Origin of the sequence: Streptomyces sp. NBC_00122 (assembly GCF_045160845.1) — a bacterium.
Classification (GTDB): domain Bacteria; phylum Actinomycetota; class Actinomycetes; order Streptomycetales; family Streptomycetaceae; genus Streptomyces.
Map to the genome: position 1 here is coordinate 3,376,752 of NZ_CP108191.1, position 56,133 is coordinate 3,432,884.

General features: G+C 70.9%; 52 protein-coding genes and 1 tRNA gene (1 of these 53 cut by a window edge). 30 read left to right on the forward strand and 23 right to left on the reverse strand.

All coding sequences use genetic code 11. From position 1 onward, the window contains the following. The first annotated feature begins 29 nt into the window (after positions 1–29). Entirely contained in the window at positions 30–533 is a 504-nt protein-coding gene (locus OG737_RS16040; RefSeq protein ID WP_405921669.1) for a hypothetical protein, read from the forward strand. A gap of 222 nt (positions 534–755) precedes the next feature. Here the strand turns inward: OG737_RS16040 and OG737_RS16045 are convergent, their stop codons facing one another. The 6 genes from OG737_RS16045 to OG737_RS16070 all read right to left on the reverse strand — a co-directional run bounded on the left by OG737_RS16045 (position 756) and on the right by OG737_RS16070 (position 6,575). Next, positions 756–1,151, reverse strand: a complete 396-nt coding sequence (locus tag OG737_RS16045) for a hypothetical protein (protein WP_405921670.1) — start codon at positions 1,149–1,151, stop codon at positions 756–758. Positions 1,152–1,381: 230 nt separating this feature from the next. Continuing rightward, complete coding sequence (locus tag OG737_RS16050; RefSeq protein WP_405921671.1) at positions 1,382–3,115, reverse strand: relaxase/mobilization nuclease domain-containing protein; 1,734 nt, start codon at positions 3,113–3,115, stop codon at positions 1,382–1,384. Continuing rightward, on the reverse strand, positions 3,112–3,507 hold the full coding sequence (locus OG737_RS16055) for a plasmid mobilization protein (RefSeq protein ID WP_405921672.1): 396 nt from the start codon (positions 3,505–3,507) through the stop codon (positions 3,112–3,114). Before OG737_RS16055 ends, OG737_RS16050 begins: the two co-directional genes overlap by 4 nt. A gap of 557 nt (positions 3,508–4,064) precedes the next feature. Continuing rightward, entirely contained in the window at positions 4,065–4,880 is an 816-nt protein-coding gene (locus tag OG737_RS16060; RefSeq protein WP_405921673.1) for a DUF2637 domain-containing protein, read from the reverse strand. Positions 4,881–4,968: 88 nt separating this feature from the next. Then, a complete protein-coding gene (locus OG737_RS16065; protein ID WP_405921674.1) occupies positions 4,969–5,661 on the reverse strand; it encodes an ATP-binding protein in 693 nt (230 codons plus the stop codon). Continuing rightward, positions 5,658–6,575 (reverse strand): hypothetical protein, encoded by a 918-nt coding sequence (locus tag OG737_RS16070; RefSeq protein ID WP_405921675.1) that lies wholly within the window; start codon positions 6,573–6,575, stop codon positions 5,658–5,660. Before OG737_RS16070 ends, OG737_RS16065 begins: the two co-directional genes overlap by 4 nt. Positions 6,576–7,441: 866 nt before the next feature. On the opposite strand from OG737_RS16070, the gene OG737_RS16075 reads away from it, so the two are divergent. After that, a complete protein-coding gene (locus OG737_RS16075) occupies positions 7,442–7,774 on the forward strand; it encodes a DNA-binding protein (RefSeq protein WP_405921676.1) in 333 nt (110 codons plus the stop codon). Positions 7,775–7,801: 27 nt separating this feature from the next. Next, entirely contained in the window at positions 7,802–9,316 is a 1,515-nt protein-coding gene (locus OG737_RS16080) for a LacI family DNA-binding transcriptional regulator (protein WP_405921677.1), read from the forward strand. 73 nt (positions 9,317–9,389) lie between these two features. Here OG737_RS16080 and OG737_RS16085 read toward each other — a convergent pair whose 3' ends face one another. Next, positions 9,390–10,034 (reverse strand): hypothetical protein, encoded by a 645-nt coding sequence (locus OG737_RS16085; protein WP_405921678.1) that lies wholly within the window; start codon positions 10,032–10,034, stop codon positions 9,390–9,392. A gap of 439 nt (positions 10,035–10,473) precedes the next feature. Between OG737_RS16085 and OG737_RS16090 the strand changes: the two genes are divergently transcribed. Next, positions 10,474–11,313 (forward strand): PE-PGRS family protein, encoded by an 840-nt coding sequence (locus OG737_RS16090; RefSeq protein WP_405921679.1) that lies wholly within the window; start codon positions 10,474–10,476, stop codon positions 11,311–11,313. A 5-nt stretch (positions 11,314–11,318) separates the two neighbouring features. Here the strand turns inward: OG737_RS16090 and OG737_RS16095 are convergent, their stop codons facing one another. From OG737_RS16095 to OG737_RS16105, 3 genes are all read right to left on the reverse strand, one after another. Then, on the reverse strand, positions 11,319–12,875 hold the full coding sequence (locus tag OG737_RS16095) for a PE-PGRS family protein (protein ID WP_405921680.1): 1,557 nt from the start codon (positions 12,873–12,875) through the stop codon (positions 11,319–11,321). Positions 12,876–13,070: 195 nt separating this feature from the next. Continuing rightward, positions 13,071–13,144, reverse strand: a tRNA-Pro gene (locus tag OG737_RS16100). 134 nt (positions 13,145–13,278) lie between these two features. Next, complete coding sequence (locus OG737_RS16105; protein ID WP_328926844.1) at positions 13,279–14,223, reverse strand: metallophosphoesterase; 945 nt, start codon at positions 14,221–14,223, stop codon at positions 13,279–13,281. Positions 14,224–14,290: 67 nt separating this feature from the next. Between OG737_RS16105 and OG737_RS16110 the strand changes: the two genes are divergently transcribed. After that, the gene (locus tag OG737_RS16110; protein WP_328926845.1) at positions 14,291–14,752 is read left to right on the forward strand and encodes a GatB/YqeY domain-containing protein; all 462 of its coding nucleotides are present in this window, start codon (positions 14,291–14,293) and stop codon (positions 14,750–14,752) included. Between the two features lie 66 nt (positions 14,753–14,818). Here the strand turns inward: OG737_RS16110 and OG737_RS16115 are convergent, their stop codons facing one another. Beyond that, positions 14,819–17,101, reverse strand: a complete 2,283-nt coding sequence (locus OG737_RS16115) for a transglycosylase domain-containing protein (protein ID WP_328926846.1) — start codon at positions 17,099–17,101, stop codon at positions 14,819–14,821. 396 nt (positions 17,102–17,497) lie between these two features. Here OG737_RS16115 and OG737_RS16120 point away from each other — a divergent pair, with 396 nt between their 5' ends. After that, positions 17,498–17,848: a WhiB family transcriptional regulator gene (locus OG737_RS16120; RefSeq protein ID WP_405922424.1), complete on the forward strand. Its 351-nt coding sequence runs from the start codon at positions 17,498–17,500 to the stop codon at positions 17,846–17,848. A 36-nt stretch (positions 17,849–17,884) separates the two neighbouring features. On the opposite strand, the gene OG737_RS16125 is transcribed toward OG737_RS16120, so the two are convergent. Both OG737_RS16125 and OG737_RS16130 read right to left on the reverse strand, forming a co-directional pair. Further along, complete coding sequence (locus tag OG737_RS16125; RefSeq protein WP_328926847.1) at positions 17,885–19,120, reverse strand: ArsA family ATPase; 1,236 nt, start codon at positions 19,118–19,120, stop codon at positions 17,885–17,887. Beyond that, positions 19,117–20,112 carry an ArsA family ATPase gene (locus OG737_RS16130; RefSeq protein ID WP_405679223.1) on the reverse strand — a complete coding sequence of 332 codons (996 nt, stop codon included), beginning with the start codon at positions 20,110–20,112 and terminating at the stop codon, positions 19,117–19,119. Before OG737_RS16130 ends, OG737_RS16125 begins: the two co-directional genes overlap by 4 nt. A 72-nt stretch (positions 20,113–20,184) precedes the next feature. Between OG737_RS16130 and OG737_RS16135 the strand changes: the two genes are divergently transcribed. From OG737_RS16135 to OG737_RS16155, 5 genes are all read left to right on the forward strand, one after another. Further along, positions 20,185–20,346, forward strand: a complete 162-nt coding sequence (locus OG737_RS16135) for a DUF4177 domain-containing protein (protein ID WP_007264966.1) — start codon at positions 20,185–20,187, stop codon at positions 20,344–20,346. Beyond that, a complete protein-coding gene (locus OG737_RS16140; RefSeq protein WP_328926849.1) occupies positions 20,343–20,816 on the forward strand; it encodes a RidA family protein in 474 nt (157 codons plus the stop codon). The genes OG737_RS16135 and OG737_RS16140 overlap by 4 nt, the downstream gene beginning before the upstream one ends. Positions 20,817–20,935: 119 nt before the next feature. Continuing rightward, complete coding sequence (locus OG737_RS16145; RefSeq protein WP_328926850.1) at positions 20,936–21,838, forward strand: NUDIX hydrolase; 903 nt, start codon at positions 20,936–20,938, stop codon at positions 21,836–21,838. After that, positions 21,835–22,680: an MBL fold metallo-hydrolase gene (locus tag OG737_RS16150; RefSeq protein WP_328926851.1), complete on the forward strand. Its 846-nt coding sequence runs from the start codon at positions 21,835–21,837 to the stop codon at positions 22,678–22,680. The genes OG737_RS16145 and OG737_RS16150 overlap by 4 nt, the downstream gene beginning before the upstream one ends. After that, complete coding sequence (locus OG737_RS16155; protein ID WP_328926852.1) at positions 22,677–22,976, forward strand: ribosomal protein L7/L12; 300 nt, start codon at positions 22,677–22,679, stop codon at positions 22,974–22,976. The genes OG737_RS16150 and OG737_RS16155 overlap by 4 nt, the downstream gene beginning before the upstream one ends. Positions 22,977–22,996: 20 nt before the next feature. On the opposite strand, the gene OG737_RS16160 is transcribed toward OG737_RS16155, so the two are convergent. Then, complete coding sequence (locus tag OG737_RS16160) at positions 22,997–23,806, reverse strand: nucleotidyltransferase domain-containing protein (RefSeq protein ID WP_405679220.1); 810 nt, start codon at positions 23,804–23,806, stop codon at positions 22,997–22,999. Positions 23,807–23,924: 118 nt separating this feature from the next. After that, positions 23,925–24,599, reverse strand: coding sequence for a Crp/Fnr family transcriptional regulator (locus OG737_RS16165; RefSeq protein ID WP_003981529.1), 675 nt, complete (start codon positions 24,597–24,599; stop codon positions 23,925–23,927). A gap of 254 nt (positions 24,600–24,853) precedes the next feature. On the opposite strand from OG737_RS16165, the gene nth reads away from it, so the two are divergent. The 3 genes from nth to OG737_RS16180 all read left to right on the forward strand — a co-directional run bounded on the left by nth (position 24,854) and on the right by OG737_RS16180 (position 27,775). Further along, the gene (gene nth / locus OG737_RS16170) at positions 24,854–25,714 is read left to right on the forward strand and encodes an endonuclease III (protein WP_328926854.1); all 861 of its coding nucleotides are present in this window, start codon (positions 24,854–24,856) and stop codon (positions 25,712–25,714) included. Between the two features lie 89 nt (positions 25,715–25,803). Then, the gene (locus tag OG737_RS16175) at positions 25,804–26,559 is read left to right on the forward strand and encodes an NUDIX hydrolase (RefSeq protein WP_405679216.1); all 756 of its coding nucleotides are present in this window, start codon (positions 25,804–25,806) and stop codon (positions 26,557–26,559) included. 13 nt (positions 26,560–26,572) lie between these two features. Continuing rightward, positions 26,573–27,775 carry a MarP family serine protease gene (locus OG737_RS16180; RefSeq protein ID WP_328926856.1) on the forward strand — a complete coding sequence of 401 codons (1,203 nt, stop codon included), beginning with the start codon at positions 26,573–26,575 and terminating at the stop codon, positions 27,773–27,775. Between the two features lie 324 nt (positions 27,776–28,099). Here OG737_RS16180 and OG737_RS16185 read toward each other — a convergent pair whose 3' ends face one another. From OG737_RS16185 to OG737_RS16205, 5 genes are all read right to left on the reverse strand, one after another. Continuing rightward, on the reverse strand, positions 28,100–29,068 hold the full coding sequence (locus OG737_RS16185; RefSeq protein WP_405921681.1) for an alpha/beta fold hydrolase: 969 nt from the start codon (positions 29,066–29,068) through the stop codon (positions 28,100–28,102). Continuing rightward, entirely contained in the window at positions 29,065–29,523 is a 459-nt protein-coding gene (locus OG737_RS16190) for a phage holin family protein (protein WP_328926858.1), read from the reverse strand. Before OG737_RS16190 ends, OG737_RS16185 begins: the two co-directional genes overlap by 4 nt. A gap of 60 nt (positions 29,524–29,583) precedes the next feature. Then, positions 29,584–30,993 (reverse strand): Na+/H+ antiporter NhaA, encoded by a 1,410-nt coding sequence (gene nhaA, locus OG737_RS16195; protein WP_328926859.1) that lies wholly within the window; start codon positions 30,991–30,993, stop codon positions 29,584–29,586. A gap of 210 nt (positions 30,994–31,203) precedes the next feature. Continuing rightward, a complete protein-coding gene (gene acs / locus OG737_RS16200; protein ID WP_405679211.1) occupies positions 31,204–33,201 on the reverse strand; it encodes an acetate--CoA ligase in 1,998 nt (665 codons plus the stop codon). Positions 33,202–33,363: 162 nt separating this feature from the next. Beyond that, entirely contained in the window at positions 33,364–35,754 is a 2,391-nt protein-coding gene (locus OG737_RS16205; RefSeq protein ID WP_405679208.1) for a SulP family inorganic anion transporter, read from the reverse strand. Between the two features lie 234 nt (positions 35,755–35,988). On the opposite strand from OG737_RS16205, the gene OG737_RS16210 reads away from it, so the two are divergent. Continuing rightward, positions 35,989–37,299 carry a hypothetical protein gene (locus tag OG737_RS16210; RefSeq protein ID WP_405921682.1) on the forward strand — a complete coding sequence of 437 codons (1,311 nt, stop codon included), beginning with the start codon at positions 35,989–35,991 and terminating at the stop codon, positions 37,297–37,299. Here the strand turns inward: OG737_RS16210 and OG737_RS16215 are convergent. Next, positions 37,253–38,311 (reverse strand): ATP-binding protein, encoded by a 1,059-nt coding sequence (locus tag OG737_RS16215; RefSeq protein WP_405921683.1) that lies wholly within the window; start codon positions 38,309–38,311, stop codon positions 37,253–37,255. The genes OG737_RS16210 and OG737_RS16215 overlap by 47 nt on opposite strands. Positions 38,312–38,420: 109 nt before the next feature. Here OG737_RS16215 and OG737_RS16220 point away from each other — a divergent pair, with 109 nt between their 5' ends. Continuing rightward, a complete protein-coding gene (locus OG737_RS16220; protein ID WP_405921684.1) occupies positions 38,421–39,242 on the forward strand; it encodes an oxidoreductase in 822 nt (273 codons plus the stop codon). Between the two features lie 442 nt (positions 39,243–39,684). On the opposite strand, the gene OG737_RS16225 is transcribed toward OG737_RS16220, so the two are convergent. Further along, positions 39,685–40,560: an HAD family hydrolase gene (locus OG737_RS16225; protein WP_405921685.1), complete on the reverse strand. Its 876-nt coding sequence runs from the start codon at positions 40,558–40,560 to the stop codon at positions 39,685–39,687. A gap of 488 nt (positions 40,561–41,048) precedes the next feature. Here OG737_RS16225 and ssd point away from each other — a divergent pair, with 488 nt between their 5' ends. Genes ssd through OG737_RS16260 form a run of 7 tightly spaced genes read left to right on the forward strand, consistent with a single transcriptional unit; the run spans position 41,049 to position 46,089 of the window. Then, positions 41,049–42,176, forward strand: coding sequence for a septum site-determining protein Ssd (ssd, locus tag OG737_RS16230; RefSeq protein ID WP_328930362.1), 1,128 nt, complete (start codon positions 41,049–41,051; stop codon positions 42,174–42,176). Further along, a complete protein-coding gene (locus tag OG737_RS16235; protein ID WP_405921686.1) occupies positions 42,173–43,321 on the forward strand; it encodes a TadA family conjugal transfer-associated ATPase in 1,149 nt (382 codons plus the stop codon). Before ssd ends, OG737_RS16235 begins: the two co-directional genes overlap by 4 nt. A gap of 26 nt (positions 43,322–43,347) precedes the next feature. Beyond that, positions 43,348–44,205, forward strand: coding sequence for a type II secretion system F family protein (locus tag OG737_RS16240; protein ID WP_405922425.1), 858 nt, complete (start codon positions 43,348–43,350; stop codon positions 44,203–44,205). Beyond that, a complete protein-coding gene (locus OG737_RS16245; protein ID WP_405921687.1) occupies positions 44,205–44,972 on the forward strand; it encodes a type II secretion system F family protein in 768 nt (255 codons plus the stop codon). Before OG737_RS16240 ends, OG737_RS16245 begins: the two co-directional genes overlap by 1 nt. Before the next feature lie 49 nt (positions 44,973–45,021). After that, complete coding sequence (locus tag OG737_RS16250) at positions 45,022–45,219, forward strand: DUF4244 domain-containing protein (RefSeq protein ID WP_319729372.1); 198 nt, start codon at positions 45,022–45,024, stop codon at positions 45,217–45,219. A gap of 25 nt (positions 45,220–45,244) precedes the next feature. Then, positions 45,245–45,592, forward strand: a complete 348-nt coding sequence (locus OG737_RS16255; protein WP_405921688.1) for a TadE family type IV pilus minor pilin — start codon at positions 45,245–45,247, stop codon at positions 45,590–45,592. A 59-nt stretch (positions 45,593–45,651) separates the two neighbouring features. Further along, a complete protein-coding gene (locus OG737_RS16260) occupies positions 45,652–46,089 on the forward strand; it encodes an Rv3654c family TadE-like protein (protein WP_405922426.1) in 438 nt (145 codons plus the stop codon). Here OG737_RS16260 and OG737_RS16265 read toward each other — a convergent pair. Beyond that, positions 46,037–48,511 (reverse strand): DEAD/DEAH box helicase, encoded by a 2,475-nt coding sequence (locus OG737_RS16265; protein WP_405679196.1) that lies wholly within the window; start codon positions 48,509–48,511, stop codon positions 46,037–46,039. The two genes, OG737_RS16260 and OG737_RS16265, sit on opposite strands and share 53 nt — an antisense overlap. Before the next feature lie 81 nt (positions 48,512–48,592). On the opposite strand from OG737_RS16265, the gene bldG reads away from it, so the two are divergent. From bldG to topA, 7 genes are all read left to right on the forward strand, one after another. Beyond that, the gene (gene bldG, locus OG737_RS16270; protein ID WP_030152678.1) at positions 48,593–48,934 is read left to right on the forward strand and encodes an anti-sigma factor antagonist BldG; all 342 of its coding nucleotides are present in this window, start codon (positions 48,593–48,595) and stop codon (positions 48,932–48,934) included. 101 nt (positions 48,935–49,035) lie between these two features. Further along, positions 49,036–49,476 (forward strand): ATP-binding protein, encoded by a 441-nt coding sequence (locus tag OG737_RS16275; protein ID WP_328926872.1) that lies wholly within the window; start codon positions 49,036–49,038, stop codon positions 49,474–49,476. A gap of 257 nt (positions 49,477–49,733) precedes the next feature. Then, complete coding sequence (locus OG737_RS16280) at positions 49,734–52,136, forward strand: sodium-translocating pyrophosphatase (RefSeq protein ID WP_328926873.1); 2,403 nt, start codon at positions 49,734–49,736, stop codon at positions 52,134–52,136. 160 nt (positions 52,137–52,296) lie between these two features. Further along, complete coding sequence (locus OG737_RS16285) at positions 52,297–52,863, forward strand: small secreted protein (protein ID WP_328926874.1); 567 nt, start codon at positions 52,297–52,299, stop codon at positions 52,861–52,863. 166 nt (positions 52,864–53,029) lie between these two features. Next, on the forward strand, positions 53,030–54,571 hold the full coding sequence (locus OG737_RS16290; RefSeq protein WP_328926875.1) for a methyltransferase: 1,542 nt from the start codon (positions 53,030–53,032) through the stop codon (positions 54,569–54,571). A 112-nt stretch (positions 54,572–54,683) separates the two neighbouring features. Continuing rightward, positions 54,684–54,881: a hypothetical protein gene (locus tag OG737_RS16295; RefSeq protein WP_328926876.1), complete on the forward strand. Its 198-nt coding sequence runs from the start codon at positions 54,684–54,686 to the stop codon at positions 54,879–54,881. 265 nt (positions 54,882–55,146) lie between these two features. Continuing rightward, a protein-coding gene (gene topA / locus OG737_RS16300; RefSeq protein ID WP_405679192.1) for a type I DNA topoisomerase crosses the window boundary here: on the forward strand, positions 55,147–56,133 show its 5' portion. Its footprint extends 1,854 nt past the window's final position; only the first 987 of its 2,841 coding nucleotides appear in the window; its start codon is at positions 55,147–55,149; the stop codon falls past the right edge of the window.

The window sequence follows — 56,133 nt, forward strand, 5'->3', positions numbered from 1 at the left end:
AGAGCCGCAAGCGCGCCGTGGGTTGGACATTGTTCGCAGCCTTCGTCGTGTTGGGTCTTGTACTGAACCAGCGCGACATGGCAGCGGACGACGACGCCCCTACCGCAGCATGCTCGAACATGCTGTCCACGGGCTGCCTCTCCGTCGAGGACGGGGAGGGCTCGGTCTCCGCCGACTCCGACGTCTACGCAGACGATGTCTCCCCGACCGCCTCTCCGCAGGCCACCCCGGTTTCGACGCCGCCTTCCCCCAGCATTCCGCCAGAACTTGAGGCGGCCTTTGACGTCTTCGTGGAGAAAGGGCTTGTCCCGGCTGGCACCCCACACGGCGTGTGCCCTTCCTCGGCGCCGCAGAAGTGGTGGATCGGAGCCGCAGCCAACTGCTGGCAGATGTCCGCGATCCCGACGCCGTCGACCCTTACCAAGCCGTCGACCGCGCCAACGTTCGGCTCCGGCGTCACCATCTGCAGCGACGGCTGGGTCTCTGGCTCCAAGGGGCGCGGTACCTGCTCGCACCACGGAGGAGTCCGCTGAGTACAGCCGGGCATGTACCGGGCAAGAGCGCAGATGGAGTGATCGACGGGTATGCCGCAGGCCCGGCCGTAGTTTCCGGTCGGGCCTGCGGCATGGGCGGGGACCCAGGGGCAACGCTGATGGTGCGGGGTGCTGAGGTCGCTGGCCGGTGGGTGGCGTTCTGATGTCCCCGTGTGCGCTTGGGGTTTGTGTCTGGTGGGTCCGTCGTTGCCGTTTGGCCGGTTAGTCCTCTGCGTGTTCGGCGAGGTATTCGAGGGTGTCTTCCGCGGTGACGATGGGGAGCAGGCGCTCGTACTCGGCGTAGTCCTCGTCGGTCATGATGTCGATGGCGTCGTCGACCACGGAGCCCTCGGGGAGCTTGGCGAGGTACTTCAGAACCAGGTCGACGAAGACCTGGCGCTTCGCATCGAGGTCGCGCAGCCAGTCGGCCTCACGCCGCAACTGCGCCAGCCCGGCGGCCTGCTCTTCCGGGGTGATGGTGTTGAGCAGGAGGTGCTCGGCGTGGGTGAACGGACGCCCGTCGCGATGGTAGGGGCGCTGGGGGTCGTCGAGGTGGCCGTCCCAGTCGACGTCGGTGAAGAGAACGACGACGTCGGGGCGGATGGAAGGCTGGGGCATGGGTGGGTTCCTTCTGTGGTGTCGTGTGATCGGGTTCGGGGCGGTGTCTGTGGGTGGTGCTCGGGGCGTAGGGGCGCGCCTTGGTTTAGGGGGCATGGGTTTCGGGGGGCGAAGGGCTTTCACACCGGGGGTATGGGGCGGCTGCTGAGCGGCTGACGCCTGCTGACGGCCCTGGCCAATGGGTGGTCGAGCCCATCAGCCAGGTGGCGTCCCCTGCCGGATCGCCGTGATCAGCGCCGACGAGTGGCTTCGTTCGCTGCCCTGTTCGCGGGTTGTGCCAGCGCCGAGGACGGGGCCTTGTGCTTGCCTCGGGCGGGTGTGGCGTGGACGTTTCCGGGGTCGGCGGGCAGGTGGGCGAGGCGGCGCAGGCGCCAGGTGAGGACGTCGCTGACCGAGGTTGCGCTGTCCAGTTCCCGGTGCCGGGTGGCTTCGGTGAGCAGGGTGGCCGGATCGTGGCCGGCGGCGTGGGTGTCGGCGAGGGTGGCTGCCAGCGCGGGCCAGCCGGGCTCGGCCAGGACCTGTTCGGCAAGGTCGGGGACCACCTGGCGCAGAACGGCAGCGTGCCGGTGCTGCAAGGGCTGCGGCAGGACGCGGCCTCGCTGGCGGAGCACGGCTATGGGCTGCGCTGCTGCGGCCTGGTAGGCGGCGCGCAGGTGCTTGGCGGCCTGCCGCGCGGCTTCGGCCTGCTGGGCGTGGTGCTTCTTGCCGTGCCAGTTCGCCGCCGCGATGGCGAGGAAGAACGCCATGTCGATGAGCATGGCCGTGGTGGCGCCGTCTTCTCCGCGGCCGAGGGCCGGTCCGCTGTGGACGAGGTCCCGGGCAGCCTGCCGCAGGGCGCGGTCATGCCCGCGAGCGGCTCTCACGTGGAACCGGGTGGCCCGCTCGAACGAGGAGGCCGCGTCCCGCAGCTCCTTGCGGGTGTGCGCGGCGGAGGACTTGGCGAGCGCGTCGATCACCTCCCCCGTGGCTGCGATCTGCTCCGCGATCAGGCCGTCGTCGTCGCCGTTGTCGATGACGAGCAGCGCCTGCCAGGCGGCGGTGGTGGCGCGGCGGCGTGCGAACGCGGGGCCGGTGACCGGCGGCAGCGTGGGACGGTCCTGGTCGCTGCTGTCGTTGGCGGTCTCCGCCGGGGTGGTCCAGCGTTCGCGCATGCGGGGCAGGGACAGGTCCGGGGCGAGCTTCGACCCGGAGAAGTAGACGGGTTCGCCGCTCTTGTTGCGGTCGTCGGGCAGGGCGACGGTGTAGCCGAGGACATCCCCGGACGGCGCCTTCCGCTGCCGTACGAGGAGACCGGCGGAGGCGAGGCGGTCGAAGAACTCCTCCTCGCCCTGGGCGCCGGCCACGGCACGGCGGACGCTCTCGCGTAGTTCCTCCCTTGGGGTGCGTTCCCGCTGGTTGCGGTCGGCTTTGTGGCGTTCGGCGCTGGTGGGGCGCTGGGCTGCGGTCCCGTCACCGGTGCTGAGGCGGCGCAGGCCGTAGTCGGCTTCGATGAGACGGGCTTCGGCCTGGGAACGTTTGGCTTCGTTGTGGCGGCGGGGCCGGCGGCCGTCCTCGCGGACGGTCGTGGCGATGATGTGGATGTGGTCGTCGGCGTGCCTGACGGCTGCCCAGCGGCAGCTGGCGGTGTCGCCCTCGGGGGCTATGCCGGTGGCAGCAACCATGCGGCGGGCAATGTCGCCCCACTGCTCGTCGGTGAGGAGCGGGTCCTCGGGCGCGGCACGTACGGACAGGTGCCACACGTGCTCGGTGGGGCGCCGCGACTCGGGCAGGGCTTCGACGGGCTGGTCGAGGAGCTTTTGCAGGTTCTCGTAAGTGGCGGCTGGGTCACGGCCGGGGTCGGGGACGAGGCCGTCCCAGGCGGCGACGAGGTGGGGGTCGGTGTGCTCTTCGTGGGTGCCGGGCCCGTAGAGGTAGCGGATCAGGCCGACGGTGCGGCTGCCCATCTTGTGGACGCGGGGGATCATCCGGTGGGAGCCTCCGTCTCCAGGTAGCGCTGGGTGAAGTCCTCCACCCGCTGGGCGGTCCGCTGGACGGCGTCGAGGACCGCCCGGGCGTGCGGAGCGTCGGCGCCGGAGTTCAGGACGGTGGCGACCTGGTTCAGGTTCTTGCCGATCGGACCGAGGGCCCGGCGCAACGCGAACAACTCGCTGACGATCTCCCGGCGGGTGGCAATCTCGGCTTCGGTACGATCAAGATCGCGCGCGGCCTTCAGAGAGGCGTGGGCGAGGAACCCGGCGACGCTCATGCGGCAGGCCGAAGCCGCGCGGACGAGGAGCTCGTACTCGTCGTCGTTCAAGCGACAGCTGGGCTGGTGCATGCGCTTGTTCTCGGCGCGCAGGCGTTCACGCTGGCGCACGTGGGATGTCGTCGGCACGGCGTGCGTGCAGCGCGTGGTGTGGCAAGTGTGGTGTCCGTCCCTGCCCGGGTGCGGTCCGCCCTCGGCCGCATCCCAAAGGACCGGCGCCCCCTGGTGCCGGTCCTCCCCCGCCACCCCTGGGGCGGGGGAGCCCAGAGCATTGCTCCCGACGGGAGCAATGCTCTGGGTACAACTTGCTCCGTCTGAGACTGAGTTTCCGGTCACCTGCTGGTCTGTGGGTTCCCCGGTGTGCTGGTCGTGCATGTGGTGCTCCTTCGTGGGGGTCTGGATGGGGGTGTCGACGCGTGTACCAGGCCAGGCCCTGATTGGCCTCTCGGGGAGATGGGCAGGTGGCGTCCGGCGAGGTGGGGGAACCACTGGGGTTCCGGGTTGCTGTGGTCCGCGTATGCGCCAGGTCTGTGGAGAGCTGGCGGAACCCGGAGATCGGGCTTCGCGGACTGCGGTTCCGGGGTCTGGCTAGCGGGCGCGCAGACCGCTTGATCGGGCTGTGACCTGCGGTGATTACCGCTCGGTGGCTGATCCGGAGTTTCGCGGGGCTAGCGTCGATCGGGCTTGAGTTCCGCCATGACCTCGGTGAGGCGCTTGTCGCTGACCGTGTGGCCAGCCGAGCGGATCGCCGTGGCGACGGTTCCGCGAGTGATCTTTCCCGCTACGGCCTTGCCGATTTCGATCAGCTCATCCAGTTCCGCGGAGGCCGGTCGGCCGACTCGGCGTTTGGGTACGTGCTGAGGTGGCTCGGTGAAGAAGGGTTGGGTCCCGTCTTCGTCGTTGTCGTCCCGGCTGGTGTCCAGCTGACGCGCTTCAGGGGCGTCTGGAATCTGCTGGCTGGATCCGAGGCCGTGGTCACGCAGTCCAGGGACGGGCTCGCTGGGCTCGTCGCGCTCCGACCGCGCTATTTCGCTGGCAGGTTGGCGCGTGATGAGGATGTGGAGGTGGACGGCGCCGGCGAGGGCGAGTGGGGCGAGCGTGGACAGGATGCCGACGGTGGTGTCGCTCAGGTGCAAGGCCCCAGTGGGGCCTTGCTGGTTGAGGCGGATGGCGTGGAGGGCGTTGGCCCAGATGCTGGCGATGGTGGCGGTGCCGAAGAGGGCCCACACGTACAGGCGAGCCCGGAAGGGCGCGGCGTGCAGGAGGAGAAGGGCGCGGACGCCGTAGGCGATGAAGCCGTCGATCACCAGGGGGAACAGGTAGGTCAGCAGGCCACGGACGTGGATGGCAACAGCCATCTGCTGAAGCGCGTCGTACGAGAGCGCGCAACCGGCGGCTCCGAGGGTGAGGATCGCGGCGCGGTCCCAGGCGGTTGTACGGCGGGCGAGTGCATGTGGGGGCACGGGCAGGGCGAGTGAGGTCAAGCGCGGTCTCCAAAGGTCCCTCCGCCGCGCGGCAGGGTGTTCGCGGCAGAGGGAGGCGTACGGGGAAGGGCGCGGTGCGGACGCCCGGTCAGGCGGTCGCGGCCCGGCGGCGGTCGGTGCTGTGGAGGACGACCCAGGTGGTCATCTCGGCGAGGCGGGAGGCCACACGGTCGCCGACCGCGTCGCGCAGTTCCCCGGTGGGGAGGTTCGTGGTGATCAGCGTCGGGAGCATCTCGGTGTAGCGGCGGTTGATCAGCCGGTACGTCAGCTCCTCGGTCCACTCGGACTGCTTGGCCGCACCGAGGTCGTCCAGGATCAGCAGCGGGCACCTGCCGAGCTCCTGGATCTCCCGCTCGGGGTCGTGGTGGGGGCGTGGGCGGAGCTGGGCGTGGAGGTCGGCCGAGGTCACCGCATGCCAGCGGAGCCGGACTCCGGCCATGAGCAGGGAGCGGACGGCTCCGTACGCCTGGTGCGTCTTGCCGCTGCCCGTGGGCCCGGCGATCAGCAGCGAGGGCCCGTACGAGATGCCCCGCGTGCCGCTGGGGCCGCTCCGGCCCATGCCGGCGACCTCCTCGGCCCAGGCTCGTACACCGGGGGCCGTGGCGGTGGCTTCCCGGTAGCGGGGCGGGATCCTGCGGTCGGCCAGCTCCAGCGCGGTCACCGGCTCCGCTACGGGCTGGGCGGGGGCCGCGTCGGGGTCGATGCCCTTGGCGGCGAGGATCGCGTTCAGGCGGGCTGCCAGAATCCCGGCGCGCTGCGGTTCACGGGTCGCTGTGGTCACAAGGCACCTCCGTAAGCGGCTTCGGGGTTCACGGGGTTGGCGTAGGGCCGGTGGCCCCGGCCGAGGACAGCCGTCCGCGGCGGGTTCATGACCTCGTTGACCAGGCTGGGCAGCACGCTTGGGTGCAGGGCCCTCTCCCGGAGCCGCGTCAGTCCGGTGCGGATGTGGTCCGAGCCGATGCCCTCGGCGAGCAGCTTGCCGACGGTCTTGCCGAGTCGGCCCAGCACGTCGGCGGGCGGCCGGTTGGTGCATGCGGCGACGTACTCGGCGACGAGTTCGGAGGGGGAGACGGTGTCAGGTGTTGAGGCGCTTGCGCCTCCCAACGGAGTTGATCCTAGATCCACGATCCTAGGTCCTAGATCCGGACCATGAGGGCTCACCGCAGGGTCCTGCACCCCTCCAGGCATACTCCCGGAGGGGTCACTGAATCCCTCCTGACCTGGGGATACGTGGCTCAGTGTGTGCTCACGCCAGGTGGCGGAGGGCTCCGTGAAGGGTGCGTGAGCCTGCGCCGCTCCCTCATGGAGGACTCCGTGCGTCGGCAGTGAAGCCTCAGGGACCCGACCGCCTTCGTGTCGAGGGCAGGCCGGGTTGCGGCTGCCGCTCGGCCGGTTGACCTTCTGGTGCTTGGAGAAGGTGACGATGTGCAGGTACCGCTTGCCGTCGTCGCCCTCGTACCGGCAGATGAGCCCGGCGGTGTCGAGCTGGTTGAGGTCGTCCTCGACCTCCAGAGGGCCATGCTCCGGCCGCAGCGACCACAGGGCCCCGGCGATGACGGCCGCCTGGTCGCGGAAGCGCCCGTGGTCGTCGGCCTGGGTGAGCAGGCCGAAGAAGGTCCGCTCGGCGGCGATGCCGACCCTGGCGAGCGACTCGGAGATGAACGCCTCCGGCTTGATGGTGCGGATGCGCGCCATGCCTATCGCCCCGCCTTCGTCCAGGAGGCGGGTGAGGTCCTGGGGACCGGCAGGGGGGTGCGGACGGCCACTTGGGCCGTGGGGTGGAGCACAGAGGTTCCTCTCGATCGTCCAGCGGGGGGCGGCAGTTCGGCGGGGCTTGGAGGTCCGCAGTGCATTGCACTGGGGTCGGATCAATTCCCGAACCGGGCCGCGACCAACACAGCCACACCTGATTCGGGAAAGTCCAGCGATTCTGGTTACGAAGCAGCACCAGCGTAAAAGTCGTTCCGGGAATCCCATAACGGTAGGGCCGGATCCCCGGTTGACCAAAAAGTAGGCGCCGAATGCGAAGCGGGAAAGATCGCACCGCGAAGACCTTGACCGCGGCTCCTAGCGCCGTCTATGTTTCCGCCGCCTCCCACGTCAGGCAGCTCGCGGCCTGTCGAGCCAGCCTGTCTGGGCACATGGTGTCGGATGTCCGAAATTGCCCGGGGTGCTGTCGCCTGTCGCCGTCTACGCATGCTTATGGACCTGCATTCAGTCCTGCGTGAAATGCGGCGCCGGGCTTTATACCCCACGATCCCCGGTTACCGAAACCGGGGATTCGGAGTTACAACAGACGCATGCCCAAACACGCCACGAAAACCGGTCCCGCCGCAGAGCGGGCTGCTGTCGCCATCGCCGCAGCCCTCCCTGTCCTCGCGGTCTCCCAGCTCGCGCCGCTCCCTGCCGCAGCCTCGTAATGCCCCCCACGGCACGACGCCGGCTCTCCGCCTCGGGCTCCCGCCCAGCACTCACCGTCCGCCCCTGAAATCCCGCTACGGCGCCTGCGGCCCCCATCCCGCGCGCCCTGCCAGACAAGGATCTCCTTGCGCCAACCGCCCATGTCTGCCCGCCACATCGCCGCTCCTGGCCTGCCCCGCCTGTACCGACCCGAGGAGATCGCCGATGCCCTCGGCTGCTCCGCCTGGTGGGTCAAGGACCGGGCCGCCCGTGCGCTCATTCCCTTCACCCGAGTCGGGCGCTCGTACCGTTTCACCGCTGCGCACCTCGCCGAGATCGTCCGTATGCACGAGGTGCGGCCGGCGCAACGCGCGGAACCCGGAACAGCCACTACTCCCCCCGCCCCACGCAGCCGGCCGGTCCCGACGGCAGCCCGCCTCCGCGCCCGCCCGCCGCGCAGGACCCGGCAGGACGAGTTCGACACCACCGCGTAGTAGAGGGATCCGAAGGGGGAGGGAAAGTTGGGTTTCGCGGAGAAGCGCGGAAGCTACTGGCGCGGTCGCTACAAGACCGAGCCGGGCAAGCACAACACCGTCGTCGACCAAACTGGCGCGACGATCAAGTTCGCCACCAAGCGCGAGGCCAAGCGGGCAGCGGACGAAGCGGAAATCGGCTTCCGCCGCGGCGACGTCCGTGATCCGTCACTGGGGAAGGAGACCTTCGCCGAGTACGCGAGCCGCTGGTACGAGGCCCAGGACCTGGCCGCGTCCACGATGCAGAACTACCGACGCCACATCGAGGAGCACCTGCTCCCCGTCTTCCAGGACAAGGCTCTTGACGGCATTCTCCGCACCGACGTCGCGCTCTGGGAGAAGCAGGAACGCGCCTCCTACGCGGCCTCCAGCGTCAAGACCTGGCGCGCGACCCTGCACCTCATCCTCGCCGACGCCGTCGACGAGGGGCTCATCGAGGCGAACCCCGCCGCGAAGCGCCGAGGACGAGGCAAGCGCGCCGGCCGTTCTGCCGATCGCGGCCCGGAGAAGGTGGTCACCGACGCACTTGGCGTCCTCCTGATCGCCGAGCGGGCCGCCCTCCTCTCGGGGCGCGACGACGAGTTCGTCGCGGTGCTCCTCAAGGCGTACACCGGCATGCGGTGGGGCGAAATTGTCGGCCTGGAGACCGAGTTCGCCCGCCGGGGCTCGGTCCGGGTCGAGTGGCAGCTGTACGAGCTCGACTCGGGTGTGATGGTCCGCTGCCCGCCCAAGGACGACAGCTACCGCACCATCGACGCCCCCGACTGGCTCTCGGCCCTAGTGGCCGACCACGTCGCCCGTACCAAGCCCAAGCCGTGCCCGTGCCATGGCAGGACGTACGTCTTCCAGGGCCAGGGCACCGCCCGCACCGGAGGCCATCAGGGCGCGAAGCTGGTCGACGTAGCCCGCCGCGCCGGCGTCTCCACGGGCACGGTGTCCAACGTCCTCAACCACCCCGACCGCGTGCGTGAGGCCACCCGTACCCGCGTCGAACTCGCCATCACCGAACTGGGCTTCGTACGAGGCGGCGCACCCTCGGAACACGCCGCCCACTGGCGCCGCAACGGCTTCGCCACCTGGCTCTTCCACCCGGCGACGACGGGCTGGTACCCGAAGAAGGCGCCGCAGGAGCCCCGTCCCGTTCCGCTCCTCGGCGACCCGTTCCCGGGCATACCGGTCCGGGGCCGCAACGCCCAGGGCCGCGCCGACGCCTGCTGGACGGCCATCGCCAGGGGTCTCACCCCGCACGGCCTACGCCATTCCCACCGCACCCACATGGAGGACCTCGGCACCGAGAAGGTCCTCATGGACGAACGCATGGGCCACATCGACGGCTCGGTCTCCGCCCGCTACGCCCACGTGACCCCAGGCATGCGCCAACGCCTCATGGCCGGCCTCACCCAGCAATGGGAGGCCGCGCTCGATGCTCGGATAGCGATGTGCGCCGGTTCTCCGGTGCGGGTACTCGACGGCCTCCTGCGAGTACGTGCAGCCGTGCGTTAGCTGCAGGCAGGTGCCGTGCTTCGCCTAGGCGCGGCACCTGCCAAGAGGTACGGCAGCACTCCCCTGGCCGTGATCAGACGCCAATGGCCTTCTGCCGCTCCGCTTGTTGCACGATGCGCTCAGCCAGGTCCATGAGGTTCGTGATCGACGGCGCTTCCACGATCAAGAGCTTGTCTGCCCGCTCGCTGCCGTCCGCGAACCCACACCCGCTGTCGCGGACCATCGGTGTCAGCCAGTGAACCGTTGGCCGCTCAGCCGCAAAGAAGATCACTGGCCGATCTGTCCATGAAGTGTCACTGCGGTGGCTTCGGCAGCTCGCGGCAGTGAAGCATCCGATGGAGGTGAGGGCGTACGACAGTCCCGCTACGCCGAGTTCGAGGGCGTCGAGGGGTGGCGTCTCCTCATCAAGTTCGGACAGGAGCTGCAAGAGCTCACTGCTGGGGTGTTCAGAGGCATAGCCAGGAGGCAGGTACTCAGGCTCCCCTCGTTCCAGGGCCTTAGCCAAGGCCTCGAACTCGGCATGACTCTGGCTTCCCTGATCTACGAGCCCGACCAGCCTCCTCTCCTCATTGATCATGTGAATGGCTTCCTCGTGAGTCACTTCTCCCATCGCCCACACGTCTCTGAAGTAGCCGTACCCTTCCTCGCTCACCTCGTCTTCATCGGGCATTCCCATCGCCAAGCTCGCTGGGAAGGATGGATCCACGTCGAGCCTCATGGTGGGAATCAAGGTCAGCTCCTGACTGCTTGGCGAGCGGGGAATCACGACGTTCCTGCCCCATTCACCGCAACCACAGACCTCCCAACTCCCATTCCGTCTGCCGTCGGCCCACACGCGTATAGAGCGGGCGCGGTGCCGCCCGGTGCCGTGGCTGCTCGACTTGTCTTGGTCCGCTGGCGGATGGGATGGGAGTTTCCCGCCTCCACCCTTCACTGGTCGGCACCCGCGCACGGCACCGCCCCATCCCGGAGTCGGAGTGCCCCCGTCAGAGGCATCGTTCTGACCCGAGCCGAACACGCCGCCCAAGGTACTGCGGGTTCTTCTCATCGACCCGAAGCCGTAGGCGTGTGGGCCGGCGGCCGTCCTAGGTCACCTGATCGGCCGGATTCTATGGGAAGCCTGGTGGCGATTTTGGGCGGCCTGGCTCAATGGGGACATGGAGATCGGGGAGTGCTGGGCCTATCGGGCCAAGCCGAAGGAACTGGGCGGCGCCCTGCGCCAAGTGGAGATCGTCCGGGTAGGCGCCTCCGGCAGGTCAGGAATCCACGTGCGGTTCATGGACGGTGATGAGGCCGGACTTCAGGAGTGGGTCAGCGCCGGCTGTCTGCTCGCGCTCTGGGCTGAGATCGACGCCTTCCGCGCGGATGACACAGCGGAGCTTGCCCTGGCCGAGGCATCGAGGGAGGTACGGGGGAGCGCCGAGTTCGAGGCGGCCCGGATGATCCTGGGCTTCGTCCGCCCCAAGGGCCGGCTGCGTCTACGCAAGGCGGTTGCCGACGCAGGCGTACTGGAGCTCGGCCACCTCGACGAGACTGCGCCACTGGTTGGCATGGAGGCTGCCGAGCTTCGCGGCGATGCCATGGTCCACGAGGATCGCAACGGGCTTTGTCTGGCGGGGTGGCCGGTCGTCGAGCGGATCGCGCGGCAGATGGCCCAGCGGCTGGCCGAAGAGGTTCTGCCGGAGGTGGACCGCCGACAGCAGGCCGTGGACGAGGAGCGCGCCCGGCCCTCCTGGCACTCGTACCACCGCCGGGACGACCGCAAGCTGGACGCGGAGGCGGGTGCCCTGCGTACGGTCCGGGAGTGGTGCGGGGAGGAGAAAGCCGAGCGCTACGACGAGCTCGTCGCCCTACGAGCCGAGGTGCTGCGCCTCGGCGAACTGGTCGAGCAGGCCGTGAAGGCGCTCCGGGACCGTGGGCACGGCGTCATCGCCTCCACCATTGAGCGCGGCCTTGGGGTCCATATCTCCAGCCTTGGTCCTGACGTACGTCGTTGAAGCCGTCACGCCACCGCTCGGGCTCCGGCTTGGGCGGTGCGGGCTCCACGGGTGCCTTCACCTTCTCCGGGCGGTGCGTGCCAGCCGTCGAGGAACGGCCGCAACTCGTCCCCCGTAGGCTCGGCGTGGAAGTTGCGGACACCGAGACCCTTCCCGTTCAGGGTGGGGTCCAGGCGGTCGGCCTCCGTCCTGCCCCAAGCCGACCACTCTCGGAGCTGCTCGGCCTCGATGGGGTCCTGCGTCTGGGTGGCGGCCTCGTCCAGCGCGGTGCAGAAGGTCCGGATCTCTCCTGCGGCTCGCCACTGTTCCAGCGCCGTGCCGAAATGCTCGGCCCGAGCGGCGTCCACCGCCTTGATCGAAGCCACGCCGACCGCGGCCTCCCACTCCCGCTGGGCGCGTTCCTGCCGCTCGGCCTCCAGCCGGCGGTTCTCAGCTGCCTGCCGTTCCCGCTCGTCCTGCTGCCGGCGCTGTTCGGTCTCCCGCTCCAGCCGGGCCCGCTCCTGCTCATCAGCCCGGGTTCTCAGAGCCCGGAGTACCGAACCGATCTGGTCCTCAAGCGGCTTCTTCTCGGTGTCGGCCCACTCCTTCTTCCAGCCGTACTGGTAGCCCTGTTGCTGGGTGAGGAGCATCTCCAGTTCCCCGGACGGCTCGAACCGTTGCGCCGGGACGACCCGCTGCCAGTCGTACGTGCGGCGGCCCGCCGGCTTGGGCACGTACCGGACCTGCTTCTGCCGTTCCTTGAAGGTGATCTCGTACGTACGGCCATGGATCGTGAGCAGAGGCTTCGGCTGCCTGCGCTTCTTGGACACCGCGATCTCCCCGTGGAGGGGGATGGCCTGCTCGGAGATGAGGCGGAGCAGGGACAGCACGCGGGGCATGACTCCGTCGGAGACCTCGAAGGCGCTGTGATCCGCGGTCACGGCGGCGAGGACATCGTCCACGTCGGTGATCACGCGACTGCGCGCCAGACGGATCCGGTTCCACTCCGTGTCGTCCTCGCCGGTCACCCGAAGCAGCCCCAGGAAGAAGTCTCCCTTGGTGCGCCCGCTGTACTTCAGGTGGTACCCGGCTGGCGCACACTGGCGAGCCGCGTCGAATGCCCTTCGGTAGCGGGCTCGCTCCGCCTCGTCCGGGTTGGGGACGCGCAGGAAGCGGCCGGCCTGCTGTACCTCGGCGATCAGAGCTTGCCCGATGTCCGCAGGAGAAGGCCGTGGTGCCCTGGCAACGCGCTGCACGGGGAGCCTCTGCTCGGCAGCGGCCTTCTGCTCGGGGCGGTCGGATTCCTGCTTCCCGGCTCCGGGTGTCGTCGCCAGGCGGGTCTTCCGTGGCGCCGGCTCAGGTCGGTCGGGGTGATGGCCGTGCTGGAGGTAGAAGCGTCCGACATCGGTGATCTCTGCCCGCCATTTCCCACCGTCCTTGGGCATGGCGATGTGCCCCCGCTCTTTCAGGGCCCTGGCGGTGGCAGCGAATTCGGGGGCGTCAGACGTGACAGGTTCGAGGCCCTCGCCGATCCGGGTCAGGAGGGCGAGCTGGCGATCGTTGAGGGGTGACCAACGGTGCATGTGATCGTCGTACCGTCGGCGCTCGTGCCGGCACAAGCCATGCGGTGAGCTTTCCGGGCGGACGGCGCTCGGCCCGGCTCCCCGTGGGAGCCGGATTCCGAGGTCGGCTCCCAGATGGCTCCCAAGACAGGTCCGTAAACGCAGGAAGGGCCTGACCCGCGATGCGGATCAAGCCCTTGACCTGGTCTTACGAAGTCGGGGTGGCGGGATTTGAACCCACGACCTCTTCGTCCCGAACGAAGCGCGCTGCCAAGCTGCGCTACACCCCGATCGTCGCCCTAGCGGCGCTTGCTGCCCTGGCGACATCGATTACTTTAGCGGACCCTCGGCCGGAGACGAAATCCGGTTTTCGCGGAGGGGTCGCCGGGGGCGCGGAAGGCCGCCGGGACGACCTCGCCCACCCTCACCCCTGGGACTTCGGTGTCAGCGTCAGGAGGGTCGCCTCCGGCGGACACGCGAAGCGGACCGGGGTGAACCGGTTGGTGCCGCAGCCGGCCGAGACGTGGAGGTACGCGCGGTGGCCGCCCGCCTCGTGCGTGGAGAGGCCCTTCACCCGCTTCGTGTCCAGGTCGCAGTTGGTGACGAGCGCGCCGTAGAAGGGGATGCACAGCTGTCCGCCGTGCGTGTGGCCCGCCAGGATCAGCGGGTAGCCGTCCGCCGTGAAGGACTCCAGCGTCCGCAGGTACGGGGCGTGCACCACGGCCAGCGAGAAGTCCGCGTCCCTCTCCGGGCCGCCCGCCACCTGCTCGTAGCGGTCCCGCTTGATGTGCGGGTCGTCCAGCCCGGTGAAGGCGAGCTCCAGGCCGTCGAGCTTCAGCCGTGCCCGGGCGTTGGTGAGGTTCAGCCAGCCCGCCGTGTCGAAGGCGTCCCGCAGTTCCTCCCACGGGTTGTGCACGGCGCCGACGACCGGCTTGTTGCCGTTCAGCCCGTGCCGCCCCTGGACCTTCTCGATCAGGTAGCGCCCGGGGTTGCGCAGCCGCGGCCCGTAGTAGTCGTTCGACCCGAAGACGTACACGCCGGGGAAGTCCATCAGGGGGCCCAGGGCGTCGAGCACCTCCGGGACCCCCTCGGTGTCGGAGAGGTTGTCGCCGGTGTTCACGACGAAGTCGGGGCGCAGACCGGCCAGCGACTGCAGCCAGGCGCGCTTCTTGCGCTGCCCGCCGACCATGTGGATGTCCGAGACCTGGAGCACGCGCAGCGGGCGCATCCCCCGGGGCAGGACGGGCACCGTGACACGGCGCAGGCGGAAGGACCGCGCCTCGAAACCGGCGGCGTAGGCCACACCCGCGGCCCCCACCGCGGCGATTCCGGCAGCTGCCTTCAGGGGGACTCCGTAACGCGCACGCATGGCCCCATCGTCGCAGACCCGGAAAACCAACGGGCGCCACCGCCCCAGCACCTGGCAGACTCAGGTCATGACCACGCTCAAGGCCAGGCTCCAGGAAGACCTCACGACCGCCATCAGGGAGCGGAACGAGCTGCACTCGTCCACCCTGCGACTGACCCTCTCCGCCATCACCAACCAGGAGGTCGCGGGCAAGGAAGCACGCGTGCTCTCCGACGAGGAAGTCCTCAAGGTGATCGCCAAGGAGGCGAAGAAGCGCCGCGAGGCCTCCGAGGCCTTCGCCCAGGGCGGCCGTCCCGAGCAGGCCGCGCGGGAGACCGCGGAGGGCGAGTTCCTCGACACGTACCTGCCCAAGCAGCTCACCGACGACGAGCTCGTCGCGATCGTGGCGCAGGCCGTCGCCGAGGCCAGGGCCGCGGGCGCCGAGGGGCCGCGGGCCATGGGCGCCGTCATGAAGATCGTGAACCCGAAGGTCGCCGGGCTGGCCGAGGGCGGGCGCGTCGCGGCGGTCGTCAAGCAGCAGCTTTCCTGAGCCCGCACGGGAAGCGCGGAGGGGCCCCAGCCGGATCCGGCTGGGGCCCCTCTCGCGTGTCAGCGCCTACTGGGTGTCGCGTCCGCCGATCAGGCCCGGCGGGATCGTGATCCCGGGGAACGGGTTGGTCGGATCGCTACCGCCCGTGGGCCCGCCGGTCGTCTGCCCGCCGGGCCGGCCGCCGGGCTTGCCGTCGCCCGGCTTGCCGGGCTTGTTCGGGTTCGTCGGGGAAGTGGGCGGCTTGTTGCCGCGGGGACCGCCGGTCGGAGGCAGCGGTTCCGGGATGCTGACCGTGGTGAAGGAGAGGGCCTCGCGCCCGGACAGCGCGCCCGTGACCGCGTCCTTCCAGATCGGGCCGGGCAGGCCGCCGCCGAAGACCTTCTCGTACGGCTTGCCGCCGATCACGATGTCCTCCATCGTGATCTTCTTCGCGCCGCCCGAGCCGACCCACACCGCGCTCGAGATGTTCGGGGTGTAGCCGACGAACCAGGCGTTGTACCGGGAGTCCGTCGTACCGGTCTTGCCGGCGCTGTCGCGGTCGGTCAGACCGGCCCGCTCACCCGTACCGGAGTCGACCACTCCGCGCAGCAGGGTGTTGATGGTGTCGGCCGTGTCCTGCTCCATGGCCCGGTCGCACTTGGACTTCGGCACCGCCAGCGCCTTGCCGTGGGAGTCGGTGATCGACTCGATGGCGACCGGGGTGCAGTAGATGCCCCGGTTGGCGAAGGTCGCGTACGCGTTGGCCATGGTCAGCGGGGAGAGCTCGGCGGAGCCCAGCGCGATCGACGGGGCCTCCGGCAGCTTCGAGCCGTCGGCCGGGGTCACGCCGAGCTTCTGCGTCATCTCCGTCACCGGGCAGAGGCCGATCTCGCCGATCATCTCGACGAAGTACGTGTTGATGGACTTCTCCATCGCCGTCTTCAGCGCGTACGGACCGATCTCGTCCTCGGTCTCGTTCTTGGCCGTCTGGATCTTGCCGTTGATGGGCAGGTTCAGCCACTGCGACCCGTCGCACTTCTGGATCGGCGTCGGGTAGTCGATCTTGTTCGGCGCCTGGTACACCTTCGTCGGCGGCACGCCCCGCTCCAGGGCGGCCGCCGCGATGAACGGCTTGAAGGTCGAGCCCACCTGGAAGCCGAAGTTCGAGCCGCCCATCCGCTTGTCCACGGAGAAGTTGATCTGCGTCTCGTTCTTCCCGAAGCCGTACGGCTTGGACTGGCCCATCGCCAGCACCCGTCCGGTGCCCGGCTGGACCATGGTCACAGCCGTCGCGATCGCGTCCTCCTGGTAGACGTGGTCCTTGATCGACTCGTTGGCCGCGTCCTGCGACTGCGGGTCCAGGGTCGTCCGTACGGTCAGGCCGCCCTGGTTCCAGATCTTCGCCCGCTCCTCGCGCGTCTTGCCGAAGACCGCGTCGGTCAGGAAGGTGTTGCGCACGTAGTCGCAGAAGAAGCCCGCGCCCTTGACCGCGGTGATGCAGCCGTTCTTGGGCCGGGTCACCTTCAGCGTGACCGGCTTCGCCTTCGCCGCGTCGGCCTCCGCCTGGGAGACGTCCTTGATGTCGGCCATCCGCTGGAGGACGATGTTGCGGCGCTTGAGCGCCTCCTGCGCGTCGTTCACCGGGTCGTACCGGCTCGGCGACTGGACGACGCCCGCGAGCAGCGCGGACTCGTCCAGGGTCAGGTCCTTGGCCGGCTTGCTGAAGTAGCGCTGGGCGGCGGATTCGATTCCGTAGGCCTGCTGGCCGAAGTACGTGATGTTGAGGTAGTTCTCGAGGATCTTCTTCTTCCCGAGCTCCTCCTCGACCTGGATCGCGTACTTCAGCTCGCGGATCTTGCGGCCGAGGCTCTTCTCCTGGGCCTCGCGCACCTTTGTCTCGTCGTCGCCGGCCTCTTCGACGAACACGTTCTTCACGTACTGCTGGGTGAGCGTGGATGCGCCCTGAGCGGCGCCGCCCTCCTGCGCGTTGCGGTTGACCGCGCGCAGGATGCCCTTCATGTCGACCGCACCGTGCTCGTAGAAACGCGAGTCCTCGATGGCGACGATCGCCTTCTGCATGTACGGGGAGATCGCCGTGAGCGGGACCACCTGCCGGTCGCGCGAATAGACAGTGGCGATCAAGCCACCCTCGGCGTCCAGAATCGTGGTCCGCTGACTCAGCGGCGGAGTCTTGAGATTGGCCGGGATCTCGTCGAATCCCTCGACCGTGCCCTTGGCCGCGAGTCCCAGGGCGCCTGCCGCCGGAATCGCCATGCCGGCCAGCACAACTCCGGAGAGAACGGACACCCCGAGGAACTTGGCGGCCTGCTGGCTCCCCGTGAGCCCGCCGCCCGAGCGCTTCTTTCCCATGGGGGCAGCCTACGTTCTCATTCGCCGGACACATGCGAATGCCTTGGCCTAAGCTGTCCTCAACTGTCACAGCAGTGCGGTGCGACATCAACCCCTCGGCTTGATTTTCACCCTTCCCGAATGGGGTGGACGCATGTCCGAATATCGCCGTCCGCGCAGGGGGTACTCGTCCGGCGACTCGGTGATTTCACCCGAATCGCCGGAATGGTCGGGCATGTCGTCCGATCACTCCGTCGGGTGATCTGCCGCTTACCCATAGTCCGTTCGGACCATTCAAGATTGGGCCCGTCGGGGGTGTTGCACTGTGCCCGCCTTCCGTAACGTCCTCAACTGGCAGCGGTGAATATGCCGCTGCCGCCGTGGGGGAGCCTCGATTCGGGAGAGGACGGCGCCGGGATGGGCTGGGTTACCGACTGGAGTGCGCAGGCAGCCTGCCGCACTACCGATCCGGATGAACTGTTCGTTCAAGGAGCGGCACAGAACAGGGCCAAGGCGGTGTGCACCGGATGTCCGGTGCGGACCGAGTGCCTGGCCGACGCGCTCGATAATCGTGTCGAGTTCGGCGTGTGGGGCGGAATGACCGAGCGGGAACGGCGTGCGCTGCTGCGCCGGCGTCCCACCGTCACCTCGTGGCGACGGCTGCTCGAAACCGCTCGCACGGAGTACGAGCGCAGTACAGGCATCCTGACCATGGATGCCGACGAGGAGATCGGCGTTTCGTACGAGACGTACGCCGCGGCCGGGTAGATCACCCGGACTCGTACGTACGGTACGAACGAACGCCTACGCTCCGGCCGGAACCCCGGCCGCGAGTCGCTCTCCGATGGCCCGCAGCCCGGCGAGGTCGTGCACATCGCCGGGCAGGGCGGCCACTTCGGCCACCGCCACCTCGGGGTGCAGTGAGGTGAAGCGATCGCGTGTGCGCCGCTCACGCGCGATCACCTGCATCCGTTCGGCATGCAGGCGCAGCAGTCCAGCCGTGATCTCGTCCACGTCGGGGGAGCCGTCGTCGGCGGCGTCACGAAGTCCAGCTTTCCCGGACTCCTGATCGACAATGCCGCCTTCTTCAAGATTCTCTGCGGCGGCCAGCGCCCGTGCGGCGGACAGCTGGTCGGCGCCACTGCCGTGCACCCGGTTCAGTACCAGACCGGCCAGCGGCATGTTCTCCGCGGCCAGCCGCTCCACGAAGTACGCCGCCTCGCGCAGGGCGTCCGGTTCGGGCGCGGCGACCACCAGGAAGGCCGTGCCGGGAGCCTGGAGGAGCCGGAAAGTGGCGTCCGCGCGGGTGCGGAAGCCGCCGAACATGGTGTCCATCGCGGCCACGAAGGTCTGTACGTCCTTCAGCAGCGAGGCCCCCATCAGCTTGCTGAGCGTGCCCGTCATCATCGACATGCCGACATTGAGGAACTTCATCCCGGCCCGGCCGCCCACCTTCGCCGGAGCCATCAGCACCCGGATGAACTTCCCGTCCAGGAAGGACCCGAGCCGCTTCGGCGCGTCCAGGAAGTCCAGCGCGGACCGGCTCGGCGGGGTGTCGACGATGATCAGGTCCCAGTCGTCCCGGGCCCGCAGCTGCCCCAGCTTCTCCATCGCCATGTATTCCTGCGTGCCCGCGAAACCGGCCGACAGGGACTGGTAGAAGGGGTTGGCGAGGATGGCCTGGGCCCGCTCGCCGTCCGCGTGCGCCTCGACGATCTCGTCGAAGGTCCGCTTCATGTCCAGCATCATGGCGTGCAGTTCGCCGTCGCCCGCCCCTACGGTCGCGACCCTGCGCGGGGTGTTGTCCAGCGAGTCGATCCCCATCGACTGCGCGAGCCGCCGCGCCGGGTCGATGGTGAGCACGACCGCCTTGCGCCCGCGCCCGGCCGCCCGTACGCCGAGGGCCGCGGCCGTGGTGGTCTTGCCGACCCCGCCCGCCCCGCAGCACACGATGATCCGGGTCTTCGGGTCGTCCAGCAGCCGGTCGACCGCCAGCCGCGGCGGAGTGTCCAGGCCCACGGTGTCCACCCCCTCGCTCATTCGGCCACCGACTGCTTCCGCAGTTCCTTGGCCAGGCCGTACAGCCCGGCCAGATCCATCCCCGCGCCGAGCAGCGGGAGTTCGTACGTCGGCACGCTCAGCTCGGCCAGTACGGCACGCTGCGCGCGCTCCAGCTCCACCCGGCCCGCGTGCTCGGCGGCCTGCGCGAGCAGCGGGTCCACCAGCCGCTCGGCCGCCGCGCCGCGGCGCGCGCCGCCCAGGCCCGCCCGGGACAGCGCCTTGGCCACCTCGGCGCGGTGCTCGCCGGCCGCGGCCCGCAGGGTGTCCTCGTCCAGATGGTGCGGACGCACCATGTTGACGACGACGCGGCCCACCGGAAGCCCGGCTTCCCGGAGTTCGGCGATGCCGTCCGCGGTCTCCTGGACGGGCATCTCCTCCAGGAGGGTGACCAGGTGCACGGCCGTCTCGGGGGACTTGAGCACCTTCATGACGGCCTGCGCCTGGTTGTGGATCGGCCCGAACCGGGCCAGGCCCGCCACCTCGTCGTTGACGTTCAGGAACCGGGTGATCCGCCCGGTCGGCGGCGCGTCCATGATCACGTGGTCGTAGACGAACCGGCCGGACTTGTCCTTGCGCCGCACCGCCTCGCAGGCCTTGCCGGTCAGCAGCACGTCGCGCAGCCCGGGGGCGATGGTCGTGGCGAAGTCGATGGCGCCGAGCTTCTTGAGCGCGCGGCCGGCCGAGCCGAGCTTGTAGAACATCTGGAGGTAGTCCAGCAGTGCCCGTTCGGCGTCGATGGCGAGCGCGAAGACCTCGCCTCCGGCCTCGCCGCCCCCGCCGGGCGCGACGGCGATCTTCCGCTCCTCGTACGGGAGCGCCTCGGAGCCGAAGAGCTGCGCGAGCCCCTGCCTGCCCTCGACCTCCACCAGAAGAGTCCGCTTGCCCTCGCGTGCGAGGGCAAGCGCGAGTGCCGCGGCGACCGTGGTCTTGCCGGTGCCGCCCTTGCCGCTGACCACCTGGAGCCTGCTCACAGCGTCCGAGCCTAACGACTCGGATCCCGGGGCGCGCATGAGCCCCGTAGGACAGGCACTACCCTCGCTCCCATGACCAAGAAGTTCGAATACGCGACGGTCCCGCTGCTGGTCCACGCCACCAAGCAGATCCTGGACACCTGGGGCGAGGACGGCTGGGAGCTCGTCCAGGTCGTGCCCGGGCCGAACAACCCCGAGCAGCTCGTGGCCTACCTCAAGCGGGAGAAGGCATGAGCGGCGTTGTCGACGCGAAGCTGGCCGAGCTCGGCCTGACCCTGCCCGAGGTCGTCCCGCCGCTGGCCACCTACCAGCCGGCCGTGCGGTCGGGCGCGTACGTGTACACCGCGGGCCAGCTCCCGATGGTCAAGGGCAGCATGCCGGTCACCGGCAAGGTCGGCGCCGAGGTCTCGCCGGAGCAGGCCAAGGAGCTGGCCGCCACCTGCGCGCTGAACGCCCTGGCCGCGGTCAAGTCGGTCGTCGGCGACCTCGACAAGATCGCGCGTGTCGTGAAGGTCGTCGGCTTCGTCGCCTCGGCCCCCGACTTCACGGGCCAGCCGGGTGTGCTGAACGGTGCGAGTGAGCTCCTGGGCGCCGTACTCGGCGACAAGGGCGTCCACGCCCGCAGCGCGGTCGGCGTGGCGGTCCTCCCGCTGGACGCCCCGGTCGAGGTCGAGATCCAGGTCGAACTGGTCGCCGGAGCCTGAGCCCTCCCGAGCCGGACCGGCGGGGGCTGGATTGCCCGCAGCGCAATCCAGCCCCCGCCCACGGCCGAGTCGGGCCGGGTGCCCTCGAACATCGGCCCGGATGGCCGTAGCATCCGGCCATGCCGAATGGTCAGCAGCAGCCCCAGGCCCAGCCCTCCGCCGGAGGCCAGTGGTACCCGCCGGAGTGGCCCGCCCGTATCCGCGCGCTCGCGGAGGGCTCGCTCACCCCGGTGGACCCGCGGCGCGCCGCCACCGTGATGCTGCTCCGCGACACCCCCGCGGGGCCCGTCGTGCACATGCTGCGCAGGCGCGCCTCCATGGCCTTCGCCGGAGGCGCGTACGCCTATCCCGGCGGCGGGGTCGACCCCCGCGACGAGGAACACCAGGTGGGCTGGGCCGGCCCGAGCCGGGACGACTGGGCCCGCCGCCTGGGCACGGACACCCGTACCGCCCAGGCCATCGTGTGCGGCGCCGTCCGGGAGACCTTCGAGGAGGCGGGCGTCCTGCTCGCCGGGCAGACCCCGGACACCGTCGTCGGCGACACCACCGGCGACGACTGGGAGGCCGACCGGCAGGCCCTGGTGGCGCGGGAGCTGTCCTTCGCGGAGTTCCTGGACCGCCGCGGCCTGCGGCTGCGCTCCGACCTGCTGGGGGCGTGGGCGCGCTGGATCACCCCGGAGTTCGAGCCGCGCCGCTACGACACCTGGTTCTTCGTCGCGGCCCTCCCCGAGGGCCAGCGCACCCGCAACGCCTCCACCGAGGCCGACCGGACCGTCTGGATCCGGCCCGCCGACGCGGCCGCCGGGTACGACAAGGGCGAGCTGCTGATGATGCCGCCCACCATCTCCACCCTGCGCTCCCTGGAGCCGTACGGGAGCGCCGCCGACGCCCTCGCCGCGGCCGACGCGCAGGACCTGGCCCCCGTACTGGCCCAGGCCACGCTGGAGGACGGCGAGCTGGTGCTCAGCTGGCCGGGCCATGACGAGTTCACGAAGCGAGTGCGTCCCGGAGGCCCCGCATGACCGACGCCGCCGCACTGCCCGGACAGCCCCGCGGGGTCGTCACCTCCGGCCCCGCCACCGCCCGCGCGGTCAACGTCCTGGCCCCCAACGCTTCCGCGATGACCCTGGACGGCACCAACACCTGGCTGCTGTCCGAGCCCGGGTCCGCCCTGGCCGTCGTCGTCGACCCCGGCCCGCTGGACGAGGCGCACCTGCGCGCGGTCGTCGACACCGCCGAGCGGGCCGGCAAGCGGATCGCCCTGACCCTGCTCACCCACGGCCACCCCGACCACGCCGAGGGGGCCGGCCGGTTCGCCGAGCTCACCGGCACCAAGGTCCGCGCCCTGGACCCGGCCCTGCGCCTGGGCGACGAGGGCCTGGCCGCCGGGGACGTGATCCGCACCGGAGGTCTGGAGCTGCGCGTGGTCCCGACCCCGGGCCACACCAGCGATTCGCTCTGCTTCCACCTGCCCGCCGACCAGGCCGTCCTGACGGGCGACACGATCCTCGGCCGCGGCACCACCGTCGTCGCGCACCCCGACGGCCGCCTGGGCGACTACCTGGACTCGCTGCGCCGCCTGCGCTCGCTCACGGTCGACGACGGCGTGCACACCGTCCTGCCGGGCCACGGGCCGGTCCTGGAGGACGCCCAGGGCGTCGTCGAGTACTACCTGGCCCACCGCGCGCACCGCCTCGCCCAGGTCGAGACCGCCGTCGAGGACGGCTTCGTCACCCCGGAGCAGGTCGTCGCCCACGTCTACGCGGATGTGGACCGCTCGCTGTGGCCGGCCGCGGAGTGGTCCGTCCGGGCGCAGCTGGAGTACCTTCAAGATCACGGACTGATCCCTGGAGGGCCCGAATGAACACCGTGTTCTTGCTGGTCATGCTGATTGCCACGGCCGGTTGGATCACCTCGACTGTGACCCTCCGCGTGCAGAGCCTGCAGCTCAAGGTGGACCGCACGGAGCGTCGCCTGGCCTTGGTGCTGGACCACTTCGGCATCGAGGAGCCGGAGCCGGCCGGGATGGACGAGGTGCGGGCCCATCTGATGGCCGACCGCAAGATTTCGGCCATCAAGACCTACCGCCGGATCACCGGCGCGGGCCTGGCGGAGGCCAAGACGGCCGTCGAAGCCCTCGTGGTCGACGAGAAGCCCTGAGGCTGCCCCACGGAGAGCCCTCAGCTCCCGTCGCGAGGCGTCTTCGTACCGTGCCGGGACGTGTACTCGTCCGCGAGCCACGGCCCGAGGTCCTCGATGAAGCCGCGCAGCACGGCCGGGTCCGCGACCGGGTCGAGCGCCACGGAGGCCGCGGCCCGCATCTGGGCGGCGCGCTGCGGGTAGTACGCGCCGAAGACTTCCGCGGACTCGATGAGATCGCTGGTCCAGCCGCCCCACCGCGGCATGACCAGGGTGAATCCGGTGCGCACCAGACGTCGTGCGAAGACCCGGGCGAGGGCCCGGTACTCGTCCGGGCCGGATGCCGCCTGCGCCTTCGCCCGCCAGGCGGGCAGTAGCTCGGCCAGGTCGCCGTTGGTCTCCCGGGCGAGCAGGCTGTCCGGGCGGTAGCGGGGCAGGTGCTCGGCCAGGTCGGCGCCGAGCAGCGGGGTGCACAGGCAGGCGAGGAACCAGCCCAGGTCGAATCGTTCCTGCTCGCTCAGCAGGGTGTTCTTCCCGTACAGCAGGACGGCGGCGCCGTCGATCTCGGGGAAGTCCTCGTCGAGCCCCCGCGCCAGCACCTCGGCGGCGTCCCGGTCCTCGTCGGCGGGCTCGTGGTGCAGGGCGAGCAGCAGGTCGAGGTCGGACCGCCCGGGCCGCGCCGTCCCGCGCGGCACGGACCCGTACAGGTACGCGCTGTGCAGCCGCCGCCCGTACGCCTCGGAGATCCGCTCGCGCGCGGCGGCGACGACCCCCTTGAACTCGGCCCGCACCTGCCCGAGCGATCCCTCCCGCTCGAAGTACCCGTACGCGTCGAGACCTCTGTGCTCCATACCTCCACTGTGCACGGCCCCCGGGCGAATCCGGCCCCGTCCGGGCACGGCGGCGCACCCGGGAAACGCGAAGGGCCCCGCCCGAGGTACAGGCGAGGCCCTTCACGAAGCCGGGGCGTCAGCGCGAACGCTTCGCGAGGCGCTCCACGTCCAGCAGGATCACCGCACGCGCCTCCAGGCGGAGCCACCCACGGCCCGCGAAGTCGGCCAGAGCCTTGTTCACGGTCTCGCGAGAGGCGCCGACGAGCTGCGCGAGCTCCTCCTGCGTGAGGTCGTGCACCACGTGGATGCCCTCCTCCGACTGCACGCCGAAGCGGCGCGACAGGTCGAGGAGGGCCCGCGCCACACGGCCGGGAACGTCGGAGAAGACCAGGTCGGACATCTGGTCGTTGGTCTTGCGCAGGCGCCGCGCGACGGCGCGCAGCAGCGCGGTCGCGACCTCGGGCCGGGCGTTCAGCCAGGGCTGCAGGTCGCCGTGGCCCAGGCCGAGGAGCTTGACCTCGGTCAGCGCGGTCGCGGTGGCGGTGCGCGGGCCCGGGTCGAACAGCGACAGCTCGCCGATCAGCTCGCCGGGACCGAGGACGGCCAGCATGTTCTCGCGGCCGTCGGGGGAGGTGCGGTGGAGCTTCACCTTGCCCTCGGTCACGACATACAGCCGGTCGCCGGGATCGCCCTCGTGGAACAGGGCGTCACCGCGTGCGAGGGTCACCTCGCCCATGGAGGCGCGGAGCTCCGCGGCCTGCTCGTCATCGAGCGCCGCGAAGAGCGGGGCGCGCCGCAGAACGTCGTCCACGAGTCTCTCTCCTATGTCGACCAGCTCAGGGGACCGGTCTCCCATTTTGCCGGACGGCTCAAACAGTGCGATCAATCACTACCTAGGATGCCGGACATACGGGCGTGGTGTGCGGTGGGAGACCAATCGGGGTGGTGTTACCTGAGGTCCGGGCGGGTGTCAGCGGCCGGCCTTAGGCTGGCCGGGTGTCCAACAAGCCGGTGAGAGCACAGGCCAAGGGGTCTGCGGGAGTGACCGCCACCCAAAATTCAGCCGTGGGCGAACAAGCCCCCTCGAAGGTGTCCGCGAAGGCCCAGTCCGCCCCTCAGGGCAAAGGTTCGGCCAAGAAACCGTCCGTGGCCAAGCCCGAATCCCGTCTGGCCATGGTCCGCCGGGCCCGCCGCATCAACCGTGAGCTGGCCGAGATCTATCCGTACGCCCATCCGGAGCTCGACTTCCGCAATCCCTTCGAGCTGCTCGTCGCGACGGTGCTGTCCGCGCAGACCACCGATCTGCGGGTGAACCAGACGACCCCGGCCCTCTTCGCCGCCTACCCCACCCCCGAGGACATGGCGGCGGCGGCTCCCGAGCACCTGGAGGAGCTGATCAAGCCGACCGGGTTCTTCCGCGCGAAGTCCCGGTCCCTGCTCGGCCTCTCGCAGGCCCTGCGGGACAACTTCGGCGGGGAGGTGCCGGGCCGGATCGAGGACCTGGTGACCCTGCCCGGCGTCGGCCGCAAGACCGCGAACGTGGTCCTCGGCAACGCGTTCGGTGTTCCGGGGATCACCGTCGACACCCACTTCGGCCGGCTGGTGCGCCGCTGGAAGTGGACCGAGCAGGAGGATCCGGAGAAGGTCGAGGCGGAGATCTGCGCGATCTTCCCGAAGAGCGAGTGGACGATGCTCTCGCACCGCGTCGTCTTCCACGGCCGCCGGATCTGCCACGCCCGCAAGCCCGCCTGCGGGGCCTGCCCGATCGCCCCGCTATGCCCGGCGTACGGGGAGGGCGAGACCGACCCGGAGAAGGCGCGCAAGCTGCTCAAGTACGAGAAGGGCGGCCAGCCGGGGCAGCGCCTGAGCCCGCCCCCGGACTACCCGGGCCTCCCGGCCCCGCCGCTGGGCACTCCGGCGCCCTGACGGGCGGCGACAGGAACGAATCGGTACCCGGACCGCGTTTGGCGGTGTGGGACACGGTGTTGACGGCAAGGACGCGGACAGGGGTGCCTATGACGCGCGGTACACGGGACGAGACGACGGCGGGAGCCCGTGATGTGGGCGTGGCCCGCAACGCCGGCGAGGCAGGGGAGGGCCGCGACGCGATCGAGGTCACCACGGACGGCCTGCCGGGCTGGCTCGACCCCGTCGTCGAGGCCGTGCGCACGGTGCGCCCGACCCAGCTGAGCCGGTTCCTGCCGCCCGAGGACGGCCGGGGCCGGCAGTCCGCCGTGCTCGTCCTGTTCGGCGAAGGCCCCCGCGGGCCCGAGCTGCTCCTCATGGAGCGGGCAGGCACCCTGCGCTCGCACGCGGGCCAGCCGTCCTTCCCAGGGGGCGCCCTGGACCCGGAGGACGGCGATCCGCACACCACCGGCCCGCTGCGCGCCGCGCTGCGCGAGGCCGAGGAGGAGACCGGGCTCGACCCCTCCGGTGTCCAGCTCTTCGGGGTGCTGCCCCGCCTGTACATCCCGGTCAGCGAGTTCGTCGTGACCCCGGTCCTCGGCTGGTGGCGCGCCCCGAGCCCGGTCGGCGCCGTGGACCCGGCCGAGACGGCCCGCGTCTTCACGGTCCCGGTGGCCGATCTCACGGATCCCGGGCACCGGGTCATGACCGCCCATCCCAGCGGCCACCTGGGCCCGGGATTCACCGTCGAATCGGCTCTGGTCTGGGGTTTCACCGCCGGGGTGATCGACCGGATCCTGCACTTCGCGGGCTGGGAGCGACCGTGGGACCGCTCACGTCACGTCCCGCTCGACTGGCGCGCATGAGACGGTGGCCCACGTGAACGTGCTGGACATCCTGTTGCTGCTCGCCGCCGTATGGTTCGCGATCATCGGCTACCGCCAAGGCTTCGTCGTCGGCATCCTGTCGGTGATCGGCTTCCTCGGCGGTGGTCTCGTCGCGATGTCCTTGATCCCGCTGATCTGGGACCGGGTGACGGACAACGGCACCCAGGTGTCCACCACGGTCGTCGTCATCGTCGTCGTCGTGATCATCGTCTGTGCCTCGATCGGCCAGGCCCTGACCACCCACCTGGGGAGCCGGCTCCGCCGCCACATCACCTGGTCACCGGCGCGGGTGCTGGACGCGACCGGCGGCGCCCTGGTCAACGTCGTCGCGATGCTGCTGGTGGCCTGGCTGATCGGATCAGCGCTCGCCGGTACGTCACTTCCCACGCTGGGCAAGGAAGTCCGCAACTCCAAGGTGCTCCTGGGCGTGTCGCGGGTGCTGCCCGCCCAGGCGAACACCTGGTTCTCGGACTTCAGTTCGACCCTGGCGCAGAACGGCTTCCCGCAGGTCTTCAGCCCGTTCTCCAACGAGCCCATCGCCGAGGTGAAGGCGCCCGATCCGGCGCTCGCGCACAGTCCCGTCACCGAGCAGGCCAAGCGCTCGATCGTGAAGGTCGTCGGCACCGCACCCAGCTGCAGCAAGGTGCTGGAGGGCACGGGCTTCGTCTTCGCGCCCGGCAAGGTGATGACCAACGCGCACGTCGTCGGCGGAGTCGGCGAGCCGACCGTGCAGATCGGCGGCGAGGGCAAGCTGTATGACGGCAAGGTCGTGCTCTACGACTGGGAGCGCGACATCGCCGTCCTGGACGTGCCCAAGCTGAAGGCCCCGGCGCTGGAGTTCACCGACAGGGACGCGTCGAGCAGCAGCGACGCGATCGTCGCCGGCTTCCCGGAGAACGGCGCGTACGACGTCCGCTCCGCCCGCGTCCGCGGCCGGATCAACGCCAACGGCCCGGACATCTACCACCGGGGCACCGTCCGGCGCGACGTCTACTCGCTGTACGCGACGGTCCGCCAGGGCAACTCCGGCGGCCCGCTGCTGACGCCCGACGGCAAGGTGTACGGGGTCGTCTTCGCGAAGTCCCTCGACGACCCGAACACCGGCTACGCGCTGACGGCGGACGAGATCCGCGACGACATCCGCATCGGCCGGATCGCCGAGCAGCGGGTCGACAGCCAGGGCTGCGCCCTCTGACGCGCTGAGGCCGAGGTGCGGGGCCCCGGCGCCGAGGCGCGGGCCCCGCAGGTGTCTCTACGTCCGCGGATGACGCAGCCGCGCCGAGACCCACAGGGCCCGGCGGCGCAGGATGCGTGGAATCCCGAGTCGGAGGTCGTGGCCGTGGCGGCCGGCCCTCTCGTAGCTGCCCGGCGTCGCTGCCGAGCGGCGTTCGTGTGCGGTGTCACTGTAGTCGTGCGTCCAGCCCATACTCCGAGCTGTGCCCGTGCCCCAAGGTCGGTAACCCCGTCCGGGGCGGCCAATTGGCCTATGCGCCGGGCAATTGAATGCTTGTCATATCGCTCAGCGGTCCGGCTCGGGGTCCTTGAGCCAGTTCACCAGCTCGGTGGAGAAGGCCACCGGGTCCTCCTCGTGCGGGAAGTGCCCGAGACCGTCGAACAGCCGCCACCGGTACGGGGCTTCGACGTACTGGCCGGAGCCGGCCGCGCTCCGCGTCCGCATCACGGGGTCGAGCGATCCGTGCAGGTGCAGCGTCGGCACCCGTACCGGCCGCTTCATCCGTCGGTTGAACTGGAGCCCGTCGGGCCGGGCCATGGACCGCATCATCCAGCGGTAGGGCTCGATCGAGCAGTGCGCGGTGGACGGGATGCACATCGCCCGCCGGTAGACCGCGATGTCCTCGTCGGTCAGGTCCTCCTGGAGCCGCGGCCCGGACCAGTCCCTGATCAGCTGCCCGACGAGGGCCCCGTCGTCGGCGACGAGCTGCCGCTCGGGCACGAACGGCCGCTGGAAGCCCCAGATGTGCGAACTCGCCCGGGTCTGACCGAAGTCCGACAGCATCGCCGAGCGCCAGCGCCGAGGATGCGGCATGGACGAGACGACGAGCCGGCGCACGAGCTTGGGCCGCATCACGGCCGCCGTCCAGGCGAGGTAGCCGCCCAGGTCGTGCCCCACGAGCGCGGCGTCCGGCTCGCCGAGGGACCGTACGACCCCGGTGATGTCGAGCGCCAGGTTGGCGGGGTCGTAGCCGCGCGGGGTGCGGTCACTGCCGCCCACGCCGCGCAGGTCCATCGCGACCGCGCGGTAGCCCGCCTCGGCGAGCGCCACCATCTGGTGCCGCCAGGTCCACCAGAACTGCGGGAAGCCGTGCAGGAGCAGCACGAGCGGTCCGTCACCGAGCTCGGCGACGTGGAAGCGGGCGCCGTTGGCGGCGACGTCCCGGTGCGTCACCGCTTTCCCGCCGGGGAGGTCGAGCCGTACCGCCGTGGCAGCAGTGGGGGGAGGGCTGGGGTCCGGCGAAGGCGCTGTCATGAGGACGAGCGTGCCACACCCACGGCCTTGTCACTCAACGGCCGCTCGTGGGGCTTGACGGTCCCGACGAGCGCGGCGGTTTGCTTGACCGCTTCGATGGTCTTCACCGGCGGCTTGACCTTCTTGAACTTCGCGTAGGCGATCAGCCCGACTAGGCCCGCGAGCAGCCAGAACGCGACGCCGACGATGAGGAAGGACCAGGCGAGCCCGAGCCCGAGGTTATGGATCCCGTAGGCCGCGGCGAAACTCAGTACGGGGAGGGAGAAGAGCAGGAGCACGCCCGCGACGATCGCGGCACCGCTGCCGATGCCCGCGCGCTTGACGTCCTGCTTGATCTCCACCTTGGCGAGGGCGATCTCGTCGTGCACCAGGGCGGACATCTCGGCGGTGGCCGAGGCGACCAGCTGGCCGAGCGTGCGCTCGGCTCCTTGCGCCCCTTGGTCCACTGCGCTCATCGCTCTCTCCCTCTGTCGTCAGCTGCCGGCGGCTGTCCTGCGCCGCCGGTCCCAGTCAGATCATGCCGGACCGTCGCCCTCGATGCTGGACCCGGCCGCCGCTTCGGCCTTGCGGCGGTGTTCCGCGGCCTTCTCGTCGTAGATCTTCGCCATCCGCAGGTGGTACGCGGGATTGTGCTCCTCGTAGATGTCCGGGATGCCGTCGAGGTCGTCGTCGCGATCCTCGGCCTCGGTGAGCGCCCTGTACTTGCGGTCGCGCAGCTTGAGCAGGACACAGGCGACGATCGCGGCGATCAGGGAACCGATCAGGACGGCGGCCTTGATCTCGTACATGAGGGTCCGGTCGTCGGTGAAGGCGAGTTCGCCGATCAGCAGCGAGACCGTGAATCCGATGCCGGCGAGCGAGGCGACGGCGAGCACGTCCGGCCAGGCGAGGTCCTCGTTCAGCTCCGCCTTGGTGAAGCGCGCGGCCAGCCAGGTGCCGCCGAAGATGCCGACGGCCTTGCCGACGACCAGGCCGAGGACGACGCCGAGGGTCTCCGGCCGGGTGAAGACCTGGGCGATGGCCTCGTCGGAGAGCGAGACCCCGGCCGAGAAGAGCGCGAAGAGCGGTACGGCGAGCCCGGCCGAGATGGGCCGTACGAGGTGCTCGATGTGCTCGCCGGGGGACTGCTCCTCGCCCTCCTCGCGGTGGCAGCGCAGCATCAGGCCCATGGCGACACCGGCGATGGTGGCGTGGACCCCGCTGTTGTACATCAGGTCCCAGATGACCAGGGCGAGCGGGACGTAGACGTACCAGCCGCGGACACCTCGGCGCAGCAGGAACCAGAACAGCGCGAGGCCCACGACGGCGCCGCCGAGGGCCAGGAAGTCGATCTCGCTGGTGAAGAACACCGCGATGATGACGATCGCGAAGAGGTCGTCGACGACGGCGAGGGTCAGCAGGAACGCGCGCAGGGCGGAGGGCAGCGAGGTGCCGATGACCGCGAGGACGGCGAGCGCGAAGGCGATGTCGGTGGCGGTCGGGACCGCCCAGCCGGCCAGTGAGCCGTCGCCGAGCACGTTGACGAGGGCGTAGACCACCGCCGGGGCGGCCATGCCGCAGATGGCGGCGATGACCGGGAGGGCGGCGGCCTTGCGGTCGCGCAGATCGCCCGCGACCAGCTCGCGCTTGAGCTCGATGCCGGCGACGAAGAAGAAGATGGCGAGCAGGCCGTCGGCCGCCCAGTGCTGTATGGACAGGTCCAGGCCGATGGCGGCGGGGCCGATGTGGAAGTCGCTGACGGTCTGGTAGCTGGCCGCCAGGGCAGGGGTGTTCGCCCAGACCAGGGCGCAGATCGTGGCCACGAGCAGCAGCACACCGCCGACCGTCTCGGCGCGCAGGGCATCGGCCACGAAGCGGCGCTCGGGCAGCGAGAGCCGGCCGAGGAACTTGCGGCGCTGGGGTTCGGTCGGGTTGGGCGTGGCCACGGAAGGGGACCTCCGGTTGGTCGACGGCATGACGAATGCAGTTGCCGACCAGACTTCCCGGCTCACCCTGTGGACTTTCTTGACGCTTTCAATATTTTACAGGGTGTAGCCAAGGGCGTATCCGGCGATCATCACTTTATGCGCGAAAAGGGCGTCCGGCGCGTTGCGCACCGGACGCCCTCCCGAGCCCGATCGGCCCGTCGGCCCGTGTCAGTCCTCGCTGGAAGCGCCCGGCAGCTTGGACTGGATCAGGTCCATGACCGAGGAGTCGGCGAGCGTGGTGACGTCACCGACCGCGCGGTTCTCCGCCACGTCGCGCAGCAGGCGGCGCATGATCTTGCCCGAGCGGGTCTTCGGCAGCTCTTGGACCGGCAGGATCCGCTTCGGCTTGGCGATCGGGCCGAGGGTGGCGCCCACGTGGTTGCGCAGGTCCGCGACCAGGTTCTCGGTCTCGGAGGCGCTGCCGCGCAGGATCACGAAGGCCACGATGGCCTGGCCGGTGGTCTCGTCGTTCGCGCCGACCACGGCCGCCTCGGCGACCGAGGGGTGGGAGACGAGCGCCGACTCGACCTCGGTGGTCGAGATGTTGTGCCCGGACACCAGCATCACGTCGTCCACCCGGCCCAGCAGCCAGATGTCGCCGTCCTCGTCCTTCTTGGCGCCGTCGCCCGCGAAGTACTTGCCTTCGAAGCGCGACCAGTAGGTGTCGATGAACCGCTGGTCGTCGCCCCAGATGGTGCGCAGCATCGACGGCCACGGCTCGGTGAGAACGAGGTAGCCGCCTCCGCCGTTCGGGACCTCGTTGGCCTCGTCGTCCACGACGGTGGCGGAGATTCCGGGCAGTGCGCGCTGCGCCGAGCCCGGCTTGGTCTCCGTGATGCCCGGCAGCGGGGAGATCATCATCGCGCCGGTCTCGGTCTGCCACCAGGTGTCCACGATCGGGCAGCGGTCGCCGCCGATGTGCTTGCGGTACCAGATCCAGGCCTCGGGGTTGATCGGCTCGCCGACCGAGCCCAGCACGCGCAGGCTCGACAGGTCGAACTTCGCGGGGATGTCGTCGCCCCACTTCATGAAGGTACGGATGGCCGTGGGCGCCGTGTAGAGGATGGTGACGCCGTACTTCTGCACGACCTCCCAGAACCGGCCCTGGTGCGGGGTGTCCGGCGTGCCCTCGTACATCACCTGGGTGGCGCCGTTCGCGAGCGGCCCGTAGACGATGTACGAGTGCCCGGTCACCCAGCCGATGTCGGCGGTGCACCAGTAGACGTCGGTCTCCGGCTTCAGGTCGAAGACCGCGTGGTGGGTGTACGCGGCCTGCGTGAGGTAGCCGCCCGAGGTGTGCAGGATGCCCTTCGGCTTACCCGTGGTCCCCGAGGTGTAGAGGATGAACAGCGGGTGCTCGGCGTCGAAGGCCTGCGGCGTGTGCTCGGCGGACTGGCGGCCGACCACGTCGTGCCACCAGACGTCGCGGCCCTCGGTGAAGGCGGTGTCCTGGCCGGTGCGCCGTACGACGAGCACGTGCTCGACCTGCGGACACTTGCCGACGGCCTCGTCGATGGCGGGCTTCAGGGCGCTGGGCTTGCCGCGGCGGTAGCCGCCGTCGGCGGTGATGACCAGCTTGGCGTCGGCGTCCTGGATGCGGGAGGCGACGGCGTCGGCGGAGAAGCCGCCGAAGACCACGGAGTGAGCGGCGCCGATGCGGGCGCACGCGAGCATCGCGACGACCGCCTCGGGGATCATCGGCAGGTAGACGGCGACGCGGTCGCCGGCCTGCACGCCCAGCTCGGTCAGGGCGTTCGCGGCCTTGGAGACCTCGTCCTTGAGCTCGGCGTAGGTGATCGCGCGGCTGTCGCCGGGCTCGCCCTCGAAGTGGATGGCGACGCGGTCGCCGTTGCCGGCCTCGACGTGCCGGTCCACGCAGTTGTACGCGACGTTCAGCTTGCCGTCCGCGAACCACTTCGCGAAGGGCGGGTTCGTCCAGTCGAGCGTCTCGGTCGGCTCCGTGGCCCAGGTCAGCCGCCGGGCCTGCTCGGCCCAGAAGCCCAGCCGGTCCGCGTCGGCCTGTGTGTACGCAGCCTGTGTCACATTGGCGGCGGCGGCCAGATCGGCAGGCGGTGCGAACCGCCGCTCCTCCTTGAGCAGATTGGCCAGGCTTTCATTGCTCACGACATCTCCCTTTCCCAGGGTGTCCGTTGTGTCCCCGGGCATAGCTCATCAGTCAGCGGCCCACGTGACAAGGGGTAGCCGGAAATTGGTTTAGACCTATAGCACGTCCGGACCCATGCGACGGCCCCTTCCCGCTGCAGGGCGCGGGAAGGGGCCACAGGATTGCACGGATAGGTGAGGCTATCGGTTCATCAACACTGAGGTTCAGGCGTGCTGTCCGACGGTGTCGAAGACCCGGCAGTCGAAGAAGTCCTCGCCTTCGGACAGCAGGTAGGCCTGCGCCTCGCCCACATGGAAGTACATCCCGTGCAGCTCCAGCGTGCCCTCGGCGAGCCGCCTCGCCACCGCTTCGTGGGCCCGCAGGTGCTCCAGCTGCTGCACCACGTTGGTCAGGCACAGCTGCTCCACGGCGTCGGCCGGGAGCCGGCCCGAGATCCGGGCCCAGGCGTGGTGACGGCTGGCCATCCGCTCAAGGCTGGGCAGTCCGTGCCGCAGCCAGCGGCGCAGCGGGGTGATCGGGGCGCCGGGGGAGGAGCTGAGGAGCGCCTGCATGGCCCCGCAGCCCGAGTGGCCGCACACCGTGATGCTGTCCACCTTGAGCACGTCCACCGCGTACTCGATGGCGGCCGCGACCGAGTCGTCGGTGGACTCGGCGCCCGGCAGCGGGACCAGGTTGCCGACGTTGCGGACCGTGAACAGGTCGCCCGGTCCGCTGGCCGTGATCATGCTGGTCACCAGGCGGGAGTCCGCGCAGGTGAGGAAGAGCTGGGAGGGCCGCTGCCCCTCGCGGGCCAGCCGGGCCAGCTCGTCCCGCACGTGGGGCGCGGTGTCGCGCTGGAAGGCGCTGATCCCGTTGGCCAGCTGACCGGCGCCGCGCCGGCGGGGAGCGGGCGCCGGGGCGGCCGCGGCCGCCGATGCCGCTGACGTGGGAGCTCCCGCCGCGACAGGGCCGTCCGTGACCGCGGCCTCCGCCGTGTCCGTACGGGTGTCCGTGGCGCGGTGGTCGCAGTGGTTCTGCCACGGCGTCCAGGGGCGGCAGCACTGGTGGCCCCCGCGTTGCGGTGCGCGCCGGGCCGGGTCGGAGAAATGCGCCCCGTCGGCGCGGCGGCCGGTGACCTCCACCGATCCGCCGTGGGCGCGATGGGAGTCCTGCCAGTCCTGCAGCGTCTCGTAGGCCGCGTGGTCCATGAACGAGCCGTCCAGCTCGATCACGGCGCGCCCGTCGTGCGGGATCTGGTTCAGTACCCGGGTCAGCCGCGGCACGGCGAGGAAGGTCAACTGGCCGCGCGCCCACACCCGGTGGACCCCGGTCTCCAGCTGTTCCACCGTGATCCGGGTCCTCGCCAGCCGGTGCAGGGCGAGCGCGACCGCCACGGCGATGCCGATGGCCACGCCCTCGAGGACCCCGCCGAGGACCACTCCCACGATGGTCGTGCCGTAGACCACGATCTCGCGGTGCCGGGTGACGGTACGCAGGTGTGTGGCGCTCACCATCCGCACGCCCACCGCCATCACCAGCGCGGCCAGGGCGGCCAGTGGGATCAGGTCGAGGGCGGGGACGAGCAGTCCCGCCGCGAGCACCACCCAGAAGCCGTGCAGCATGACCGACCGCCGGCTGGCGGCACCGGACTTGACGTTGGCCACGCTGCGCATGGCCCCGCCCGCTACGGGCAGCCCGCCCAGCGCGCCGGAGACGATGTTCGCCGCGCCCTGTCCCCGCAGTTCCCGGTTGAGGTCGGCGCGCGGCGGGCGGTTTCCCGTACCGCGCTCGGAGGCGATCAGCTTGTCGGTCGCGACGGCGGAGAGCAGGGACTCGACGCTGCCGACCAGGGTGACGGTCAGGACGGCGGCGATGATGCCGAGGACCGGGCCCTCGGGGAGCTCGGGCAGGGCGTGGCTGCGCCAGGACGGCAGGTCCACCCGGGGCAGGCTGAGGCCGGTCAGGGCGGCGAACGCGGTGGCCGTCGCCACGGCGGCGAGCGCCGCCGGCACCTTGCGCAGGGCGTGGCCGGTCCGCCCGGGCAGCCTCGGCCAGCTGAACAGGACGAGGAGCGTCAGCACGCTCACCCCGAGCGCGACCGGGTGCAGATCGGCCAACTGGTTCGGGAGGCCGAGGACGTTGGCGACGGCGGAGCTCTGCGGGGTGCCGCCGAGCACGATGTGCAGCTGGGCCAGCGCGATGGTCACGCCGATGCCGGCGAGCATGCCGTGCACGATGGCCGGGCTGACCATGAGCGCCGACCGGGCGGTGCGCAGCAGGGCGAGGCCGAGCTGGCAGGCGCCGGCGAGCACGGTGACGGCGCAGGTGGTACGCCACCCGTAGTGCTGGATCAATTCGGCGCTGACGACCGTGAGTCCGGCGGCGGGTCCGCTCACCTGGAGGGGTGCTCCGCCGAGCCGTCCGGCGACGATCCCGCCGACGGCCGCGGCGACCAGCCCGGCCTGGAGCGGGGCGCCGGTGGCCAGGGCGATGCCGAGGGAGAACGGCAGGGCGATCAGGAAGACGGCGATGGAGGCGGAGAGGTCCGCGGGAAGGTCCTTGCGGCTCTGCCGGCGGAGCTTTTTGTTCGTCGGTGTGGGGGAAGTGGCTGTCATAAGGTCCCGTCTCCTCTGGGGGAGGGATGAAGCGGCGGGAGTCTCAACACTCGGTAAATGGATGGTAATGGAGAGTAAAGAGTGGTGGTAGTGAATAGGGGCAAATGGCCTATAAATTAACCCTCCAGGATGATTAAGCATTTTGTACGGCTTGTCACATCTTCCTCATATCGGATCGCGTGGGACGTTGCGGCCCGGAAGTCCTGCGATGAACTGCGAGGGAGAGGTGGGCGGATGATCGCCGCCACGAAGAAGATCGCCGGCGGCCTGGCCGCCACGGCGCTGGTCCTGGGAGTCGCCGGGTGCGGCTCCTCGGAACACGCCAAGACCCCGGCGTCCGGAGGCCAGAACGCCCGCAAGGGCGCCGCCGCCCCCGAGGCGCCCGGCAGCGTCAACCGGCTTATCGGCGACGGTTCGACCGCCTACACCGGCACGCAGCCGAACGTGCGGAAGGCGCAGAAGCTGAAGCCCGGCGAAAAGCCGCCGCAGTTCGTCGTGTTCTCGTGGGACGGGGCCGGCGAGGACAGCCAGAAGCTCTTCTCGCACTTCCGCGAGGTCGGCAAGAAGTACAGCGCCCGGATGACGTACTTCCTCAGCGGCGTGTACATGCTCCCGGAGGAGAAACGTTCCCTCTACACGGCCCCGCAGCACGAGTCCGGCCGCTCCGACATCGGCTTCGGCGACCTCCAAGGCATCAAGGACACCGCCACCCAGGTCCGCGGGGCGTGGCTGGAGGGCAACGAGATCGGCACCCACTTCAACGGACACTTCTGCGGTCCCGACGGCGGCGTCGGCACGTGGTCCGTGGACGAGTGGAAGAGCGAGATCAACCAGGCCAAGTCGTTCGTCAAGAACTGGAAGACCAACGCGGGCCTGAAGGACATGCAGGCGCTCCCGTTCGACTACGACAAGGAGCTCGTCGGGGCCCGTACCCCCTGCCTCGAAGGCCAGAAGAACTTCATGCTGGCAGCGAAGGACATGGGCTTCCGCTACGACTCCAGCGGCATCAGCAAGCAGATCTGGCCCAAGAAGACGGACGGGCTCTGGGACATCCCGCTGCAGCTGGTGCCCGTGCCGGGCCGCGCTTTCGAGACCCTGAGCATGGACTACAACTTCATGACGAACCAGTCCGGGTCGACCTCCCAGGGCGACCCCTCGCAGCATGCGTACTGGGGCGACCAGATGCGCGACGGCCTGCGCCAGGCCTTCGACCGGGCCTACGAGGGCAACCGCGCACCGCTGATCATCGGCAACCACTTCGAATCCTGGAACGGCGGCACCTACATGCGCGCCGTCGAGGAGTCCATCAAGGACATGTGCACCCAGAAGGAGGTCCGCTGCGTTCCGTTCCGCGAGCTGGCGGACTGGCTGGACGCCCAGGACCCCAAGACCCTGGAGTGGATGCGCACCCTCGACGTCGGCGAGACGCCGAAGGGCGGCTGGGCGAAGTTCCTGACCGCGGGGCCGCCGGCCGCACCTCCGACGGCCCCCGCCGGGGTCAAGCCGGCTGCGGAGCCGGCTGGTGCCGGTGCGGACGAGGACTGACGAGAGCGTCCGGATCCGCTGTCTCCTCGACCCGTTCGGCGCACCCGAGGCCCTCGCGCAGGACGAACTCGGGGTCGACCTGGCCCGCCAGGTCGACCCCGGTCTTGGCGTTGCCCCAGCTTTCCGCGTTCTTCAGGTGGAAGCGCACCATCTGCTCGGTGTACCGCTCCCAGTCGCGGTGCGCGTACGAGTCGTCGGCCGCGTCCTGGAGGGCCTGGAGGGCCAGCCGGTTGGTCGCCTCCAGCAGCTCGAAGGCGGCCGGCCGGCCCTTCTCCATCGCCCGTACCCAGTCGGAGTGCCCGACGGTGACCAGCAGGTCCTCGCCCACCTCGTCCTGGAGGAACTCGATGTCCTCCGAGCCCTGCACCTTGTTGCCGATGACCTTGAGCGAGACCCCGAAGTCCCGCGCGTAGTCCTTGTACTGGCGGTAGACGGAGACGCCCTTGCGGGTCGGCTCGGCGACCAGGAACGTCATGTCGAAGCGGGTGAACATGCCCGAGGCGAAGGAGTCCGATCCGGCGGTCATGTCGACGACGACGTACTCGTCGGGTCCGTCGACGAGGTGGTTGAGGCACAGCTCGACCGCCCCGACCTTGGAGTGGTAGCAGGCCACGCCCAGATCGGCCTCGGTGAACGGCCCGGTGGCCATGAGCCGTACGGGCTCCCCGTCGAGCAGGAGCGTGCGCGCGCAGGCCTCGTACACCGGGTTGTCCTCGGTGACCCGCAGCAGGCGCGAACCCCGGCCGGGCGGAGTCGTCTTGATCATCGTGTCGGCGGACGCGATGCGCGGGTTGGAGCCCCGCAGGTACTCCTTGATCAGGGGCAGATGCGCGCCGAGGGCGGGCATCGCGGCGGTCGCGCCGTCGTCGAGTCCGAGCGCGGCGCCCAGGTGCTGGTTGATGTCGGCGTCCACCGCGACGACAGGGACCTCATTGGCGGCGAGGTGGCGGATGAAGAGGGAGGACAGCGTCGTCTTGCCGCTGCCGCCCTTTCCCACGAAAGCGATCTTCATGTTCACCAAGCGTAGCGGGTTGACCGCACTGCGTGGTCAGGGTGAGTGAAGAAGACCACTCCAAGGAGGGGTCGGTGCTACGGGTGCGCAGTGCGTAGGCTCCCTACTTATGAGTAGCGCTTTTGACCCGTTGGCCGCCCTGTCCGGGCTGCCGGGTGTCGCCGATTCCGTGGATTCCGTACGCAAGGCCGTGGACCGGGTCTACGGGCACCGGGTGATGCGCCGCCGCAGCGGCGAGATCACCTCGGAGGCCGCGCTGCGCGGCGCCCGCGGGAGCGCGGCGCTGTCCGGTGCGGACTGGGCGCTGGAGGAGGTGCGCCGCCGGACCGACTTCGGGTCGGAGTCGGAGGCGCTGACGGTGGGCGCCGCGCTGCGGCTCACCGCCGAGGCCGGCCAGCTGCTGAGCATCTGGCGCCAGTCGCCGCTCCGCGTGCTGGCGCGGCTCCACCTCGTGGCGTCGGGGTCGACGGAGGACGGGGACGTGGTGGGCCGCCCCCGGCTGGCGGGCGAGCCGGTGGACGAACCGCTGGTCGAGCTCCCGCTGCCGAGCGCGGAGGAGGTCGCGGGCCGGCTGGACGGACTCTCCCGCCTGATCATCGCGGGTGGCTCCGCCCCGGCGCTGATCACGGCGGCGGTCGTGCACGGCGAGCTGCTGGCCCTGCGCCCCTTCGCCACGTACAACGGCCTGGTCGCGCGGGCGGCCGAGCGCATCGTCCTGATCAACAGCGGGCTGGACCCGAAGGCGATCTGCCCGGCGGAGGTCGGCCACGCGGAGCAGGGCCGGGAGGCCTATCTGGCCGCTTTCGAGGGGTACGTCTCCGGTACCCCGGAGGGGATGGCCGCCTGGATCGCCCACTGCGGCCGCGCGATCGAGCTCGGGGTGCGCGAGTCGACGGCGGTGTGCGAGGCGCTGCAGCGCGGCGCGGCCTGAGATCTTCCGGCCGGTCCCGGCGGGATCCGGCGAACGCCGGATCCGGCGAACAGGGCCGGACATGGGTTGCGGCGACACCGTCTTGCTTTGGTGTCGCCGCTGGCACTTACGCCCAGTTACCAAGCGTCCTCGAAGGTTGCCCATCAGGTCGGGAACTTTGCCCGTCACCTGGTGCGGCTGGCCCGTAATCGACGGGTCGACGTCGCGTGGGTGCTCGGCGTTCATGCTTCGGTCCGTGGGCCTTACTGCGTTTTAAAGATGATCCTCTCGGATGTTCTTTGGTCTCGCGGGCCGTTGCTTTATTTGTACTCCGCTTGGGAGCCATGCGAAACCCCTGGCTCCACTTTTTACCTACCGGGATGACCTCGGGCGAATCGGACAGTCCGTATCGCCCCAGGTCAGGACATTCGCCCCGGCGTGCCTCAGTCGGACGTGGCGGGCGTCAGGCGGACGCGGCGGCGGCCAGTGCGCGGTTGCGGCGCCGGCTCGCGTACCAGACCAGCCCGGCGGTGACGGCGGCCGCGCCCACGGCCGCGGCGGCGACCAGCGCCGGCCGCGCGGGCATCGACAGTCCGGGCAGCCGCTGCTTCAGCCGCACCGGGCGGTTGAACACGAGCACCGGCCACTCCCGCGCCAAGGCCTCCTTGCGCAGGGCCCGGTCGGGATTGACGGCGTGCGGGTGCCCGACGGCCTCCAGCATCGGGATGTCGGTGGCCGAGTCGCTGTAGGCGTAGCAGCGGGCGAGGTCGTACCCCTCGGACTCCGCGAGCTCGCGGACGGCTTCCGCCTTCGTGGGTCCGTAGGCGTAGTACTCGATCTCGCCGGTGAAGCAGCCGTCCTCGCCCACGACCATGCGCGTGGCGACGACCCGGTCGGCGCCGAGCATCTCGCCGATCGGCTCGACCACTTCCGCGCCGGAGGTCGACACGATCACCACGTCGCGGCCGGCGGTGTGATGGGCCTCGATGAGGGACGCGGCCTCGTCGTAGATGATCGGGTCGATGAGGTCGTGCAGGGCTTCCGCGACGATCTCCCGCACCTGCTGCACGTTCCACCCCTTGCAGAGGGCGGAGAGGTACTCGCGCATCCGTTCCATCTGGTCGTGGTCGGCGCCGCCGGCCAGGAAGATGAACTGCGTGTACGCGGTGCGCAGCACGGCGCGCCGGTTGATCAGGCCGCCCCGGTAGAAGGACTTGCTGAACGTCAGGGTGCTCGACTTCGCAATGACCGTCTTGTCCAGGTCGAAGAAGGCTGCGGTGCGAGGCGAGGAGTGCGGCAAGGGCTGATTTTCCACGCCCCGAGCATATGCGCCCACCATTCGGCGTAAGGTGTGGCGCGTGGGTTTGCCTGAGAGGGCTCTCGGGTACACCATGGAAGTCACGGATCGTTCGCGACCGTGCTAACCCGGTCTGGCTCCTCCCCCCCCGAGTCGGACCGTGGGGACGACCCCCGCTCTCCCCCCCGGCGGGGGTCGTCGCATGTCCGGACGCGGTTTGCGTCCCTGCCTTCGGCCCCAAGTGACCATTCCTACGGCCCTCCTGTCGTACGAGGCCTCCACGGCGAAGGCGCCTCACCCTCCCTGACTCGTAACGCTGCGTAGTGGTTCCGCCGCGCTCCGGAACTCACCGGTGAGGGTGACCGGGTTATTCACAATCGGCTCGGTGTCCACAGTTTTCGAGCAAGATCCACTTCTTTTTCCCGAACGCTGCACGGTGATTCCAGCCGCGAAGTCCGCGGTGCTGGATTTGCAGGGAGAAGGGGGCGGAGATCGTGGCTCGATCGAAGTCGTGCGAAACGCCGGAGTCCGTGGTGGGCGGGGCCGGGAGCGCTGTCGTGGGTGCGGTCGTCGGCGGGCGTCCGCTGATCATCACCGAGGATCCCCTGCTGCTCGACGATCTGCTGCGGCTGTGCGCCGCCGCGGGTGCCGAGCCGCACGTGCACCACGAGGTGCCGGAGCCGGGCGGGGCGGGCGGGCCTGGCGGGAGCGTCGGATGGGAGTCCGCGCCCCTGGTGCTGGTCGGGGACGACGCGGCCAGGCGGGTGCGCGGGGCGCCGCGCAGGGATGGCGTGTTCCTCGTCGGCCGGGACCTGGACGACCCCGTCGTGTGGCAGCGGGCGGTGGAGATCGGCGCCGAGGAGGTGCTGAGGCTCCCGGACGCCGAGAGCCGTCTCGTCGACCGCATCGCCGATGTGGTGGAAGGAGCCGGGCGGCCCGCGCTCGCCATCGGGGTGATCGGCGGCAGCGGCGGGGCCGGGGCCTCCACCCTCGCCTGCGCGCTCGCCGTCCGCGCCGCGCGCACCGGGGAGCGGACGATCCTCATCGACGGAGACCCGCTCGGAGGGGGCATGGACGTCCTGCTCGGAGGCGAGGGCGCGGAAGGGCTGCGCTGGCCCGACTTCGCGGGCTCGCGTGGACGGGTGGGCGCCGGAGCCCTGGAGGAGTCCCTGCCCGAACTGCACGACCTGCGGGTGCTCAGCTGGGACCGCGGGGACCGGGTGGTGGTACCGCCCGCCGCGATGCGGTCGGTGGTGTCGGCCGCGCGCCGCCGGGGCGGGGTCGTCGTGGTCGACCTCCCGCGGAGGGTCGACGAAGCCGTGGCGGAGGCACTGGCCCAGCTCGACCTGGTGCTGATGGTGGTGCCGGGCGAGCTGCGGGCGGTGGCGGCCGCGGGCCGGGTCGCGGCCGGGGTGCGGATGGTGGCCCGGGACGTACGCGTCGTCGTACGGGGCCGCTGCCCGGGCGGTCTCGACCCGGAGGCGGTGGCCGCACTGCTGGGGGTGCCACTGGCCGGTGAGGTGCCGGTCGAAGTGGGACTTCCCGGGCGCGTGGCCGAGGGGGAGGCGCCGGGGGCGCAGGGGCGGGGCGCGCTGTCCCGCTTCTGCGACGGCTTCTGGCAGCGGGCGCTCGGCTCCGCCCAGGGGGTGCCGGCATGAGCACGTTGCTTCTGGACGCGGTGCGCCGTCAGCTCGCCGAGAGCGGGGCGGAACCGACCCCGGCGCGGGTCGCGGCGGCCCTGCGGTCCCAGGGCCGGCTGCTGGGCGACGCGGAAGTGCTCGGCGTCGCCGCCGAGTTACGGTCCGAGCTGGTCGGTGCGGGCCCCTTGGAACCCCTGCTCGCCGACCCGGAGGTCACCGATGTACTGGTGGCGGCCCCGGACCGGGTGTGGGTGGACCGGGGCGGAGGGCTGGAGCTGACGGGGGTGACCTTCACTGACCAGGGGGCCGTGCGCCGGCTCGCCCAGCGGCTGGCCGCCGTCGCGGGGCGCCGGCTGGACGACGCCCGGCCCTGGGTGGACGCCCGGATGCCCGACGGTACCCGGCTGCACGCGGTGCTGCCGCCGGTGGCGGTCGGGTCGGCCTGCCTCTCCTTGCGGGTGGTGCGGCCGCGGGCGTTCACGCTGGAGGAACTGGTCGCGGCGGGGACGCTGCCGCCCGGCGGGCACCGGCTGCTGCGGGAGATGATCGAGGCCAGGCTGTCCTTCCTCGTCTCCGGCGGCACCGGAACCGGTAAGACCACTTTGCTCAGCGCCCTGTTGGGGCTGGTCGGCCCCGGTGAGCGGATCGTGCTGGCCGAGGATTCGGCCGAGCTGCGCCCCGACCATCCGCATGTGGTGCGGCTCGAAACCAGGCCCGCCAACCAGGAGGGCGCGGGCCTGGTCACGCTGGCGGACCTCGTCCGCCAGGCGCTGCGGATGCGGCCCGACCGCCTGGTCGTCGGTGAGGTCCGGGGAGCGGAGGTCGCAGACCTGCTCGCTGCTCTGAACACTGGTCACGAAGGGGGCTGTGGCACGGTCCATGCCAATGCCGCCGCCCATGTCCCGGCCCGGCTGGAGGCCCTGGGGACGGCAGCCGGGTTCGACCGGGCCGCCCTGCACAGCCAGTTGGCGGCCGCGCTGACGCTGGTGGTGCACCTGGTGCGGGACCGGGAAGGGCGGCGCCGGGTGGCCGAGGTGCACGTGCTGGAGCGGGACGCCGCAGGTCTGGTGGTCACCGTGCCGGCGCTGCGCTGGGCCGCGCAGGGCTTCGTGCGGGAGCGGGGCTGGGAGCGGCTGCGCCCGATGCTGCGGGGTGCCCGGTGAGCGCCGTGGCGGCGCTGCCGGTGCCGATGTTCGCGGGTGTGCTGTGCGCCGGGGCGGCCGCCTGGGGCCTGACCGGCGGCGACCGGGTGTTCCGCAGGGCCCGGGCGGTGGTGTCGGCCCGGGGCGCTCCGGAGGCGCCGCGCGCGCCGGTGCGCCCGGATCGGCTGCTTGCGGCCGTGCGGGTGCGGGCGGGGCGGCGGCGGGAGTGGGGCTGCCTCGCCGCCGGGCTGGCGGTCGCCGTGCTCGGCACATCGGTGATCCCCCTGCTGGCCGGGGCGGCCGCGGTGCCGCTGGTGCGGCGGTGGCTGCGGACACGGGCGCGGGAGCGGGCCAGGGTGGCGCGGGCGGCCGAGGTGGTGGCTCTGTGCGGTGCGGCGGTGGGGGAGTTGCGGGCGGGAGCGCAGTCCGGTCAGGCCCTGACCGCGGCGATACGGCGGACGGCGCCCCTCCCCGGCGGTCCGGGCGCCATGGAGGCGGGTGTGCTGGCCGCCGCGGCGTTCGGCGGGGACGTGCCCGGGGCGCTGCGCCAGGCGGCGCGGGAGCCCGGCGCGGAAGGGCTGGCCGGGATGGCCGCCTGCTGGCGGGTGTCGGTGGACGGCGGTGCGGGCCTGGCCGCCGGGCTGGACCGGCTGGAAGGGGCTCTGCGGGCCGAGAGGGACCAGCAGGAGTCGCTGAGGGCCCAGTTGGCGGGGGCGCGGTCCACGACGGTGGTGCTGGCCCTGCTGCCCTTGGTGGGCCTCTTGATCGGCACCGGGCTGGGAGCGGATCCGCTGCGGGTGCTGCTGCACACCCCGATGGGGTGGGGCTGTCTGGTCGCGGGCGGGGTGCTGGAGGCGCTGGGGCTGCTCTGGTGCCGGCGGATCGTACGGACGGGGGAGCGGTGATGGGCGGCTTCGTGATCCACAGGCTGGGGATCGTGCTGTGTCTGGCGGTGGCTGCACTGTCGGTGGTGTCGGCGCGGCTCCGGGCGCGGCGGGCCCGGAGCAGGCTCGGGGCCCTGCTGGGCGTGCGACCGGGCCCGAGGGGACCGGTACCGGGTGCGCGGCTGCGCCGTGTGGTGGCCGCCTGGGGCGGGCCGGCCGGGGCGCTGCTGGCGGGCTGGGTGCTCATCGGCGGGGTGGCCGGTGTGGCCGTCGGCGTCGTGGCTGCGCTCGGGGCGCGGCAGTGGCAGGGCAGGGCGCGGCCTGCGGCTGGGGTGGACCTGCGGGAGGCGGAGCGTCAGCTGCCGTTCGCGGCGGACCTGTTGGCCGCCTGCCTGGCGGCCGGGGCCGGTCCGGTGGAGGCCGCCGAGGTGGTGGGTGAGTCGCTGGGCGGCCCGGTGGGCGAGCGGCTGGCGCGGGCCGGGGCTGAGCTGCGGCTCGGCGGCGAACCCGGTGCGGCGTGGGGGAGGTTGGCGGAGATACCGGGCGCCCGGGCCCTCGCGGAGTGCCTGGAGCGGGCCGCTCGGACGGGCGCTCCCGCGGCGGAACCCGTCTCCCGGCTCGCGTCGGCCCTCCGGGAGGACCGGACCCGGCAGGCGGGTGCCAGGGCGCAGCGGGCGGCAGTGCTCGTCACCGCGCCGGTGGGGCTGTGTTTTCTCCCCGCTTTTCTCGCGATCGGGGTGGCACCGGTGGTGATCGGAATGGCCTCGGCTCTCCTCACCAACACCTGACGCCACATTAATCACGTACATCAGCAAGGAATATCAACGGGAGGTTGCCATGAGGATCATCTGGTTTCGTGTGCGGACGGCACTGCGAGGTCGCGGGAGCGACGCGGGGATGTCCACCTCGGAATACGCCATGGGCACGATCGCGGCCTGTGCGTTCGCGGCTGTTCTGTACAAGGTGGTGACGAGCGAAGTGGTCGCCACCGCCCTTCAGTCGACCATCGGGAAGGCGCTCGATGTGCCGTTCTGAGAGAAATCCCGGGGGAATCCGGGGAATGGGCGACCGGGGATATGTGACGGCGGAGGCCGCCCTGGTGATCCCGGCGCTGGTGCTCTTCGCGGCGCTGCTGGTGTGGGCGCTGATGGCGGCCGCCGCCCAGATCCGGTGTGTGGACGCGGCCCGGGCCGGCGCCCGGGCGGCGGCCCGGTCGGAGTCCGCCGAAGTGGCGGTGGCGGCGGCCCGGGCGGCCGCGCCGTCGGGGGCGCGGGTGGAGCTGGAGCGCGAGGGGGATCTGTGGCGGGTGCGGGTGGCGGCCCCGGCGCCGGGGCCGGGCGGACTGCCGGTGCGGCTCGGGGCGCGGGCGGTGGCGTTGGCGGAGGACAGCGTGGGGCCGCCGCCGTGAGCCGGGACCGGGGTTCGGCGACGGTGTGGGCGGCGCTGGTGGCGACGGTGCTGGGGGCCGTGTTCGGCGGTGTGCTGCTGCTCGGGCAGGCGGTCGTGGCCCGGCACCGGGCGGCGGCGGCCGCGGACCTGGCGGCGCTCGCGGCGGCGGCCACCTGGGCCCACGGACCGGAGACCGCCTGCGCCACGGCTCGCCGGGTCGCCCGGGCGCAGGGCGCGTCCCTGGGTGCCTGCACCCTCCGGGGCGAGGTGGCCGAGGTGACGGCCCGCCCCGCCACGGGACCCTTCGCCCCGACGATCACGGCCCGTGCGGGCCCTCCGGCCGAGGCCATCGGGGTCGGCGGTCGCGGGGGCGCGGCGGACTCTGGCCCGTCCCGGAAACCGCCTGGACCCGGTCCCGGTTCAGGTCCAGGCCCGGGTCCCGGGGAGGGGAGAGCCGGGCCGGCTACGGCGGTGGAGCCTGCTGGGCCTGTGGAGCCTCGGACAGGAGGCGGGTGAGGAGGCGGATGGCGCCGCGCTTGTGGAGGGGATCGTTGCCGTTGCCGCACTTGGGGGACTGGATGCAGGAAGGGCAGCCGGCCTCGCACTCGCAGGCCGCGATCGCGTCGCGGGTCGCCGTCAGCCAGGCGCGGGCCGTGTGGAAGGCCCGCTCCGAGAATCCGGCGCCGCCGGGGTGGCCGTCGTAGACGAAGACCGTCGGGAGGAGGGTATCGGGATGCAGCGGCACCGAGACGCCGCCGATGTCCCAGCGGTCGCAGGTGGCGAACAGCGGGAGCAGACCGATGGAGGCGTGCTCGGCGGCGTGCAGGGCGCCGCCGAGGATCTCCGGGTTGATCCGGGCCTCGTCGAGCTGGTCCTCGGTGACCGTCCACCACACGGCCCGGGTGCGCAGGGTGCGGGGCGGCAGGTCCAGCTTGGCCTCGCCCAGCACCTCGCCGGTGATCAGTTTGCGCCGCAGATAGGAGACGACCTGGTTGGTGACCTCGACCGAGCCGTAGCAGAGCCGGGCCTTGCCCCACGGGATCTCGGACTCGGTCTCCAGGACCGAGATGGAGGTGGTGTCGCGGGCGGTGGTGGAGAAGGGCGGATCGGCCTCCTCGACGAGGGCGGCGGCATCCTCCAGATCCAGCCGCTTCACGAGGTACGTGCGGCCCTGGTGCAGGTGGACGGCCCCCTCGTGGACGGCGGTGTGGGCGGCCGACTCGTCGACCGTGCCCAGCAGCCGGCCGGTCGAGGCCTCGACGATCTGCACCGGGCGGCCGCCGCCGCCCCGGATGTCGGTCAGGTCCGAGGCCCGTTCCCGGCGGGTCCAGTGCCAGGCCGTGGCCCGCCGCCGGAGCAGCTTCGCCGCCTCCAGCTGGGGGATGAGCTCGTGGGTGGCCGGGCCGAAGAGCTCCAGGTCGGCCTCGGTCAGCGGCAGCTCCGCCGCCGCCGCGCACAGGTGGGGGGCCAGGACGTACGGGTTGTCCGGGTCCAGGACGGTGGCTTCCACCGGCTGGCGGAACAGCGCCTCGGGATGGTGGACGAGGTAGGTGTCGAGCGGGTCGTCGCGGGCGATCAGCACGGCCAGGGCGCCCTGGCCCGAGCGCCCGGCCCGGCCCGCCTGCTGCCACAGGGAGGCCCGGGTGCCCGGGTAGCCGGTGATCAGGACCGCGTCCAGGCCGGAGACGTCCACGCCCAGCTCGAGGGCGGTCGTGGCGGCCAGGCCCAGCAGCTCGCCGGAGTGCAGGGCCCGCTCCAGGGCCCGGCGCTCCTCGGGCAGGTATCCGCCACGGTAGGCGGCAACCCGCCGCACCAGCGAGCGGTCCACCTCCGCGAGCCGCTCCCGGGCGATCACGGAGATCAGCTCGGCGCCGCGCCGGGAGCGGACGAAGGCCACCGTGCGGACCCCCTGCACGACAAGGTCCGTCAGCAGGTCGGCGGTCTCGGCCGTGGCCGTACGGCGGACGGGCGCGCCCTTTTCGCCCCGCAGCTCGGTGAGGAGCGGCGGTTCCCAGAGGGCGAAGACCACCTCGCCGCGCGGGGAGGCGTCGTCGGTGATCTCGATGACGCGGACCCCGGTCAGCCGGGACGCCGCTTTCGCCGGGTCGCTGGCGGTGGCGGAGGCCAGCAGGAACACCGGGTCGGAGCCGTAGCGGGCGCACAGCCGCCGCAGCCGGCGCAGTACCTGGGCCACGTGGGAGCCGAAGACCCCGCGGTAGGTGTGGCACTCGTCGATCACGACGTAGCGCAGGGCCCGCAGGAAGGAGGACCAGCGCGGGTGGGCCGGGAGGATGCCGCGGTGCAGCATGTCGGGGTTGGTGAGGACGTAATTGGCGTACTGGCGCACCCATTCGCGTTCTTCTACCGGCGTGTCGCCGTCGTAGACGGCGGGCCGGATCGCGTTGCCCAGCGGGGCGGCCAGTTCCCGTACGGCGCGGCGCTGATCGGCCGCCAGGGCCTTGGTGGGGGCCAGGTACAGGGCGGTCGCGCCGCGTCCGTTCGGGGCCTCGGCGCCGTCCGCGAGGGCGGAGAGCACCGGGGCCAGGTAGGCCAGCGACTTGCCCGAGGCGGTACCGGTGGCGACGACCACGGATTCGCCGTCCAGGGCGTGCTCGGCGGCCGAGGCCTGGTGTTCCCACGGATGGTCGATCCCGGCGGCCTGAATTGCGGCTACGACATTCGTTCGGATGCGGTCGGGCCAGACCGCATGACGACCCTCCCGAGGGGGCAAGTGCTCCGTATGGGTGATGCGCGCAGCCCGGGAAGGCCCCCGTGACAGCCGGTCCAGGACCGTTCCGGGGGTGGTTCGAACGTCCGCGGGTGGCGTGGGCCGACCGGGGCGGTGAGTATTGGCCATTGGAACCGAGTGTGTCACTGGCGTGCGGGACAATGGTCCCAAGGCGTCGTGCGCGCCTGCCGGTAAGTGATTGAATGCCATTGCGGCAGCCAATCCCTCACCTACCTTCGGGTGGGGAGGCCCCTGGGGGGCGCCGCTCGATAGCAAGGTGCTGGAGGATCCGTGGACCTGTCCCTGTCGACTCGCACTGTCGGCGACCGTACGGTCGTAGAGGTCGGTGGCGAGATTGATGTGTATACCGCGCCCAAGCTGCGCGAGCAGTTGGTCGAGTTGGTGAACGACGGCAGCTACCACCTGGTTGTCGACATGGAGCGAGTGGACTTCCTCGACTCCACCGGGCTTGGTGTGCTCGTGGGAGGCCTCAAGCGCGTCCGCGCGCACGAGGGTTCGCTGCGTCTGGTGTGCAACCAGGAGCGCATCCTGAAGATCTTCCGCATCACCGGTCTGACCAAGGTCTTCCCGATCCACACCACGGTGGAAGACGCCGTCGCCGCCACCGACTGACGGCTCCGTACGGCGAGGAGCCGAAGACGAGAGCGGGGGTACCGGGCCACGGTTGGCCCGGGCCCCTGTCAAGGCACGCCCGTAGTCCGAGGGGGACGCGCATGGCCACCGTTGAACTCCGCTTCAGCGCCCAGCCCGAACACGTCCGTACGGCCCGCCTGGTCGCGGCCGCCGTGGCGCGCCGGGCGGGTGTGGAGGAAGCCGTCCTCGACGAGGTCCGCCTCGCCGTGGGCGAGGCCTGCTCGCGTGCCGTCGGACTGCATCGCAGCATCGGACTGACCGCGCCCGTCCGGGTGGTCCTGACCGAGGAGGAGAAGGTCTTCTCCATCGAGGTCGGCGACGGGGTTCCCGGACCGGGCGGCGGCCCGGGCGATGCCGTGTCGGGCATCGACGCCGTCCTGGACCCCGACATCGAGGGCGAGGACGAGATGGGCCTCGCCGTGATCAGCGGGCTCGTCGACGACGTCGAGGTGACCAGTGGGGAATCGGGCGGGACCATCCGGATGAGCTGGCCGGTCTCGGGAGCCTCCGAGTCACCGTAGATCCACTGCGTCGCGCATTCCTTCGTATCTTCCGATCTTTATCAAGGCCCTGCTGAGCAGGGCCTTTTTCATTTCCCTAGATCAATGACCGGGCGTCAATGCTTTTGCCCCATTACCACTTTCGAGGGTAATGGAGTGACGCGATCTATTGCTGAGGAGCAGGAGCACGCCAATTCCGTTTCCTGCGCACTGTTTTGATCGGGGCGCGCTCCCTACAATCCGTCCACATCTTGAGCTCATCACGTCAAGGAGGACGAATGACGGGGCTCTTCACCCCTATCGCGCCGGATCGCACCTCTGATCTGGCAGCCGCAGTACTCACCGATGACAACCGGCTCATCGTGATCGTCATCGCGGCCGTGGCACTGGCCGCACTCGTCGTCGCGCAGATCCTGGTCCGCCAGGTCCTCGCCGCCGACGAGGGAACCGACAGCATGAAGAAGATCGCCGCAGCCGTTCAGGAAGGCGCCAACGCCTATCTGGGCCGCCAGCTGCGCACCCTCGGCGTCTTCGCCGTCGTGGTCTTCTTCCTGCTCTTCCTGCTGCCCGCCGACACCTGGTCCCAGCGGGCGGGACGGTCCGCCTTCTTCCTCGTCGGCGCCCTCTTCTCGGCGGCGACCGGCTACATCGGCATGCGCCTCGCGGTCCGCGCCAACGTCCGCGTCGCCGCCGCCGCGAGAGAGGCCACCCCCGCCGAGGGCGAGCCCGCCAAGGACCTGACCGAGGTCTCCCACAAGGCGATGAAGATCGCCTTCCGTACGGGCGGCGTGGTCGGCATGTTCACCGTCGGCCTCGGCCTCCTCGGCGCCTCCTGCGTCGTCCTGGTCTACGCGGCCGACGCGCCGAAGGTCCTGGAGGGCTTCGGCCTCGGCGCCGCGCTGATCGCGATGTTCATGCGCGTCGGCGGCGGCATCTTCACCAAGGCCGCCGACGTCGGCGCCGACCTGGTCGGCAAGGTCGAGCAGGGCATTCCGGAGGACGATCCGCGCAATGCCGCGACCATCGCCGACAACGTGGGCGACAACGTCGGAGACTGCGCCGGAATGGCCGCCGACCTCTTCGAGTCGTACGCCGTCACCCTGGTGGCCGCACTCATCCTCGGCAAGGCCGCCTTCGGCGACCTGGGCCTGGCCTTCCCGCTGATCGTCCCCGCGATCGGCGTCATCACCGCCATGATCGGCATCTTCGCGGTCTCCCCGCGCCGCAGCGACCGCAGCGGCATGACGGCGATCAACCGCGGCTTCTTCATCTCCGCCGTGATCTCCCTGGGGCTGGTCGGCATCGCCGTCTACGCCTACCTGCCGGCCACCTACAAGGAGCTCGTCGGCGTCGAGAACCCGGCGATCACCAACCACTCCGGGGACCCGCGCGTCCTGGCGGTCGTCGCCGTCGCGATCGGCATCGTGCTCGCGGCGCTGATCCAGCAGCTGACCGGCTACTTCACCGAGACCAACCGCCGTCCCGTCCGGGACATCGGCAAGTCCTCCCTGACCGGCGCGGCCACCGTCATCCTCGCCGGCATCTCCGTCGGCCTGGAGTCCGCCGTCTACACGGCGCTGCTCATCGGCCTCGGCGTCTACGGAGCGTTCCTGCTCGGCGGTACGTCGATCATGCTCGCGCTCTTCGCGGTGGCCCTGGCCGGCACCGGCCTGCTCACCACGGTCGGCGTCATCGTCGCCATGGACACCTTCGGGCCCGTCTCCGACAACGCCCAGGGCATCGCCGAGATGTCGGGCGACGTCGAGGGCGCCGGGGCGCAGGTCCTGACCGACCTGGACGCGGTGGGCAACACCACCAAGGCCATCACCAAGGGCATCGCCATCGCCACGGCCGTGCTCGCCGCCGCCGCGCTGTTCGGCTCGTACAACGACGCGATCGCCGGCGCGGTCAAGGAAGTCGGTGCCAAGGCCGGGGAGATGAACCTCAGCCTGGACATCGCCCAGCCCAACAACCTGGTCGGGCTGATCCTCGGCGCGGCCGTGGTGTTCCTGTTCTCCGGCCTCGCCATCAACGCGGTCTCCCGCTCCGCGGGTGCCGTGGTCTACGAGGTGCGCCGCCAGTTCCGCGAGCACCCCGGGATCATGGACTACTCCGAGAAGCCCGAGTACGGGCGCGTCGTGGACATCTGCACCAAGGACGCGCTGCGCGAGCTCGCCACGCCCGGCCTGCTCGCCGTCCTCACCCCGATCGCCGTCGGCTTCAGCCTCGGCGTCGGCGCGCTCGGCTCCTTCCTCGCGGGTGCCATCGGCACGGGCACGCTGATGGCGGTCTTCCTCGCCAACTCCGGCGGCGCGTGGGACAACGCGAAGAAGCTCGTCGAGGACGGCCACCACGGCGGCAAGGGCAGTGAGGCCCACGCCGCGGTCGTCATCGGGGACACGGTCGGCGACCCGTTCAAGGACACGGCCGGTCCCGCGATCAACCCGCTGCTGAAGGTGATGAACCTGGTGGCGCTGCTGATCGCCCCGGCCGTCGTGCAGTTCAGCTTCGGCCCGGACACCAGCCCCGTGGTCCGGGCGGTCGTCGCGGCCCTCGCGATCGCCGTCATCATCGGCGCGGTGTACATCTCCAAGCGCCGCGGCATCGCGGTCGGCGACGAGACCGAGGGCGGAGCCGCCGAGCGGGTGGCCCAGCCGGCCGACCCCGCCACGGTCTCCTGACCCGAGGCCTCATCGGTACGGGCAGAGCCGGGCAGGGCCGGCCGTGCGCCCGAAAGGCGGACAGGCGGCGCGGACTGACGCGCCGTCTGTCCGCCTTTGTGCGTCCCCGGATGGCAGCCGTGTATCTTCCGGGCCGAGAGCCTTCGAAGGGACCAATCCGGTGAACAAGAAGCTTGCGGCCGCGTTGTCGGGCAGTGCGGTACTGATGCTCGTCCTGTCCGGCTGCGGCGGGGACGACAGCGATGGGAAGGCCAACGCCTGGGCCAAGAAGGTCTGCGACCAGTGGCAGCCCGAACTCACGAAGATCGAGGCGGCCAATGCCGAGATCAAGCGCGTGGCGACGGAGAGCAGCAAGCCCGAGGAGGTCCAGAAGACCGACTCGGCGGCGTTCGCGACCATGTCCGAGTCGTACAAGACGATGGGGACCGCCCTGCAGCAGGCGGGAAGTCCGCCGGTCAAGGACGGCGCCGCGACCCAGGAGGCCGCCGCCAAGGGCTTCGAGGCGACCTCCAAGGGTTATGCCGACCTGAAGGTCAAGATGGACGCCCTGGACCCCAAGGACCAGACGAAGTTCGCCGACGGCCTCAAGGAAGTGGCCGGCGGCCTCCAGGAGGCGACGAAGGGCGGCAAGGACGCACTCGCGCAGCTCAACGCGGGCGGTCTGGACAAGGCCATCAACAGCCAGAAGGGCTGCCAGGTGGCGGCGACGTCGCCGTCGCCCAAGTAGTGCTCCGGGCGGTGCGATGAGCTGACATCCGATGGTCAGGGCGGCCGGGTCCCGGAAGGGGCCGTGGCCGCCCTGTCGCACGTTCCGCCCCGTGGCCCGCCCCGGTGGCCCACGCCGACGCCCGTGCTCCGCACGGATTGCCGGACCCAACCGCCACAATGGTGGGGTGAGTACCACCAGCCTCCCCTCGCCCGATCACACCGCCGAGCTCCGCACCGCCATGCTCGCCGCCGGTTTCACCGCAGACGGCCTGCTCGACCTGCTCGGCGCCCCCGCCTACGCCGCACTGGCCCGCAGCGAGACGGTTCCCGCCCTGCGCGCCACCCGCGGCGGTGGTGACGGCCCGCTCGCGAGCCTGGTGCGGCTGTTCCTGCTCCAGCAGCCCGTTCCGTACGCGCAGGCCGCGGCCGCGCTGCCCGCCGAGGCGGCCCTGGCCGATGGCTGGCTGCGCCGCGAGGATGCCGCCGACGGCGAGGACACGGTGCGCGCCACCGTCGACGTGCGGCCGTACGGAGGTCCGGACGGCGAGGACTGGTTCATCGTCTCCGACCTCGGCTGCGCCGTCGGCGGGGCCGGCGGGATCGGCAGCCGGGGCCGTCAGGCGGATACGGCCGTGGTCCTCGGGGTGGGAGGCGCCTCCACCACCCTGGCCGGGATCACCGTCCGGATCCCGGCGGGTTCCGCGCTGGACCTCGGTACCGGCTCGGGCCTCCAGGCGCTGCACGCGGCCCAGCACGCCACCCGGGTCACGGCCACCGACGTCAACCCCCGGGCCCTGGAATTCACCCGTCTGACGCTGGCGCTGTCCGGCGCCCCGGAGGCCGAGCTGCTCACCGGGTCGCTCTTCGAACCGGTCGGGGACGCCACCTACGACCTGATCGTGTCGAACCCGCCGTTCGTGATCTCGCCCGGCGCCCGCCTCACGTACCGGGACGGCGGTATGGGCGGGGACGACCTGTGCCGGACGCTGGTCCAGGAGGCGGGCGCGCACCTCAACCCCGGCGGGTACGCGCAGTTCCTCGGCAACTGGCAGCATGTGGAGGGCGAGGACTGGCACGACCGGGTCCGTTCCTGGGTGCCGCGCGGCTGCGACGCCTGGATCGTGCAGCGTGACGTGCAGGACGTGACGCAGTACGCGGAGCTGTGGCTGCGCGACGCGGGCGACCACCGCACCGACCCGGCCGAGTACGCGCGGCGGTACGAGGCCTGGCTGGACGAGTTCGAAGCCCGCAAGACGAAGTCCGTCGGCTTCGGGTGGATCACCTTGCGCCGGTCGGACGCGGCCGAGCCCTCGATCGTGGTCGAGGAGTGGCCGCACTCGGTGGAGCAGCCGCTCGGCGAGACCGTCCTCGCCCACTTCGCCCGCCAGGACTACCTGCGCCAGCACGACGACGCCTCCCTGCTGGAGGGTTACTTCGTACTGGCCGGCGAGGTGGTGCAGGAGCAGGTCGGCGCGCCCGGCGCGGAGGACCCGGAGCACGTGGTGCTCCGGCAGAACCGCGGGATGCGGCGCGCCACCAAGGTCGACACGGTCGGGGCGGGCTTCGCCGGAGTGTGTGACGGCTCACTGACCGCGGGCCGGATCCTGGACGCCATCGCGCAACTGGTGCAGGAGGATCCGGTTGTCCTGCGGGACCGGACCCCGGAGGCCATCCGGATGCTGGTCGAGCAGGGCTTCCTGGAGCCGGTGACGGGCCCCGCTCGGTAGTCGGCACCGGGATGTAACCCTGCGTTCGCCCGCCGTTCCCGAGTGGCTGGAAGGCTCCTGACCAGCGGGATCCGGGGGGATCCCGGGAGCGGCCAGGGGTAGGGGGAGCGGCATGGAGAACGGCCCGGCGATCTTCGCGGGGACCGTGTTCCTGCTGTTCGGGGCTGCTCTGCTGGCCTGGACGGGGGCGCGCGCACTGCACCGCGCGCCGGTGGCTGAGGGCGTGCGCCCCGTCGTGGCCGTACCGCTGGCTCTGCTCGCCGGCGGGACGTCGCTGGCGGTCGGGGTGTGGTGCCTCGCACGGCTCTGAGGCGGGGGCGCGACCGGCCCGGATCCCTGAAAGAAGCCGACGTGGGACGGGGTGCGGGAGCGCGGCCAGACGGCCCCCCGGGCACCCGGCACGGTGATCGGGAAGGGTCCGGCGCGGCATCCGGGCGGCAGAAACGGCACTTGTCGGGTTACCGTTCGAGTGGCCGTTGCGGGCTTGTGCCGTTTGACACGGGGGCGGGTTGTACCGTCACACTCCGCAGCGTCGCCGTACTGCGACCGAGTGCCGACCGGAGAGAAGAGCCAAGTTGTCCCCGACTAGCGAGACCGCAAAGGGCGGCCGCCGACTCGTCATTGTCGAGTCCCCTGCCAAGGCGAAGACGATCAAGGGCTACCTCGGCCCGGGATACGTCGTCGAGGCGAGCGTCGGGCACATTCGCGACCTCCCGAACGGCGCCGCGGAGGTCCCCGACAAGTACACGGGCGAGGTCCGTCGCCTCGGTGTGGACGTCGAGCACGACTTCCAGCCGATCTACGTCGTCAACGCCGACAAGAAGTCGCAGGTCAGGAAGCTCAAGGAGCTGCTGGCCGACTCCGACGAACTCTTCCTCGCCACCGATGAGGACCGCGAGGGCGAAGCCATCGCGTGGCACCTGCAGGAAGTCCTCAAGCCCAAGGTCCCCGTCCACCGGATGGTCTTCCACGAGATCACCAAGGACGCGATCCGCGACGCCGTCGCCAACCCGCGCGAGCTCAACCAGCGCATGGTCGACGCACAGGAGACCCGGCGCATCCTCGACCGTCTCTACGGCTACGAGGTCTCGCCGGTCCTGTGGAAGAAGGTCATGCCCCGGCTGTCGGCCGGACGCGTCCAGTCCGTGGCCACCCGCCTCGTCGTCGAGCGGGAGCGCGAGCGCATCGCCTTCCGCTCCGCCGAGTACTGGGACCTGACCGGGACCTTCTCCACCGGCCGCGCCGGGGACGCCTCGGACCCGTCCACGCTGGTCGCCCGCCTGAACACGGTGGACGGCAAGCGCGTCGCACAGGGCCGCGACTTCGGCTCGAACGGGCAGCTCAAGAGCGAGGTGCTGCACCTCGACGAGGCGAACGCCCGGGCGCTTGCCGCCGCGCTGGAAGGTGCCTCGTTCGCCGTCCGCTCGGTCGAGTCCAAGCCGTACCGCCGCTCCCCGTACGCCCCGTTCCGTACGACGACGCTCCAGCAGGAGGCCTCGCGCAAGCTGGGCTTCGGTGCGAAGGCGACCATGCAGGTGGCGCAGAAGCTGTACGAGAACGGC

What these genes read in the sequence shown, in the direction of transcription:
- OG737_RS16045 (WP_405921670.1), bottom strand. Translation starts at nt 1,151, where the DNA reads ATGCCCCAGCCTTCCATCCGCCCCGACGTCGTCGTTCTCTTCACCGAC.
- OG737_RS16050 (WP_405921671.1), bottom strand. Translation starts at nt 3,115, where the DNA reads ATGATCCCCCGCGTCCACAAGATGGGCAGCCGCACCGTCGGCCTGATC.
- OG737_RS16070 (WP_405921675.1), bottom strand. Translation starts at nt 6,575, where the DNA reads ATGGCGCGCATCCGCACCATCAAGCCGGAGGCGTTCATCTCCGAGTCG.
- OG737_RS16075 (WP_405921676.1), top strand. Translation starts at nt 7,442, where the DNA reads ATGTCTGCCCGCCACATCGCCGCTCCTGGCCTGCCCCGCCTGTACCGA.
- OG737_RS16085 (WP_405921678.1), bottom strand. Translation starts at nt 10,034, where the DNA reads ATGAGGCTCGACGTGGATCCATCCTTCCCAGCGAGCTTGGCGATGGGA.
- OG737_RS16090 (WP_405921679.1), top strand. Translation starts at nt 10,474, where the DNA reads ATGGAGATCGGGGAGTGCTGGGCCTATCGGGCCAAGCCGAAGGAACTG.
- OG737_RS16095 (WP_405921680.1), bottom strand. Translation starts at nt 12,875, where the DNA reads ATGCACCGTTGGTCACCCCTCAACGATCGCCAGCTCGCCCTCCTGACC.
- OG737_RS16105 (WP_328926844.1), bottom strand. Translation starts at nt 14,223, where the DNA reads ATGCGTGCGCGTTACGGAGTCCCCCTGAAGGCAGCTGCCGGAATCGCC.
- OG737_RS16110 (WP_328926845.1), top strand. Translation starts at nt 14,291, where the DNA reads ATGACCACGCTCAAGGCCAGGCTCCAGGAAGACCTCACGACCGCCATC.
- OG737_RS16115 (WP_328926846.1), bottom strand. Translation starts at nt 17,101, where the DNA reads ATGGGAAAGAAGCGCTCGGGCGGCGGGCTCACGGGGAGCCAGCAGGCC.
- OG737_RS16120 (WP_405922424.1), top strand. Translation starts at nt 17,498, where the DNA reads ATGGGCTGGGTTACCGACTGGAGTGCGCAGGCAGCCTGCCGCACTACC.
- OG737_RS16125 (WP_328926847.1), bottom strand. Translation starts at nt 19,120, where the DNA reads ATGAGCGAGGGGGTGGACACCGTGGGCCTGGACACTCCGCCGCGGCTG.
- OG737_RS16135 (WP_007264966.1), top strand. Translation starts at nt 20,185, where the DNA reads ATGACCAAGAAGTTCGAATACGCGACGGTCCCGCTGCTGGTCCACGCC.
- OG737_RS16140 (WP_328926849.1), top strand. Translation starts at nt 20,343, where the DNA reads ATGAGCGGCGTTGTCGACGCGAAGCTGGCCGAGCTCGGCCTGACCCTG.
- OG737_RS16145 (WP_328926850.1), top strand. Translation starts at nt 20,936, where the DNA reads ATGCCGAATGGTCAGCAGCAGCCCCAGGCCCAGCCCTCCGCCGGAGGC.
- OG737_RS16150 (WP_328926851.1), top strand. Translation starts at nt 21,835, where the DNA reads ATGACCGACGCCGCCGCACTGCCCGGACAGCCCCGCGGGGTCGTCACC.
- OG737_RS16155 (WP_328926852.1), top strand. Translation starts at nt 22,677, where the DNA reads ATGAACACCGTGTTCTTGCTGGTCATGCTGATTGCCACGGCCGGTTGG.
- OG737_RS16160 (WP_405679220.1), bottom strand. Translation starts at nt 23,806, where the DNA reads ATGGAGCACAGAGGTCTCGACGCGTACGGGTACTTCGAGCGGGAGGGA.
- OG737_RS16175 (WP_405679216.1), top strand. Translation starts at nt 25,804, where the DNA reads ATGACGCGCGGTACACGGGACGAGACGACGGCGGGAGCCCGTGATGTG.
- OG737_RS16185 (WP_405921681.1), bottom strand. Translation starts at nt 29,068, where the DNA reads ATGACAGCGCCTTCGCCGGACCCCAGCCCTCCCCCCACTGCTGCCACG.
- OG737_RS16190 (WP_328926858.1), bottom strand. Translation starts at nt 29,523, where the DNA reads ATGAGCGCAGTGGACCAAGGGGCGCAAGGAGCCGAGCGCACGCTCGGC.
- acs (WP_405679211.1), bottom strand. Translation starts at nt 33,201, where the DNA reads ATGCCCGGGGACACAACGGACACCCTGGGAAAGGGAGATGTCGTGAGC.
- OG737_RS16205 (WP_405679208.1), bottom strand. Translation starts at nt 35,754, where the DNA reads ATGACAGCCACTTCCCCCACACCGACGAACAAAAAGCTCCGCCGGCAG.
- OG737_RS16210 (WP_405921682.1), top strand. Translation starts at nt 35,989, where the DNA reads ATGATCGCCGCCACGAAGAAGATCGCCGGCGGCCTGGCCGCCACGGCG.
- OG737_RS16215 (WP_405921683.1), bottom strand. Translation starts at nt 38,311, where the DNA reads ATGAAGATCGCTTTCGTGGGAAAGGGCGGCAGCGGCAAGACGACGCTG.
- OG737_RS16220 (WP_405921684.1), top strand. Translation starts at nt 38,421, where the DNA reads ATGAGTAGCGCTTTTGACCCGTTGGCCGCCCTGTCCGGGCTGCCGGGT.
- OG737_RS16225 (WP_405921685.1), bottom strand. Translation starts at nt 40,560, where the DNA reads ATGGTGGGCGCATATGCTCGGGGCGTGGAAAATCAGCCCTTGCCGCAC.
- OG737_RS16235 (WP_405921686.1), top strand. Translation starts at nt 42,173, where the DNA reads ATGAGCACGTTGCTTCTGGACGCGGTGCGCCGTCAGCTCGCCGAGAGC.
- OG737_RS16240 (WP_405922425.1), top strand. Translation starts at nt 43,348, where the DNA reads ATGTTCGCGGGTGTGCTGTGCGCCGGGGCGGCCGCCTGGGGCCTGACC.
- OG737_RS16245 (WP_405921687.1), top strand. Translation starts at nt 44,205, where the DNA reads ATGGGCGGCTTCGTGATCCACAGGCTGGGGATCGTGCTGTGTCTGGCG.
- OG737_RS16250 (WP_319729372.1), top strand. Translation starts at nt 45,022, where the DNA reads ATGAGGATCATCTGGTTTCGTGTGCGGACGGCACTGCGAGGTCGCGGG.
- OG737_RS16255 (WP_405921688.1), top strand. Translation starts at nt 45,245, where the DNA reads ATGGGCGACCGGGGATATGTGACGGCGGAGGCCGCCCTGGTGATCCCG.
- OG737_RS16265 (WP_405679196.1), bottom strand. Translation starts at nt 48,511, where the DNA reads ATGGCATTCAATCACTTACCGGCAGGCGCGCACGACGCCTTGGGACCA.
- OG737_RS16275 (WP_328926872.1), top strand. Translation starts at nt 49,036, where the DNA reads ATGGCCACCGTTGAACTCCGCTTCAGCGCCCAGCCCGAACACGTCCGT.
- OG737_RS16280 (WP_328926873.1), top strand. Translation starts at nt 49,734, where the DNA reads ATGACGGGGCTCTTCACCCCTATCGCGCCGGATCGCACCTCTGATCTG.
- OG737_RS16295 (WP_328926876.1), top strand. Translation starts at nt 54,684, where the DNA reads ATGGAGAACGGCCCGGCGATCTTCGCGGGGACCGTGTTCCTGCTGTTC.